This is a genomic window from Acidisoma sp. S159, from assembly GCF_009766125.1.
Classification (GTDB): domain Bacteria; phylum Pseudomonadota; class Alphaproteobacteria; order Acetobacterales; family Acetobacteraceae; genus Acidisoma.
Genome location: NZ_LMUG01000045.1, coordinates 252,515 through 306,573 on the forward strand (window position 1 = coordinate 252,515; position 54,059 = coordinate 306,573).

Below are 54,059 nucleotides of genomic sequence, written 5' to 3' on the forward strand. Positions count from 1 at the left end.
CGGTCTCATTGGTGAAGGCGCTGTCGAATTTCAGGACATAGGTATTGCCGCCGCCGCTTAGCGTCAGTTGATCCGTCGTTGTGTCGAAGGTGGAGGAGAGGCCGGTGACGCCGGTGAGGCGGATGGTGTCGCCTGTCGAGAAGCCGGTGATGGTCTGCACGGCATTGAAAGCGGCGGCGGTGCCGCTGATTTGCCATTGGGCGCCAGAATCGAAGGCGATCGTCGGGAAATTCGTGATCGTCGTGCCGAGACCCGCGAGTGTGTTCTGAGTCTCCGATGCCGCGAGTTCCAGCACGCTATTGGCGCCGCCGCCACTGACTGTGCCCCCGAAGACGGCACCTGTCTTCACCACCAGGCGATCGGCCTGATTGGTGCCGAAGCGGATGGCGGTTCCGGTCAGTCTGGCCGCGCTTATGATGCCCGCGTTGACCAGCGTGCCGCTGAGCAGGGAGACGCCGGTCAAGTCGCCGATAATGGTGCCCGTGTTGGTGAGCGTCCCGCCATCGGCGAGGTCGGCGCCGATCGCGCCGCCATAGATATAACCTGCGTTACTGAAGGCAAGCGGCCCTGTCGGTCCCGTCAGGACGCCGTAGGCGGCGCCGCTGATCGAACCGCCGGTGAGGTTCGTGATGACGCCGCCATGTGCCAGGTAGACGCCATAGCCGCCACGCACCAGCACTTGCATCGCGTTGATGGTGCCGCTGTTCGTCACAGTGCCGACGCCACCGTAGACCCCGACACCAATGAAGGTTCCGGTGATGCTGCCGTCAGTGAGGTTGGTGACGCTGCCGCTCCCCAGCAAATTGACGCCGTTCCCCTCAGCCGTCGAGACGTGGATATCGCCGTCATTGCTGACAATGCCGGTGCCGCTTTCGACGTCGATGCCGTCAAAGCCACCAAAGATGACGCCGCCGCTGAGATTGGTGACGATGCCGCCGACCGCGAGATACACACCGTTATAGGTATTCGGCAGAGGTGTGGCCTCGATCTTGATCGCGCTCGAGTCCAGCGTGCCGCTATTCGTGACGGTGCCAGCGGCACCCGTCACGTCGATGCCGTTACGATAGGCGGAGATCGTGCCGAGGTTAATCACGACACCACCGGCCGTCAGCGACACGCCGTCCGCGCCGGATGCGGAGGCCGTGACGATGCCGCTGTTGCCGAGCGTCCAAGGAGTCGCGAGGCCCGTTATGGCGACGCCGGTGCTGGCGGTGATCGTACCGCTCGCGGTGATCGTCGTCGGATTGGTGCTCAGGGTAATGCCCTGGGTGATGGCGGATGAAATCGAACCTGACAAAGGCCTCTCCCGTAGTCGCGTAATCCTCGCGATGTCGACAGGGTAAAGCGCCCTCGGCTAAAATTCCCTCAATATCCCGAGTGTTGAATCCGCATTGTCTTAGTTCCCCGGAGCATCCAACCGGCGGCAGCGGCCACTCGCCGCAGTCCACCATCGAACAAGAATTCTCTCTCGCGGTTTGGAATCCGGTCAATTCTTTGTGCGTAGCCCATATCGGACGCCGGCGTAATGCAAGGATCTCCGCTCATAGCGGTCTAGAGCTTGCGGCCACGACGCCGTGAGAGCGGATTACTTATCAATTTGAACGGTCTGGCGCGTGAATCAGCCGATGCGCAAGATGCATGAGTCAGGCAGCGGCCTTGTCGAGTGCGGCGCGAAAACGTTCGATCCAGCCGCCGATGGCCTGCGGCCGTGTCTTCAGCGCCGCGCGATTGACGATGAGCCGGCTCGTGACGTGCGCGATCACCTCGCTCTCGACGAGGCCATTGGCGCGCAGGGTCGAACCGGTCTGGACAAGATCGACAATTACCCGGGAGAGGCCGAGGCGCGGAGCGATTTCCATCGCGCCGCTAAGATGCACAACCTCGGCATGGATGCCGCGGGCTGCGTAATGGCGGCGCGCGATATTAGGATATTTGGTCGCCACTCGGACGCGCGACCAGCGCTCGGGATCACCCTGCCCCGCCGTTTCCTCGGGCTCCGCGACCGAGACGCGGCAGCGGCCGATGCCGAGGTCGAGCGGCGCATAGATTTCCGGATAGTCGAATTCCATCAGCACATCGGCGCCGCAAATGCCGATCTCGGCTGCCCCGAAGGCCACGAAGGTCGCGACATCGAAGGAGCGGACGCGGATGATGTCGAGCAAGGGATCGCTGGTCGGGAAGCGCAGGCGGCGGCTGCTATCCTCCGCCAGATCGGCGGCGGGTTCCAGCCCGACTCGTTCAAGCAGAGGCAGGCAGTCGCCGAGGATGCGGCCTTTCGGCAGCGCCATCACCACGGCGCCATGATCCGTCTCGGTCGCCGGGAGCCTGGCGTCATTGGCGGGACGAAGGGTTTGCGGGCCTGGGCTCATGCTGGCGCGTCTAGCATCGGTGGCGGCGAGGGACAAAAGCGGTGGGCGCGCGCCTGATCTACCGAGCGGCACCCAGCACGAAGGTCGCCAGGAAATGCAGCAGCGGGTTGAGGAGTGCCTCGCCCGGCGTGTTCGGAGGGGGCGGCCGGCCCGTCATATGGGCGGCGCGATAGGCGGCGGCATTGAACCAGGGCGAGGGGTCGAGGTCTCGCGCGGCGCCGACGGCGAGGTAATGGGCGAAGATATCGCGCGCCCGGCCAAGCTCGGCGCCGTGGCGAGACTTGTAGAATCCGATGTCGAAGAGCGGCAAAGGGCTGACGCCGCGCTCCGCCCGGTGGCTGAGATAGTGCCGCAGCGGGGATTGCGCGGCCGGGAGGCCGTAGGCATCCCGATACCAGGCCGGATCGAAATAGAGGCTTGGTCGGAAGCCTTGCGCCTCGCCGTCCAGAACGTAGTGGCAGAGCGGGCTCATCGTCCCCGGCGGAGCATAGCGCTGGCGGTACCAGACACCGTCGAAATAGGGGTTGGGCCGCCGTTGCTCCTGCCAGCCACGTTGCGTGTAATGCTCGACCGCATCGAGTCCCGCCTCATGCACGTCGGGTCCGTTGATGAAGTAATAGTTGGGATCGACCAGTCCGGAGCCGCGCAGAATATCGCTTTCGCGGCGCGGCAAGCGGCCCTCGGTCCGGCCGGCAAGCATGAAATGCTCGTAGGGGTCGATATCCGCGACCCCGATATCCGCGTAGCGCTCCCGATAGAAGCGAACGTCGAAATCGGGATTGGGGCTGACCGTGCCGTCTGTGCGATGCGCGAGGTAGTGGGCGAGGCTGGACGTACCATCAGGCAAACTCTGTGCGGCGCGATACCAGCGCGGATCGAACCAGGCGATGGGCCGCCGCCCCAGCGCCTCGCCGATCGAGAGGTAGTGGCCGAGGGGCTCCTCCTCCGCTGCTTCGGGAGCCTGTGCGCGATAGCACTCCGGGTCGAAGACAGGACTGGGCCAGCGCCCCTCACGCCAGCCGGCGTCAAGGTAGTGGGCGACCGGGTCGATGCCGGCATGCGCGACGTCTGGGTAGCGGCTGCAATACCAAACGCTGTCGATCACCGGGGCGATGTCATGGCGCGGCCCGGCGGCAGGCGTGTCGCATATGCCCTCCAAGCGCGCGCCTCCCTGTCCCGGCGAGCGCGTCACCGGTCGGGTGCCCGCAGCCGCGCCGCGAGGTTAGCCTAGCATGTCATTGCCAAACCGCAAAGACACCAGCCGTCAGCGGCGGTCGCCTGCGGTGCTGACGCGGCCGATCGCGAGGTAGATGGCGGCCGCGACCAAAGCAGAGCTGATAAAGCTGAGATCGACGCCGGAGGCGATATTCGCAAGGGGCCCGGTGAAGACGCTGGTATTGGTGAAGAGCAGGCCGACGCCGACGCCGAGCAGCCAGGCGAGCACTGCGCCGCGGTTGAAGCCATGCCCATACCAATAGGCGCCGCGCTCCTTGCCCGCGCCGAAAGCCTGCAAGGCACGCGGATCGAAGCGGCCGCCATGCTGGCGGTAGCCGATGATATTGATCATGATCCAGGGCGTCACCAGCACCGTCACCACCGAGCAGAGCGCCAGGATCGAATCGGTGAGGTTGAACAGGACCAGGCCGACATAGCCGACGACGAGGCCGATCGCCCCGAAGATGAGCCCGACCTGGGGCCGCCGCATCCGCCATAGGATGGCATGCAGGTCGAGCGTGCCGTTATAGGCGACCATCGCCCCGTTGGTGAGATTGCCGACCAGCCCGATCAGCGCCACCGGGATCAGCAGGGCGGCCGGGAGGTTGTCCATCATCGTGCTGGTCGAGATGCCGGCATCGGAGACCCCGAGCGCGATGATCTCGCCGCAGGTCAGCGCCACGATGCAGCCGGCCACCATGCCGAGCAGCGACCAGCCGAAGAGGCGGCGCGGCGGAGTCCGCCCCGGCATATAGCGCGCATAGTCGCCGGCGAAGGGCGCGTAGGAGATGGCGTTGGAGATCTGCGCCGTCGTCGCCAGCATCCAGGTCGCCCAGAAGCCGCCCAAGGCGAGCTTCGGTGGCGTCGCTGGCGGGTGCCAATGGGTCACCGTGAAATAGGTCAGCAGCAGGAGGCAGACGAGGCTCGCGATGGCCGTGAATTTCTCATAGGCGACGATGGTGGCATGGCCGAGGATGGCGCAGGCCAAAGTGGCGAGGGCGATCAGCACGAGCGTGACGTTGAGCGTCGTGCCGGTGGTCGGCCAGCCGAACAGCCTGTGTCCGGCCTGAAGCAAGGGCGGTGCGCTGATCCAGAGCACCAGGGCGAAATAGCCGAGGTCGATGACCTGGGTGATGAAGGAGCCGACATAGCGGCCGCGGATGCCGAAGAAGGCGCCGCTGCTGACCGTGCCATTGGTACCGGTGCGCGGCCCGAGCAGCGCCATGCCGGCGACCGCCAGCGAGCCGAGCAAGGTGCCGACCACGATGGCCGTGAAGCCCTGCCACCAGCCGAGGCCGAGAATGACCGGCACCGCCCCGAGCAGCAACGAACCGTAGGTGATCTGGGTGCCGAAAAAGACCCAGGCCATGTCGCGCGGTTGCGACTTGCGGTCCCGCTCGGGAATGAAGTCGATACCGCGACTTTCGATGCGGCCGACGCTGTCGATGGTCTCGTCGATCGCCTGTCCCGAAACCGGGGCCGTCATGCCGCCATCTCCTGTAAACCCTCCAAGCTTCTCCTGGTTACACCTGCTCTTTCGGCCAGCCGATACCCCAGAATTCGGCCTCCAGCCGTGTCGCCGCGCGGAAGGTGGTGAGGAGCGAGGGGTAGCGCGCCACCGCGCCGCGTTCCGCGCCGAGCCGGTCGATGGCCAGGATCGCCTGTGCGGCGGCTGCCTGGAAGGCCTCGCTCGAATAGCTCTCGATCCATGGCGCATAGGGGTTGCCCGCCATGACCGTCTCCGGATCAGCACGGAGCAGCGCGCCGATTTCGGCATAGCCGGCGATGCAGGGCGCGAGTGCCACTTCCAGGTCGAGCTTGTCGCCCGAGAGGCCGCGCTCCAGGAAGAAACGCGTATAGGCGAGCATGCGGAGATCCTCGGGCGTCGCCGCCATCTCGCTCTCCGTGAGGCCCCAGCCCTGGCAATAGGCGATGTGGAGCGGCAGCTCGACATCGAGGATCGCGGTCAGTGCGCGGGAAGCGGCGCGGATCTCGTCCAGCCGCTCGCTCTTGTAGCCGGACAGCGCGTAACCGCGGGCGTAGTGGATCAGGTAGAGGTAATCCTGGATCAGGTAGCGGCGGAACCCCTCCATGGGCAGGGTGCCGCGGCCGAGCGCCTTGAGGAAGGGATGGTGCAGGTAGCGTGCCCAGTCTTCTGCCACGTCTCGCCGCAATCGCCCGAACAGGCCGTGGTCGAGCGGCAGGGTGCCTGGCAGTCGCGAATCGTCATTCATCATCCGGCGGCCCTCATAGAGTCGCCAGAAAGGCGATATCGTCTTCAGAAATGGTGAAGCCCGCGCTCCAGGGCTCGGCCAGCCCTTCTCCCTCCGGGCGATCAATGCCACGGATCTCCAGATAGTGATGGCGGCGGTGGCGGCAGAGAAACCAGAAGAAAGTATCTGGGAAGCTTGCCGCGGTCAGCATGACGACGCGAGTTCCCTCATCGCAGAAAGCCAGGTTGGTCATTGCCGCGCCGAGCGCCCCCACCACCAGGCGGGCGCCCTTGAACAGCGTGACCTGCTCCCCGAGCGTCATCCGTGCCGGATCGATGGCGATGAAGCCGCGGGCCTTCAGCGCCGCCTCGACCGCTGCCTCATTGACCAAAGGACGCGTGGTGGCCCGCCGCCGCACGAAGATCCTTTTATACGGCCCGCGCGGCGCCTTGGCGGCCAGGCCGGACAGGATGCGGGCACAGAGCGGCGATTGGTAGATCCCGTGATTGGTCAGCCCGTCCAGCAACAGAAGCGTCTCGTATCGTATCGGCGCGCCGTCTGTTGCGCGTATGGCCTCGCGGGGAATGCCGATGGCGTCCAGCGCATCGCGGACCACCGGCAGAAGATCGCTTTCGTGGACGATGTAACTCGGCTCGAAGCCCTGGATCATCTGCCGCGCCATTGCGGCGCGCGGCAGCATTTCCACCAGGAAGTGGCCGTAGTTGGGGGCTCCCCGGCTCTTGCAAAGCACGGAAAGGCCGGTGACCCGGGGCATCGCGCCGTGTGCAAACGCGGCAGACGCGCTCGCCGCGGCGGCGGCGATGTCGGCGTCCGAAAATAGCCGTCCGGTGGCCGGCACCACCCGCAGATCTCGGTCAAACACGATGCCTTCCCGCGAGACGACGGCCTCCTCCAGGACGCGGAGCGTGACCGGGCTGGCCGGGAAGACCCCGCGATTCCACGATACCTCCATGGCGTGCCGGTATTTCTCGGGAATGCGTTCCCCGTGCCGCTGCTCAGGCGGCCGCACTTCGAAGGCGGGCGAGAGGAGCCTGCAGGCCACCGTCTCATCGGTCGGCGGAAATTCGAGCCATGGCGGCTGGTTTTCGATCGCGGCGCCACCAAGCATCACAAGAGGGGCGGCGTCTGGCCGGCGCAGAATCCAGAGCCGGATGGCCTCGACAAACGCGCCACCGGGCGCCAGCGCTGGGGCCATGCCTGGCTGGTCGAGGCGCTGGGAGCCGTCCGTGAACGCGACATCGTAGCGGCAGATGAAGAAGGGCGTGGAGGCCGGGTGAAGCCGGAAGCGCACGCCGACGCAGCCGAGGCCGATGCCGCGGGCGCCGCACAGCGTGCCGGGCGGCGTCCAGGTCGTCACCACCAAGGGTGCGAAGACGATCTGGCAATCCACGCCCGGTGAGGTTTCGGGCGGCGCATCGCTCACCGGCCTGGGCAGCATGATGGCTTCGAGCCGCAATCCGCTGCCGGGTATGCCTAGCCACTCGCCGGGTTCGGCCCGCACATCCCCACGCATGGCGAAATGCCCGAGGATTTCGCCTCTGCCGGGGCGGGCAGCCGCGTTACCAGGTGGCAGGGCCTGCGGCGCGGCACGCGGCGCGGGGAGAAGGGCCACGCCATTCGTCCGGCCCTGGTCATCGTTCGGGTGCTGATCCACGCGCGCTTGCTCCTTGCCGAACCGCAACCAAGCTTGCCATAACGTGGCGCCGAGGACAGCTTGTTTGGCCCAGGCGGAGGCCGAACGGCGCTTTTGTCGCCCCGATGGGCAGCCGCCATGACGATCATGCGTGGTACGGAGCTTGACTCGGGGGGACCCCCCCGGTAGGTGTCGCGCCCTCGGCCGAACCTGGGCGCTGTGCCCCAGGTCTAGGTCTATATTCGTATCTTCCGCTGCCGCGGTGCCGCCCAAGGGACATTGTCTCGTCCAGGGGCCCAGGCCATGGCAAGGACATAACCCGCTTGCAGGGCCGATGCTCTGTAGTGGGTCATTGTTGCGAGTATGGGCCGGCCAAGACGGGATGTGAGGATCGGAACGAGGTCTATGCCGACGATCAACCAGCTGATTGCGAATGGGCGTGAGCCCAACCGCGCGCGCAACAAGGTTCCGGCTCTGCAGGGTTGCCCTCAGAAGCGCGGCGTCTGCACGCGGGTCTATACAACGACGCCTAAGAAGCCGAACTCCGCGCTTCGTAAGGTGGCCAAGGTCCGGTTGACGAACGGCTATGAGGTCGTCTGCTACATTCCTGGCGAGGGGCATAACCTCCAGGAACATAGCGTCGTCCTGATCCGCGGCGGCCGCGTGAAGGATCTTCCCGGCGTGCGGTACCACATTTTGCGCGGCGTGCTCGATACCCAGGGCATCGCCAAGCGTCGTCAGCGCCGTTCGCTCTACGGCGCGAAGCGTCCGAAGTAAGGAGACAGGGGCATGAGTCGCCGTCACCGCGCCGAGAAGCGCGAAATCCTGCCGGACGCGAAGTTTGGCGATGTCGTAATCAGCCGTTTCATGAACGTGCTGATGTACGACGGCAAGAAGTCCGTCGCCGAGGGTATCGTTTACGGTGCGCTCGATTCGTTGAAGCGCCGTGGCGGCTCCAGCGCCGATCCGGTGCGGATGTTCCATGAGGCGCTGGACAATGTGAAGCCGACCGTGGAAGTCCGCTCCCGCCGGGTTGGCGGCGCGACCTATCAGGTGCCGGTGGAAGTTCGGACGGAGCGCCGTCAGGCGCTGGCGATTCGCTGGATCATCGACTCGGCGCGCAAGCGCGGCGAGCAGACGTTGGAAGACCGGCTATCCAATGAATTGTTGGACGCCGTGAACAATCGCGGCGCCGCCGTGAAGAAGCGCGAGGATACACATCGGATGGCCGAGGCCAACAAGGCCTTCAGCCATTATCGCTGGTAACCGAGACAGTATTTAACCCGTCGCTAGCAAGTCGGCTCACGGAGAGAAGACGATGGCCAAGGCCAAATTCGAACGCAATAAGCCTCACTGCAACATTGGCACCATTGGTCACGTTGACCATGGAAAGACCTCTCTGACCGCGGCCATCACCAAGGTGCTGGCGAAGTCGGGTGGCGCCACGTTCACGGCCTATGACCAGATCGACAAAGCTCCCGAGGAGCGGGCGCGTGGCATCACGATCTCGACCGCTCACGTTGAGTACGAGACGAAGAACCGCCACTACGCCCACGTCGATTGCCCCGGCCATGCCGACTACGTGAAGAACATGATCACGGGAGCGGCGCAGATGGACGGCGCGATCCTGGTCGTGTCCGCCGCCGATGGCCCGATGCCACAGACCCGCGAGCACATCCTGCTCGCCCGTCAGGTCGGCGTTCCGGCGCTGGTGGTGTTCATGAACAAGGTCGACATGGTCGACGATCCCGAGATTCTCGAGCTCGTGGAAATGGAAGTTCGCGAACTGCTGTCTTCCTATCAGTTCCCCGGAGACGATATCCCCATCACCCAGGGTTCCGCTCTAGCCGCGCTCGAGGACAAGACACCCGAGATTGGCGAGCAGGCCATCATCAAGCTGATGGAGACGGTCGATAACTATATCCCGCAGCCGGAGCGTGCCAAGGATCGCCCGTTCCTGATGCCGATCGAGGATGTGTTCTCGATCTCGGGTCGTGGCACGGTGGTGACGGGCCGTATCGAGCGCGGCATCCTGAAGGTTGGCGACGAAGTTGAAATCGTCGGCATCAAGAACACGGTGAAGACCATCGCGACGGGCGTCGAGATGTTCCGCAAGCTGCTCGATCAGGGCGAGGCCGGCGACAACATCGGCGCGCTGCTGCGCGGCACGAAGCGTGAAGACGTTGAGCGCGGCCAGGTTCTGGCAGCTCCCGGCTCGATCACGCCGCACACCAAATTCAAGGCCGAGAGCTACATTCTGACGAAGGAAGAAGGCGGCCGTCACACGCCGTTCTTCACCAACTACCGCCCGCAGTTCTACTTCCGCACCACGGACGTTACCGGCGTCGTCACCCTGCCCGAGGGCACGGAGATGGTCATGCCCGGCGACAACGTGTCGATGGATGTCGAGCTGATCGCGCCGATCGCGATGGATGACGGCCTGCGCTTCGCTATCCGCGAGGGTGGCCGAACGGTTGGTGCCGGCGTCGTCGCTCAGGTCGTCGCGTAATACCGGCGGAACGAGATCGAAGTCGCGAACTGGAAGCCTGTTATGGAAAACCAAAACCAAAACATACGCATTCGCCTGAAGGCGTATGATCACCGCGTGCTGGACGCCAGCACGCGGGAGATCGTCAACACGGCGAGGCGTACAGGCGCCAATGTTCGCGGCCCGATCCCGCTGCCGATGCGCATCGAGAAGTTCACCGTGTTGCGCGGACCGCATGTCGACAAGAAGAGCCGCGAGCAGTTCGAGATTCGCACTCACTACCGCCTTCTCGACATCGTCGAGCCCACGCCGCAGACGGTGGACGCGCTGATGAAGCTCGACCTCGCCTCTGGCGTGGACGTCGAGATTAAGATCTGAGACTGGAAAGACCGCGGCGATGCGCACCGGAATAATCACTAAGAAGCTGGGCATGTCCCGGATCTTCAAGGAGGATGGCAGTCACGTCACTGTCACCGTCCTTCATCTTGACCAGCTGCGGGTGATCTCCACCCGTACCGAGGAAACGGACGGCTACACCGCGGTGCAGCTCGGCTGGGGCCTGGCCAAGGTCAAGAATGTCTCGCAGCCCAACCGTGGCCACTTCGCGAAAACGAAGGTCGAGCCCGCGAAGAAGGTTGTCGAGTTCCGGGTCGCTGCGGATGCGCTGGTGCCGCCGGGTTCGGTCATTTCCGCGGCCCATTTCGTGGTCGGCCAGAAGATCGACGTGACCGGCACGTCCAAGGGCAAGGGTTTTGCCGGCGCCATGAAGCGCTGGAACTTTGCCGGTCTCGAAGCGTCTCACGGCGTGTCGGTCAGCCATCGAAGCCACGGCTCGACGGGTAATCGCCAGGATCCAGGCAAGACATTCAAGAATAAGAAGATGGCGGGCCATCTCGGCCATGAGCGCATCACGGTGCTCAACCTCGAGATCGCGGCGGTCGATGCCGAGCGCGGGGTCATCATGGTTGCAGGCGCGGTGCCGGGTGCCGCTGGCGGTTATGTGCTGGTGCGGGATGCCATCAAGCGGCCTCGCCACGCCGATGCGGCCTATCCCGCCGCGCTGGCGAGCTGAGGAGCGCGAGATGCAAGCTGATATCAAGACGCTCGACAACGGCGACGCCGGTTCGGTCGAGCTGTCAGACGAAATTTTCGGCATCACGCCGCGCCCCGATATCATGGCGCGTGTGGTGCACTGGCAGCGCAGCCGCAGCCGCGGTGGCAACCACAAGGTAAAGGGCCTCTCCGAGGTTTCCGGCACCACGCGGAAGCCGTATCGGCAGAAGGGCACGGGCAATGCACGCCAGGGCAGCCTGCGCGCGCCGCAGTTCCGCACCGGTGGCGTGGTCCATGGTCCGGTCGTTCGCGACCACGGCTATGATCTGCCGAAGAAGATCCGCCGCCTCGGCCTGATTTCCGCGCTGTCGCAGAAGCAGGCGGAGGGCAAGCTGGTGGTGATCGATACGGCGGCCGGCGTCGAGAAGACCAAGGATCTGGTCGCGAAGTTGCGCACCCTCGGCTGGCGCTCGGCGCTGATCGTCGATGGTGAAGTCGATGCGCGCTTCCTGTTGGCGAGCCGCAACGTGATCGGCATCGACGTGCTGCCGACGGCGGGCGCGAACGTGCTCGATATTCTGCGGCATGACATTCTCGTCGTGACCTCGGCGGGGCTACAGGGCCTCACCGCGCGTCTCGCGGCGAAAACAGAAAAGGCAGGAGTCGCGGCATGAGCACGCCCGGTCTCAACGCCCGCAAACGCGCCGCGAAAATGTCGCGCGAGGCGATGTACGAAGTCATTCGCAGCCCGGTGATCACCGAGAAGGCGACCATCCTGAACGAGCGCGGCCAGGTCACGCTGCGTGTTGCGCTCGATGCGACGAAGCCCGAGATCAAGCTCGCGGTTGAGACGCTGTTCGGGGTGAAGGTGATGGGCGTGAATACGCTGATCACCAAGGGCAAGACGAAGCGGTTCCGCGGCCGGCCCGGCGTGCGGTCGGATGTCAAGAAGGCGATCGTGCAGCTGGCAGACGGCCAGTCGATCGACTTCACCACGAGCCTAAGCTGAGGCGACGGGAATAGGATCATGGCGCTAAAGCAATTCAATCCCGTCACGCCCAGCCTGCGCAACACCGTCTTGGTGTCGCGCAAGGAGCTGTGGAAAGGCAAGCCGGTTAAGGGCCTGACCGAGGGCAAGTCCTCCTCGGGCGGTCGCAACAACCATGGCCGCACCACTGTTCGGTTCCGGGGCGGCGGACACAAGCAGACTTACCGCATCGTCGATTTCAAGCGGCGCAAGTGGGATGTCGCGGCTCGCGTGGAGCGGATCGAATATGATCCGAACCGCACCGCCTTCATCGCGCTGATCAAGTATGCCGATGGCGAGCTGGCCTATATCATCGCGCCGCAGCGCCTGTCGGTCGGCGACAATGTGGTTGCCGGCCAGCGCGCGGATATCAAGCCCGGCAATGCGATGCCGCTGGCGGCGATCCCGGTTGGCACGATCATCCACAATATCGAGATGAAGGAAGGCGCGGGCGCCAAGGTTGCCCGCTCGGCCGGAACCTTCGCCCAGCTCGTCGGCAAGGATGCGGGCTATGCCCAGGTCAAGCTGATGTCGGGCGAGCTTCGCGTGGTTCGCGCTGAGTGCATGGCGACGATTGGTGCCGTGTCCAACGCCGACAACTCGAATATCCATATCGGCAAGGCGGGACGTTCCCGCTGGCTCGGCCGCCGCCCGCATAACCGTGGCGTCGTGATGAACCCGGTCGATCATCCGCACGGCGGCGGCGAAGGTCGCACCTCGGGCGGTCGTCATCCGGTTACGCCTTGGGGCAAGCCGACCAAGGGTTACAAGACTCGCGTCAACAAGCGGACGGACAAGTTGATCATCCGCCGGCGCAACAAGAGCAAGGGCTGATTCATGGCACGCTCCGTTTGGAAAGGCCCGTTCGTGGACGGGTACCTCCTGAACAAGGCCGAGACGTCACGCGCCTCTGGCCGCAACGAGATCATCAAGATCTGGTCGCGCAGGTCGACGATTCTGCCGCAGTTCATCGGCCTCACCTTCGGGGTCTATAACGGGCACAAGTTCCTGCCCGTGGTGGTGAACGAGAATATGGTGGGTCACAAATTCGGCGAGTTCTCGCCGACGCGGACCTTCACCGGCCATTCGGCGGACAAGAAGGCGAAGCGGGGCTGATTCATGAGCAAGCCAAAAACCCCTCGTAAGCTGGCTGAGACTGAAGCTCAGGCTCTGGTCAGCAATATCCGCGTGAGCCCGCGCAAGCTGAACCTGGTGGCGGGCATGATCCGCAACCAGCCGGCGGCGAAAGCTGTCGCGACGCTGACCTTCAGCAAGAAGCGGATCGCCCAGGATGTTCGCAAGGCACTGCAGAGCGCCATCGCGAATGCCGAGAACAATCATCAGCTCGACGTCGATCGGCTGGTGGTGACGCGCGCCGAGGTTGGCCGCTCGATCGTCATGCGCCGCTTCCAGGCGCGCGGTCGCGGTCGCGCTTCCCGCGTCGAGAAGTGGTTCGCCCATCTCAGGATCGTCGTTGCCGAGCGGGCGCAGGAAGCGGCCGCGCCCGAGACTACGCAGGAGGCCGCGTAACATGGGTCACAAAGTTAACCCGATTGGCTTGCGGCTTGGCATCAACCGCACCTGGGAGAGCCGCTGGTTCGCGAACCGCGACTACGCGAAGCTTCTCCATGAGGATCTGAAGCTCCGCCTGTTCCTGCGCCGCCGTTTGTCCGGCGCCGGCGTTTCCCGCGTGGTAATCGAGCGCCCGGCGAAGAAGCCGCGCGTCACGATCTATGCGGCGCGTCCCGGCGTCGTCATCGGAAAGAAGGGCCAGGACATCGAGGTCCTCCGCAAGGAACTGACTGCGATTGCCGGCGCCGAGGTCTCGCTGAACATCGTCGAGATCCGCAAGCCCGAGATCGACGCGACCTTGGTGGCCGAGAACATCGCCCAGCAGCTTGAGCGGCGGGTTGCTTTCCGCCGCGCCATGAAGCGTGCGGTGCAGTCCGCCATGCGCCTCGGCGCGCAGGGCATTCGCATCAATTGCGGTGGCCGCCTCGGCGGTGCCGAAATCGCGCGGATGGAGTGGTATCGCGAGGGCCGGGTGCCGTTGCACACGCTACGCGCGGATATCGATTACGGCGTCGCGACCGCCAAGACGACCTATGGCACTTGCGGGGTCAAGGTTTGGGTCTTCAAGGGCGAAATCCTGGCGCACGATCCCATGGCGCAGGACCGCAAGGCCGCCGAACAAGCGCCGCAGCGGTAGGACACGGAACAGGTTCATGCTTTCTCCCAAGCGCACGAAATACCGCAAGGCGCATAAGGGCCGTATTCACGGTCTCGCCAAGGGTAACACGCAGCTCAACTTCGGCGCCTTCGGCCTCAAGGCCTTGGAGCCGGAGCGCATCACGGCTCGCCAGATCGAGGCGGCTCGCCGCGCGATCACCCGCGCCATGAAGCGCACGGGCCGCGTCTGGATCCGCATCTTTCCGGATGTGCCGGTGTCGCAGAAGCCGGCCGAAGTCCGCATGGGCTCCGGCAAGGGCAGCCCGGAATTCTGGGTCGCTCGCGTGAAGCCCGGCCGCATTATGTTCGAGATCGATGGCGTCTCCAACGAGATCGCGCAGATGGCGCTGACGCTCGGTGCGGCGAAGCTGCCGATCAAGACCAAGTTCGTCACCCGCATCGGAGAGGCGTGAGATGAGCAAGGAAGCTACCGACACCCGGGCCAAGACCCCGGATGAGCTGACCGCCCGGCTGGTGGATTTACGCCGCGAGCAGTTCAACCTGCGTTTCCAGCGCGCGACGGGGCAGAACGACAGCGTTGCCCGCGTGAAAGTGGTCCGTCGCGAAATCGCGCGGGTCAAGACGATCATTTCGGAGCGCGGTCGCGCTTCGGCAAAAGCCTGAGGAGATAAGGGCGATGTCTAGGCGCGTCCTATCGGGGCGAGTAGTGAGCGACAAGATGGACAAGACCTGTACGGTCCTGGTCGAGCGTCGCGTCATGCACCCGCTGTACAAGAAGTTCATTCGTCGTTCGAAGCGCTATGCCGCGCATGACGAGGAGAATGTCTGCAAGACCGGCGACCTGGTGCGGATCGAGGAATGCCCCCCGATCAGCAAGCGCAAGGCCTGGCAGGTGATCGAGCGCAACGGTGCGCTGCTTGGCGAGTTCGCCGAGCAGACCTCCGCGGCGGCGTGAGGAGAGTCCGATGATCAGCGCTGAAAGCAACCTCGAGGTTGCGGATAATTCGGGCGCGCGCCGTGTGCAGTGCATCAAGGTGCTCGGCGGCTCCAAGCGTAAGACGGCATCGGTCGGCGACGTGATCGTGGTCTCCGTGAAGGATGCCATTCCGCGCGGCAAGGTGAAGAAGGGCGACGTGCACCAGGCGGTGATCGTGCGCACGTCCTATCCGGTGCGTCGTTCGGACGGCAGCGCGATCCGCTTCGACCGCAATGCGGCGGTGCTGATCAACAAGCAGCTTGAGCCGATCGGCACGCGTATTTTCGGGCCGGTGGTGCGAGAGCTGCGGGCGCGGAAGTTCATGAAAATCATCAGCCTCGCGCCGGAGGTGCTGTAATCATGGCCGCGCGTATCCGTAAGGATGACGAGGTTCTCGTCATCGCAGGCTCGGATAAGGGTAGCCGCGGTAAGGTGCTGCGGGTGATCCCGAAGCTCAATCGCGCTGTGGTGCAGGGCGTGGCGCTTGCCACGAAGCATCAGAAGCCATCGGGCCCGAATCAGGGCGGAAAGGTATCCCAGGAGCGGGCGATCGATCTGTCGAACCTGGCGCTGATCGATCCGAAGACGGGTCAGAAGACCAAGGTGTCGTTCCGCGTTCTGGAAGGTGGGGACAAGGTCCGCATCGCCCGGAAGACCGGCGCGGTCATCGAGAGCTGAGGAGGCAGAGGTGAGCGAAACACAGGCTAAGCCGCGCCTCCAGGCGCTGTATGAATCCGAGATGCGCGATGCGCTCCGCAAGGAGTTCAGCTACGGCAATGTCATGGAAGTGCCGCGGCTGCAGAAGATCGTGATCAACATGGGCGTGGGCGAGGCGGCGGCGGACCAGAAGAAGCTGGATGCCGCGGTGTCCGAGCTGACGCTGATCAGCGGGCAGCGCCCGGTGAAGACGGTGGCCAAGAAGGCGATCGCCGGCTTCAAGATCCGCAAGGGTCTGCCGATCGGCTGCAAGGTCACACTGCGTCAGGCGCGGATGTACGAGTTCCTTGACCGTCTGGTGACGATCGCGCTGCCTCGCGTGCGGGATTTTCGCGGCATCACCGGCAAGGGTTTCGACGGGCGCGGCAACTTCGCCATGGGCCTGAAGGAACAGATCATCTTCCCGGAGATCGTCTACGACAAGGTCGAGTCGATCCGCGGCATGGACATCGTATTCGTGACGAATGCGAAGACCGATGCGGAAGCGAAGGCCCTTCTCAAGGGCTTCTCGATCCCCTTCGCCAACTGAGCTTAACGAGACGCGTTTAGGAAAACCGCGGCCACGCCTTGCGCGACGGCCGATAGGTTCCGGAGGATATAGACAGGATGGCCAAAACTTCCCAGGTCAACCGCAACGCGAAGCGCCAGGCTATGGTGATTCGCGACAAGTCCAAGCGGGCTGCCCTTAAGTCGATCTTGAAGGACCGCGAGGTCCCGGTCGAAGAGCGTTTCGAGGCCTCGGTGCGTCTTGCACAGTTGCCGCGCAACGGTTCGCGGACTCGCGTGCGCTTGCGTTGCGAGCTGACCGGACGTTCGCGCGGAAATTATCGCAAGTTCCGCCTTTGCCGCATCGCTTTGCGCGACCTCGCCAGCTCGGGTCAGATCCCGGGCATGGTGAAGGCCAGCTGGTAGGGGGATCAACGATGTCGATGTCCGATCCCTTAGGGGATATGCTTACCCGCATCCGCAATGCGCAGCGGGCGAACCACGCGGTTTGCGTGGCGCCGGCTTCGCAGCTGCGAGCCAATGTGCTGAACGTGTTGCAGCGTGAAGGCTTCATCCGCGGCTTTTCCAGTGAGGAATTGCGGCCCGGCCTGGCGCAGCTTCGCATCGAGCTGAAATACAATGAGGGGCAGCCGGTGATCAAAGAGATCACCCGCGTCTCCCGCCCCGGCCGCCGCGTCTACTCGAAGATCCGCGAGTTGCCGCGTGTCTATAGCGGCCTCGGCGTGTCGATTTTATCGACGCCGCGCGGGGTGTTGAGCGACCAGGAGGCCCGCGCCGCCAATGTTGGCGGCGAAGTCCTCTGCCGGGTCTTCTGAGGGGGCTGGATCAATGTCACGCGTAGGCAAATATCCGGTCGAGATCCCGAAGGGCGTCGAGGTCAACGTCGTCAATGGCATCCTCATCGCCAAGGGCAAGCTCGGCGAGCAGCGGCTGACTTTGACCGAACTGGTCGATGTCACAGTCGAGGACGGCAAGGTTTCGGTCGCCCCGCGGTCGAAGGAAGCGCCGTCGCGCATGATGTGGGGCACCACGCGCTCCCTCATCGCGAATGTGCTGAAGGGCGTCTCCACCGGCTTCGAAGTCGGAATGGAGATCACCGGCACCGGTTACCGGGCGTCGGTGCAGGGCAAGAACCTGGTCATGAACCTCGGCTTCTCGCATGACGTCGTGTTTCCGGTTCCTGAGGGGATCAGCATCAACTGCCCGCGCCCGATCGAAATCAGGGTCAAGGGCATGGACAAGCGGCAGGTCGGCCAGGTGGCTTCGGAAATCCGTGGATGGCGCCCCCCGGAGCCCTACAAGGGCAAGGGCGTGCGCTACCTGACCGAAACCATCCGCCGCAAGGAAGGCAAGAAGAAGTAATGAGCGCGAACCAGGATCTCCGGCAGCGCCGGCGGGAACGTCTGCGCTACCAGCTTCGCCAGAAGTCCGGTGGCCGGTTGCGGCTTTCGGTGTTTCGCTCCGGCAAGCACATCTATGCCCAGGTCATCGACGATGTGGCCGGCCGCACTTTGGCCGCCGCATCCAGCCTGGACAAGGATCTGAAGGCCGGGCTGAAGACGGGCGCGGACAAGGACGCGGCGGCGGCGGTCGGCAAACTCGTCGCCGAGCGCGCGGTGGCGGCTGGCGTGAAGGAAGTGGTCTTCGACCGCGGCGCCTATTTGTATCACGGGCGCGTCAAGGCGCTGGCGGAGGCTGCCCGCGAGGGCGGCCTGGCCTTCTGAGGGATTTGTAGATGGCACGGGAAGCAAGGGACAGCGGCCGCGGCGGACAGCGCGACCGTGACCATAGCGACGAGTTCATCGACAAGCTGGTCACCATCAACCGCGTGGCCAAGGTGGTGAAGGGCGGCCGTCGTTTCGCATTCGCAGCCTTGGTGGTGGTGGGTGACCAGAAGGGCCGCGTTGGCTTCGGCGCCGGTAAGGCGCGTGAAGTGCCCGAGGCGATCCGCAAGGCGACCGAGCGGGCCAAGCGCGGCCTGATCCGGGTGCCGATGAAGGAAGGCCGCACGCTGCATCATGACGCGCTCGGCCACTACGGCGCGGGCAAGGTCATCCTGCGCGCCGCACCGGCCGGCACCGGCATCATCGCCGGCGGCCCAATGCGCGCCGTGCTGGAGACTTTGGGGATCGGCGATGTCGTCGCGAAATCGATGGGCAGCCGCAACCCGCATAACATGATCAAGGCGACCTTCGACGCCCTGCAGAACTGCGCGAGCCCCCGCTCGGTCGCGTCGCGCCGCGGCAAGAAGGTCAATGACATCCTGGGCAAGCGCGATGCCCCGGCGGAGGCAGCGGATGCCGCTTGAGAAACCCCGCGTGAAGGTCACGCAGATCACCTCCGGCAATGGGCAGAAGCCCGGCCAGCAGGCGACCTTGATCGGTCTCGGCCTCAACAAGATCGGCCGCACGCGTGAGGTGGAAGACACCCCCTCGACGCGCGGCATGATCCGCAAGGTTGCTCATCTCATTCGTGTCGAGGAGCGGTCCTGACCTGATCGGGGCCAAGGATAGCAGACGATGAAGCTCAACGAACTGCGCGATAACAAGGGTGCGCGGCCCACTTCCAAGCGGCTTGGCCGTGGCATTGGCTCGGGCAAGGGCAAGACCTCCGGCAAGGGCGTCAAGGGCCAGAAGGCGCGTGAGGGCGTGAGCCTGAACGGCTTCGAGGGCGGCCAGCTGCCGATCTACCGGCGGCTACCCAAGCGCGGCTTCCGCAATGTGTCGCGCAAGCAGTTCTCGCCGATCAATCTGGACACGCTGGAGAAGGCCCTGGCGGACGGCAAGATCGACGCTGGCCAGACCATCACCGAGGCCAGTCTGCGCGCGGCCGGGCTGATCGGCCATAACAAGACGGACGGTGTTCGTCTGCTGGCTCGTGGCGAGATCACTCGCGCGGTGACAATCGCGGTCAACGGCGCTTCGGCGACCGCGGTGGCCGCCATCGAGAAGGCGGGCGGCAAGGTAGAGCTGCCGGCAGAGAAGACCGCCGCGGCTTAGGCTGCGCGCGCTTCACCGGAGGCGCCGATCCAGTCACGCCGGCTAGGCCAGGTAACGGCCTAGAAACGGTGTGGATGTCGTCAGGCATCTCGTCGAATTCATAAAGGGCGGCCTGTCGCATGACTGGCCGCCCTTCGTTTCTTGCGGGATGATTTAGATTGACCCGCGCGGCGGCGGCGTAGCAAAGCACCGCCATGCGCCAGGAAAGCTTTTCTTTGACCTCGATCCGCGGATTCGCGGCGCTCTGGGTCTTCGGTCATCACCTCGATCTGATGCTTGGCGTGATGGGCTATCCGCTTTACGGCCCGGCGTTGAAGCCGGGCTATGTCTCGGTCGATATCTTCTTCATTCTCAGCGGCTTCATTCTGACCACGGTCTATCGCGGTCTCGAATGGCGTGGCGTTGGCCGCTTCCTGACCCGGCGCGTCTTCCGGGTCTATCCGATGCATCTATTCGTGCTTGGCGCCATGCTGGTGCTTTGGCTCGACCTCTATCTCAGACATGGGGTGCATGACCCGACACAGGAGTTGCGGTGGCTGCCGCTCCAGGCGCTGATGCTCCAGCCCTTTTTCTACCATCAGCTCATGTGGAACGCGGTGAGTTGGTCGGTCGCGGTCGAGCTGGTGTGCTACATCGTCTTTCCGCTGGTGATCATGCGGATGCGCCATGCGCCGATGTGGCTGCTGAGCCTGGCGATCCTGGTTCTGGCCCGGCTCGAAATCCATTTGCAGAATTATGATGTGGTGATCTGGGGTTGGGGGGCGGTGTTTCGCGGCTTGGTCGGATTCGGCCTCGGGCTCGCGATCCGGCTGGTGAGCGAGAAGTTCACGACGCCCTCCCGCGCAGTCGCGAGCGTGATCGAGCTTGTGGCCCTCGCGGGCATCGTCGCCTCGGTCGCCACCCAGCATGTGCCTTACGTGCCGCTCTTTGCCGCGATGCTGATCGTCGCTCTGTCCTGGGAGGCCGGGGTGGTCGCCTGGGTGCTGGGCTTCGGGGTGTGTTTCTGGCTCGGGCGGATTTCCTTCTCGGTTTATCTGCTGCATGCCGAGGCGATCGGCCAGATATGGTCGCGCTTCCCGCCGAGCCGGCTGCCCTTCTCGCATAGGGTGGACGGTATCGTGTGGTCGCTCATGACGGTCTGCATCGTCTTGGCGGTAGCCACCGTGACGTGGCGCCTGGTGGAGGAGCCTTGCCGGCGCTGGGGCGGCCGAATCGGGCGCAGGGTCCAGGCGGCGACGGTTCACGCCGTGCCAGCCTCCGCGCCGGCCGGTGCGGATTGAGGATCAGCGAAGGGCGGCGCGCTGGGTGACCTGCCCTCTCGGCGGCAGATAGGTCACGGCATCGCCGGTCCGAACCTCGCCTTCGCACTCAACGATGCCCACCAGCCCCCGGCGGCCTATCGCTGCCTTGGGGAATAGTGCTGCCAGTCGCGGCCGCCCATGCGCCGCAGCGAGTTTCTCGGCGGGGAAGCGGCAAGGCGCGTTTTGCTCGGTCACGAAGATCGTCGCGCCGGACGGGAACCGCAGCCGTGTTGCCGAGGGCAGCAAGCTGAGGCCGGGGGCTTCCGACAAGACGAGATTGGCGCCCAGCAACTCAGGCTGAACAACGGGAATATCCATCGCCCGGGCGACCTCGGCGCATTCCTCGACCGAAAGGAGAGAGATCTGCCGGGTATTGGCGATCGCGGTGCCGCGCTTGTGCCACGGCGTCCGCGCATCCGCCGCGCGCATAGGCCCCGCATGGCGGTCTCCGGCGATGCCCGTCAGGGTCAGGCACAGCGTCTCGACCCGGCGACTGACGAAGTCAGCACCGTCGGCGATGAGGAGCATGGCGACCTGCATGACGTAGCCTCCGGCGACAGCGCTTAGGCGTCAAGCCGGTTGGGGAATGCGCGATGAGCGGCCTCGAGACCCTCGACGGTTGTGAGCGGGAGCCGATTCTTCCGAGCCTGGGCTTCACGGATGGCGCGCCGTGTTTACGATGGTGACTTTGGGGCAAGGGCGGCTTAAGCAAGCGGGTAATGTCTGACAATAAAGTTCACGTCAAAAGACCGCGGACCGCGCGGCGTGCCGCCGGTTTAGGGAGCGCCACCAACCGAAGCGACGACGTGGCGGAGACGATCGGCCGTCGCATCGTAGGCGGCCAGACGCCTTCGGGCTCGACCCTGCCGCCGGAGCTGGAGCTTTGCGCCAGCCTGGGGGTCTCGCGCGCCGCGTTGCGCGAGGGGTTCAGGCTGCTGGCGGCGAAGGGCATGATCGTCGGGCGTCGCAAGCTCGGCACCATCGTGCGCCCGCTGGCGGACTGGAACATGCTCGATGCCTCGGTGCTCGCCTGGCATCTCGAGCAGGAGCCGTCCGAGGTTTACATCAACGGGCTGTTCGAGGCGCGCATGGTCGTCGAGCCCTCGGCCGCTGCCCTGGCCGCGCGCCGCGCGACGTCGGAGGAGGTAGCGCGGATCGCGGCCGCCTATCACGACATGGCGGTGGCTCAGGCGGCGGCGATGGATCGGGTGCCGCGCGACAGCGAGGATCATGACGAGACGGCGCGCACGGTCGCCGCGGATTTGCGATTCCACCAGGCGGTTCTGGCGGCGACGGGCAATTACTTTCTGTCGTCCTTCGTGGCGCTCATCGGTTCCTCGCTGAGAGCATCGTTCAGGCTCAACTGGCTCACGCAGTCCTCGGCGCCGGAATTGTCGCTGGGGCGGCACGAGGCGGTCTTGGAGGCGATCCGTGCGCGGTCGGAGGATGGCGCGCGAGAAGCGATGCAGGTGCTGCTCGACACCGCGGCGGAGGATGCGCGGCAGGCACTGGTGAAGGCGCGGCCTGCGGTCGGTGTTTCGTGATTGAGTGGCGGCGGGCGCTGTGGATGGGTAGCCCATCTACAGTCTGGGATCCGGCTTAGTTTTGACGAAAGAGTGCCGGATTGGCTGGGCCTGGATGGTCCATACCCAGCCAATCGCGGTCGTTACGGCATCCGTTACCCTAGATGTGTGCTTACGCTTCGGTTCCAGACGCAGGCATCCAAGTGGACGAGAGGTTGAGACGGCGCGTTGACGGCGGCAAGCCAAGTATAGACGGCGTTATCGGCGGCTGGAAGCTGGCCGTCGCGGGCTGCATATTCAAACGCGCTGCGCTAGCGCGTAGTTCTTCCCAGCGCTCTATTGAAGGCCTCACGACCGAAAGCCGTACTGATCGTGGCGGAGGTCCGCCGAAAGACGCTGGAGGTGCAGGCATAAATGCTCCTTTTTTTATAGCGTCCGTTCGATAATTCCTGACCGATTTCCAAATGATGAACGCGAGTAATCTCACTATTGAATGTCAGGGCGCCGAATTTGTAAGGGGCATATATTTTGGAACGGCGGCCTATCTTTGTTGCCGCTCAGATTCCGAGAAAATCGATGAAGATGATTAAAGGTATCGGGCACCAACCTGCGGCACCTCCCCTCATCGCGCTCAGCCGACAACGGCACTATCGCGCGCGAGTGAGGGCACGCTCACCCGAGGGGCACCGAAGGGGAACGCTACCCGCACCCCTAACCACGCGCGACCTCCCCACCCCGGAACGCCGCCGCCTTGAACACACCAAGGATGCGGATTGGCTGGGCTCGGACTGTTCCATGCCCAACCAATCGCGACCGTCACAACGTTACTGACGCGCAGTCAGCGCTGCAGCTCACTTTGACGGGGATCAGTAAACGCGAGAAGGGGGAAACATGATCGAGTAATTAATAGGGGTCACTGGATACGATTGAGTTGCGAGGGAAAAGCCGCCCAGCGTGAGCCGTCGCGGAGGAGCTACGGGCATCTGAGTTTGGCCTGGATTCGAGACCGTTGGGTAAGGCACGTTACCTCGGAAGGTCCGCGAATACATCACTCCGGCTCCAAGCGGGGTCGTCGCGCCCGGCATTGGATATTCGCCCCCCGTCGGGTACGGTGGCGGTAGGTCAACCTCCGGGATCGGCTGCATTACATGGTAGCCGGTGGTTCGGGAAATACTCATAAGCGTCCTCTTTGTTGGAAACGCCCGCTGTATAGTTTCCCTTCAATTTCCAAAATGTGAAGGTCAATAAATCTTGTTATTGACTCTGAGTTCGCATCATTTGCTTAAGGGCGTCGTCTCGGAAAACGAAGATTTATTTCTAGCCGTAATCCTGAACTTTGAGAAAACGGCTAGGTGCTGACCAAGGCAAGTCCGCACCAGCGCGCCGCGCTGCCCTGGCCTCCCTCGCCTTGCATGCCACCGCTGTGCTCAAGTCATCGGGCGCCTCTTCGAGCAAGTGCTGCATCGGTCGACGGCTCACCACACCCCTAATCGCTCTCACCCTTCCCACCCCGGAACGCCGCCGCCTTGAACACCCCCAGGATGCGAATCTCTCGCGAGAAGAATGCCAGCTCCTCCAGTGCCAGTCGTAGACGTGGCTGTTCCGGGTGGCCGTCCACTTCGCAGAGGAATTGCGTCGCGGTGAATTCGCCGCCGACCATGTAGCTTTCGAGCTTCGTCATGTTGACGCCGTTGGTCGCGAAGCCGCCCAGCGCCTTGTAGAGCGCGGCCGGCACGTTGCGGACACGGAACACGAAGGTCGTCATCAGGCCGGGCGTATCGGCGCTCGGCACTTCCGGCGCGCGGGCCGTCACGTAGAAGCGTGTCGTGTTGTGGGCCGCGTCCTCCACATTGCTGAGCAGAATGTCGAGCCCGTAGAGTTCCGCGGCCAAGGATGAGGCGATCGCGGCATCCTCCGGCCGGCCCCAGCTCGCGACCAAAGCCGCGCTGCCGGCGGTGTCGGCCTCGACGACCGGGGTTATGTCGCGCTCTCGCAACAGCCGGCGCACCTGGCCGAGGGCGACCGCGTGGCTATGGGCGCGGCGGACCTGCTCGATCGCGGTGCCGGGAACCGCGAGAAGGCAATGCTCGACCCGCTGGAAATGCTCGCCGATGATCGAGAGTCCGCTTTCCGGCAGCAGCGTATGGATATCCGGCACGCGCCCGGCGAGGCTGTTCTCACAGGGCAGCATGGCGAGGCGGGCGCGACCCTCATGCACGGCTTCCATCGCCGCCTCGAAGGTTTCGCAGGGCAGCGTCAGCATGCCGGGAAAAGCGGTGCGGCAGGCGAGATCGGAATAGGCGCCCGGCTGGCCTTGAAAGGAGATGAGGTCGGTCATGTCGTCTCCTGGGGCCGCGCGAGCACGGCGCGGGCACGTTCGAGGTCGGCGGGCGTATCGACGCCGAAGGGCGCGACATCGACGCGCGCGGCGCCGATCCGCATGCCGGCCTCCAAAAGCCGCAACTGCTCGAGGCTTTCGCGAATTTCGAGCGGGCTTTCGGGCAGGGCCACGAAGCGTTCCAGCGCGGCGCGGCGATAGGCGTAGACGCCGATGTGATGCCACAGCGGCCCCTCGCCCCAGGGGATCGCGGCGCGCGAGAAATACAGCACCGGGGCCAGATCGGCACCGTCCCGGAAAGCGCAGGCCGCCTTGACGACGCTGGAGGCGGCGGCCTCCTCGGTGCTTTCGACGGGAGCGACCAGCGTGCCGACATCGATGCCGGTCTCGGCGAGGGGCGCCAGCACGCGGTGGAGGAGTTGCGGCGGCAGGGTCGGCAGATCGCCCTGGAGATTGATCACCACGTCGTGCCGCCGGTCCGGGTCAAGCTGCGCCAGTGCGGCGGCGACACGGTCCGAGCCGCGCGGCAGAGCGGGGTCCGTTATCACCGCGATGCCGCCGGCGGCGCGGGTCGCCTCGGCCACCACTTCCTCGGAACAGGCGATGGCGACCGGGCCGAGATCGGCTTCCAGCGCGCGGTTCAGCACATGGACGATCATCGGCAGGCCGGCGATCAGCGCCATGGGTTTGCCGGGGAGCCGGAATGAGCCCATGCGGGCGGGGATAATGATGATGGGGGCCATGGTTCTCGGTCAGGGTGAGGGCCGCGGGGCGGGTTGATGCGCTGGTAGCCATTCCCTATGGTGCCCGCAAGTTCGGGGCGTCTTCGCGATCAGCCGGCACAGAGGCCCTCGCCGGGCGCCCCTGTCCGCGTGTTGTGCTGCCGCTCCGATCGGTCTCGATTGTCCAGGGGTCGGCGCATGGCTGGTGGGTTGGAAGGCAACAAGGCTTTCGCGGCGGTGCTGGTTGCCGGGATGGCCTATATGGTCGCCGGCTTCTTCGCCGATGTGCTGGTGCATCCCGGGGAACTCGAGAAAACCGCGATCACCATCCAAGGGGCCGCCGAGGCGTTTTCGGGACCCGCTCGGGTCATCATCCCGACCATTCTGCCCTTCATGGCGAAGGCCGATCCTTCGGCGGGCCAATCCACGGCGGCGCAGCAATGCGGGTCCTGCCACAGCTTCAACCAGGGCGGCGCGGCCATGGTCGGGCCAAATCTCTACAATATCCTCAATGCGAAGGTCGCGGCGGCGCCGGGCTATTCGTTTTCCGACGCGCTCAAGAAGGTCGGCGGCACCTGGACCTATGAGCAGCTCAACAAATGGCTGCTGGATCCGCAGACCTTCGCGCCCGGCACCCGCATGTCCTATCCCGGCCTGCGCAACATCCAGGGCCGCGCCGATCTGATCGCCTATCTGCGCAGCCTCTCGGCCTCGCCCGCGCCCTTGCCGACAGAGGCCGAGGTCGCCGCTGCACAGGCGGAACAGAAGAAAGAGCAAGCCGCGGCCGCGGCGCCGGCTTCCGGAGGCGGTGGCACCGCCGCGGCACCGCCGGCGGGTCCGTCGCTGGACCAGCTTCTCGCCAGCGGCAGCGCCGACAAGGGCAGCGACTTCGCGAGCCAGGCCTGCGGCGCCTGCCACGCCTTCACCAAGGGCGGCGCGACCCAGGTCGGTCCGGACCTTTACGGCATTGTGGGAGAAAAGGTCGCGGGCGTTCCCGGCTATTCCTTCTCGCCCGCGCTGAAGAAGGTCGGTGGCACCTGGACCTATGCGGCGCTCGATAGCTGGCTCGCCAATCCGCAGCATTTCGCGCCCGGCACGACGATGAGCTATGCCGGCATTCCGCAGCCCAAGACGCGCGCGAATGTCATCCTGTATCTGCGCTCGCTCGCCGATAAGCCGATGGCCCTGCCGACAGTCGCGGCCGCCGCGACCTCCAAGGCGGCGCCGGCCAAGCCCGCGAGTTCCAGCGCCCCGAGCACGGGCAATGGCGGCACCGAAACAAAAACGACCCCGGCGATGACAGGCGCCGCTTCCGGCAGCGCGCAGAAGTCAGGCCAGTAACCGCGTCATGGTGCCGCCCGAGCTCGTCGAGGTAGCGCTTGCGCTCGCGGATGCGGCGGGTGCCGCCATCCGCCCGCATTTCCGCTCCGGCCTTCTGGCGGACGACAAATCCGACGACAGCCCGGTGACGGTCGCTGACCGCGCGGCCGAGCAGGCAATGCGGGTGATCCTGGCCGAGCGCTGCCCGGATCATGGGGTGATCGGCGAGGAGTTCGGCACCGCCGATCGCGGCGCCAGCCGCTATCGCTGGGTGCTCGACCCCATCGACGGCACGCGCGCCTTCATTACCGGCCGCACGACCTTTGGCGTGCTTGTCGCGCTGACCGAGAACGGCGTGCCGGTGATCGGGATCATCGACCAGCCCATTACGGGCGAGCGCTGGATCGGCGTGGCCGGGGAGCCAACCCGCTTCACCGGTCCGCTTGGCGGCTCGGCCGGTTGCCGTGCATGTCCGAGTCTCGGCCAGGCTGAGCTTTCCGCGACAGCGCCCGATTTCCAGCCGCGCTACCGGCAAGCCGGTTTCGACCGGATCCGTGCGGCGGTGCGGCGGGTGACCTGGGGCGGCGATTGCTACGCCTATGGCCTTCTCGCGCTGGGGCAGATCGATGTCATCGCCGAGAGCGATCTCAAGCCTTGGGACTGGTCGGCGCTGGTGCCGATCATCCAGGGAGCCGGTGGCAGCGTTACCGACTGGGCCGGCGCGCCGCTGCATCTCGACACCTCGCGCGGCGATGTTCTGGCGCTGGGCGATCCCGGGCTGCTTCGCGCGGCGCTCGGGGAACTTGGCTGACAAAACCTTCAGCTTTGAGACAGGTGCCAGGGCTTTCGGTTCTCCTCGAAAGTCCACATTATGTCTTGGAAATAACTGAAGAGCGGGTCTGCCTCGGCGGCTCGCCAGGACAGGGGGCGTGATGCGTCGACGGACCTTCCTGGGTGCGGCCGTGGGCGCGGCGGCCCTGCCGTGGGTGGCGCGGGCGCAGGATGCCACCGACGGACAATACGGCATCGCGGTAACCGGCAAGCCGGCCCTTCCGCCGGGCTTTACCGCTTTTCCCTATGCCAATCCGGATGCGCCCAAGGGCGGTGCGGTAACCTTCAGCGAGGTCGGCGGGTTCGACAGCTTCAACCCCTTCATCATTCGCGGCACGCCCGCCGCCGGGGTAAGTTACCTCTGGGATACCTTGTTGCGCCCATCCTCGGATGAGGCCGCCGTCGCCTACGGGCTGCTCGCCAAATCGGTCGAGGTCACTCCGAATCATGACCGGGTGACCTTCACGCTGCATCCGGAGGCGCGTTTCAGGGATGGCGCGCCGGTGACGGCCGCCGATGTCGCCTGGAGCTTCGCGACTTTCTGCGCCAAAGGTCAGCCGTATTTTCAGCAGTATTACGCGGCGGTCAGTTCGGTCGATGTGCTGGGCGCCGGTCGCGTCGCCTTCCACCTCAAGGACGGTGCGGCGCGGGAATTGCCGCTGATCCTCGGGCAGCTTTCGGTGCTGTCCGAGGCTTGGTGGAAGGGTCGAGACTTTTCCGCGCCCCTGATCGAGGCGCCCAACGGCTCCGGTCCCTATGCCGTCGAGACCGTGGCGCTGAACCGCAGCATCACCTATCGCCGCAGGCCGGATTACTGGGCGAAGGATCTGCCGGTGTGCCGGGGCTTCTTTAATTTCGACCGCATCACCTTCGAGTATTTCGGTGATCCCAGCGTGGCGATGGAGGCATTCAAAGCCGGCGAGATCGATTTCCGCGACGAGAATATCTCGAAAAACTGGGCGACCGGCTACAACTTCCCGGCGGTGCAGAAAGGCCTCGTTCGCAAAGAGGTTTTTCCGGACCAGTTGCCGACCGGGATGCAGGGCTATGGCATGAATACGCGCCGCCCGGTCTTCCAGGATAGCCGCGTACGTCAGGCGGTGGCGATGGCTTTCGATTTCGAATGGACCAACAAGACGCTGTTCTATGGCAGCTACGCGCGCACGCTGAGCTATTTCAGCAATAGCGGCCTCGCGAGTTCAGGCCTGCCCACTGGTGCCGAGCTTGCCCTGCTGGAACCGTACCGCGATCACCTGCCGCCCGATCTCTTCACCAAGCCCTTCACGCTGCCGGTCAGCGACGGTTCCGGCAATGACCGGCCGGCGCTGATGGCGGCGCTGCATGTCCTGCAAGAGGCAGGCTGGACGGTGAAGAATCGCAAGCTGGTGAACGCGGCGGGTCAGCCGCTGGCTTTCGAGATTCTGCTGAACGACCCGAATTTCGAGCGCGTTACCCTGCCCTACGCGCAGGACCTCAAGAAGCTCGGCATCGATGTGACGGTGCGGGTCATCGATCCCTCTCAGTACCAGCTTCGGATGGATAACTTCGACTTCGACATGACGGTGGTGCTGATTCCGGAGTCGGATTCGCCCGGCAACGAGCAGCGCGACAACTGGACCTCGGCCGCATCGAAGCTTACCGGCAGCAATAACCTCATGGGCGTGTCCAATCCGATCGTGGATGCGCTGGTTGAGAAGGTCATCGCGGCGCCGGATACGGCCTCGCTACAGGCAGCGTGCCATGCGCTGGACCGTGTGTTGCTCTGGGGCTGGTTCGTTGTTCCGCAATGGCATCTCGGCAGCTACCGTCTCGCCTTTTGGGATGTCTTCGGCCATCCGCCCAAACCGATGCGCGCGGGCTTCGATATCGATAGCTGGTGGATCGATGCCGATCTCGCCCGCCAGACGAATACCCAGCGGCACCACTCCAATGCGGTGTGACAAGGGCGGAAGTCGCCACCTTGGATCGTCCTTCGGCACGGCGCCGCCTTAAGCGATGGTCGCCTATCTGTTCCGCCGGATGTTGCTGATCATCCCCACTCTGTTCGGCATCATCGCGATCAATTTCTTCGTGGTGCAGCTCGCACCCGGAGGCCCGGTGGAACAGGCGATCGCCCAGCTCAAGGGACATGGCGGCAGTATGGGAGCAGGCGGTGGCGCGGCGGAAACCGCGATGCCTTCCGCCAGCCTCTATCGCGGCGCCCAGGGCATCGACCCGCATATGGTCGCGCAGATGCGCAAGATGTTCGGCTTCGACAAGCCGCCCCTCACCCGCTTCGCCATCATGCTTCGCGGCTATCTCACCTTCGATCTCGGCCAGAGCTTCTTTCTTGGCCAGCCGGTGTGGAAGCTGATCCTTCAGCGCCTGCCGGTCAGCATTTCGCTCGGCCTGTGGTCGACGCTGCTGATCTATATGATTTCGATCCCGCTCGGCATCGCGAAGGCGATGCGGGAGGGCAGCCAATTCGATCTCGTCACCAGCCTGGCGGTGCTGATCGGCTATGCCATTCCGGGATTCCTCTTCGCCATCCTGCTCATCGTCGTGCTGGCCGGCGGCACCTTCGTGCAATGGTTTCCGCTACGCGGCCTGACCAGCATGGGCAGCGAGAACTGGAGCTGGCCCAGCCGGGCGCTCGACTATGCCTGGCACATGGTGCTGCCGACGCTCGCCATGGTTGTCGGCGGTTTCGCGAGCCTCACGATGCTGACGAAAAACTGCTTCCTGGAAGAAATCGGCAAGCAATACGTCTTGACCGCTCGCGCCAAGGGCGGCACGCAAAATCGCGTGCTCTACGGTCATGTTTTCCGCAATGCGATGCTGCTCATCGTGGCCGGTTTTCCGGCGGCCTTCATCAGCATCCTGTTCACCTCCGCCTTGCTCATCGAGATCATCTTCTCGCTCAACGGCATGGGGCAGCTTGGCTATCAGGCGGCGCTGCAACGCGACTACCCGGTGATGTTCGGCACGCTTTACGTGTTCTCGCTGCTCGGCCTCGTCATGCAGATCGTCGGCGACCTGCTCTATACCGTGGTCGATCCGCGCATCGACTTCGGCAGCCGGCGATGACCACCGCGCCGCTGGCGGCGCGGCGCGGCAGGCTGTCGCCGCTCAACCGGCGGCGCCTCGTTGCGTTCCGCGCGCATCGCCGGGGCTTTTATTCGTTGTGGATCTTCCTCGGCCTCTTCGGCATCAGCCTGTTCGCCGGTTTCGTTGCGAATGACCGCCCGCTGGTCGTGCGGTTCGAGGGCAAGACGCTTTTCCCGATCTTCACCGATTACAGCGAGGACCGCTTCGGCCCGGACTTCATGCCGACCGAGGCCGACTATACGGATCCCGATGTCGCGAAGGCGATCCGCGCGCATGGCTGGATGATCTGGCCGCTTATCCCATTTTCCTATGACACAACGGTCGATAATCTCGGCCGCGCCGCGCCCTCGCCGCCGAGCTGGCGGAACTGGCTCGGCACGGACGACCAGGCGCGGGACGTGCTGGCCCGGGTGATCTACGGTTTCCGCATCTCGGTACTGTTCGGCTTTACGCTGACCGCGCTGGCATCGGCCATCGGCGTATTGGCGGGGGCGGTGCAGGGCTATTATGGCGGGCTTACGGATCTATTCTTTCAGCGGTTCATCGAGATCTGGTCGGGGCTGCCCGATCTGTTCATGCTGATCATTCTGTCCTCCATCATCGCGCCGTCCTTCTGGGTGCTTCTCTTGTTCCTGCTGCTGTTCAACTGGATGAACCTTACCGGCGTGGTGCGCGCCGAGTTTCTGCGTGGCCGGACTTTGGACTATGTGCGTGCCGCCCGCGCTTTGGGCGTGGGGGATTTCGCGGTGATGCGGCGGCATATCCTGCCCAATGCCCTGGTGGCGACGCTGACCTTCCTGCCCTTCACGCTGTCAGGCTCCGTCACCATCCTGGCGAGCCTCGACTTCCTCGGCTTCGGCCTGCCGCCGGGCTCGCCTTCGCTCGGCGAACTCATCTCCCAGGGGCGGAACAATCTACAGGCGCCCTGGCTGGGCCTCGCCGCCTTCGGGGTGCTGGGCGGCACGCTGATCCTACTGATCTTCATCGGCGAGGCGGTGCGGGACGCTTTCAACCCCCGCAAGACCGGGTTCCGATGAGCCTGATCGAAGTCGAGAACCTTACCGTCGCCTTCGGTGAGCGGCGCGTGGTGGAGGATGTGTCCTTCACGCTGGATCGCGGCGAGACCCTGGCGCTGGTCGGCGAAAGCGGTTCGGGCAAGTCGCTGACAGCGCTGTCGCTGCTGCGTCTTTTGCCGCCGGGCGCGGTCGCCACCGGCCAGATCCGCATCGACGGGCGGGATGTGCTGGGCATGCCGGAACGCGAGCTACGCAATCTGCGCGGCGGCAAGGCCGGGATGATCTTCCAGGAGCCGATGACCAGCCTCAACCCGCTGCATCGCATCGGGCGGCAGGTGGCCGAGGCGGTGAGCCTGCACACCAAAGCCACCTTGCCGCGCGACGCGCTGCGCCGCCGTGCGATGACGCTGCTGGAACAGGCGGGCTTTCCCGATGCGACCCACCGGCTGGATGCCTTTCCGCATCAACTTTCCGGCGGCCAGCGCCAGCGGGTGATGATCGCGATCGCTCTCGCCAACGATCCGGCGCTGCTGATCGCCGATGAGCCGACGACCGCATTGGATGTGACGATCGAGGCGCAGATCCTGGCGCTGCTGGATGCGCAGAAGGCGGCGCGGGGGCTGGGGTTGCTGCTGATTACGCATGACCTCGGCATCGTGCAGCAACATGCGGACCGCGTGGCGGTGATGAAGGCCGGGCGGATCGTGGAGACCGGGGAGGTGGGCCAGCTTTTCGCCAGGCCGCAACACCCCTACACGCGGATGCTGCTCGCGGCCGAGCCGAAGGGCGGCCCGCCGCCTCTGCCGCTCAATCCGGCCCCGGTCATCGCCGCGGAATCCGTGGGCGTGCATTTCGCCATCCGGCGGGGCGTGCTGCGGCGCGCGCAGGGCCATGTCCGCGCGGTGGATGACGTGTCGCTGGTGGTGCGGCAGGGCGAGACTGTCGGGCTGGTGGGCGAAAGCGGTTCGGGCAAGACCAGCATGGGCTTCGCGATGCTGGGGCTGGAACATGCCGAGGGCCGCATTCTGTTCGAGGGCCAGGACATCGCGCATCTGCCCGAGCGGCGGTTGCGCGCGATGCGCGCCGATATGCAGATCGTCTTCCAGGACCCCTTCGGCAGCCTGTCGCCGCGCATGACGGTGGAGGAGATCGTGGCCGAGGGGCTGCGCGTGCATGAGCGCGGCCTGACGGCGGCGCAGCGCCACGCCAAGGTCGCCGCCGCTTTGGCCGAGGTCGGGCTGCCGGAGAATGCGCTGGAACGGTACCCGCATGAGTTCAGCGGCGGCCAGCGCCAGCGTATCGCCATCGCGCGGGCCATGGTGCTGGAGCCGCGTTTCGTGGTGCTGGACGAGCCGACCAGCGCGCTGGATCGCTCCGTGCAGACGCAGATCGTCGATCTGCTGCGGCGGCTGCAGGCGGATCACGGGCTCGCTTACCTGTTCATCAGCCACGACCTGCGCATCGTCCGTGCGCTGGCTCACCGCATCATCGTGCTGCGGCGGGGGCGCGTGGTGGAGGAAGGTCCGGCCGAGGAGATCTTCGAGAACCCGCAACAGGATTACACACGGGCCCTCATCGCGGCGGCTTTCGAGGGCAAGGCGGTGCTGGACGTGGACGAGCCGGGGCCGAGTTTCGTGGAGTAGCGGGGCGAGCGCCGTGCTTGGGCCTTTTACCAGCAAGCGTTGGCTGTGCCGTTGCACCGTCATCCTCGGCGAAGGCCGAGGATCCACGCCTTGCTTGCGGCGAGAAGGTAGGCGTGGATCTTCGGCCCCAGGCGGGGCGCCCTTCGCCGTAGATGACGATTTACGGGCTCAATCGCTCAATACCCTTGTCGCTTGGTGTAATCGGGCCGCCGGCGCCTCGGCATGCCGGTGGCCAGGAGGGCGCCGCCGACCACAAGGAGTGCGGCGAACAGCAAAGACCAGCTCGCCGGGACCAGACCGGTGCCGACCAGCAGAAGGGTCGAGACCGCGGGCGCCAGGTAGGAGAGCGCGCCGAGGAGCGGCAGATGCCCGTGCTTCGTCGCATGATCCCAGGCGAGGAAAGCGAGACCCGTCGGGCCGATGCCGAGTGCGAGGATGGCAAGCCATTGACCCAGGACGGGCGTGACGGTGGGCTCGAAAGCGAGATGGCAGGCGCCGCCGGCCACCGCGACGGCGCCGCAGACACCGACGATCATGCCGCTGGGCGTCGATCCGAACCGGCGGTTGAGCACCGAATAGCCCGACCAGACGAAAGCGCAGCCGAAAGCCGCCGTATAGCCGGCGACTGACCCAATTGCTGTGCCGCTTGGCGGCCGTCCCGTCAGGATGAGGGTAGTGCCCGCCAAGCCGAGCAGCGCACCGCCGAGATGCCGCGCGCGCAGGCGCTCGCCGCCCGGTGCGGCTGCCGCGAGCAGCACGATCAGCAGCGGCCAGAGGTAGGCGATCAAGCTGGCCTGCGCCGCCGGTGCCTTGGACAAAGCGAAGAAATAGAGCGCGTGGTACAAGAAGATGCCACAGAAGGCGGTAAGCCACGGCGCTGCGGGCTGCCAGAGCTGGGCCAATGCGGCCCGGCCGCGCAGCGCGAGTGCCACCATCCCGGACAGGAAGGCGACACCGAAGCTGAGGCAGAGCAGCTCGAAGGGCGGGATGCCGCGTGCGCGTACCGTCAGCAGAGCAAGTGCGGCCCAAAGCAGGATGGCGACAACACCGATCGCGGTGGCGCGCGATCTGAAGCCGGCTGTGTCGGTGTCAGCCATTACGTTTCCCCAATGCCGGACCGATCCGGGGGAGGTTCGCATCGGGAGTATTGCGCAAGTATGAATAGCGGCGGCGTCGGAGCCTAGATCGCGATGCTTTAGCGCGAACCAATCCTCACCTCACCACGTCATCCTCGGCGAAGGCCGAGGACCCACGCTTTCGCTTGGGTGACGAAGGCGGGGCCGTCCGCGGCAAGGCGTGGATGGCATGCCTACGCATGTCACGACGAAAGTGGCGACGCCTAAATCGCGATCCGGACCCCAAGCTCGACGACCCGGTCGCTCGGAATACGAAAGAACTCGGTGGCGGACACGGCGTTGCGGGCCAGCACCAGGAACAGCCATAGCCGCCAGAAGGGCAGTTTCGGGACCAGAGCTGGGACAATAACCTCGCGGCCGAGGAAATAGCTCGTCTGCATCGGGTCGAAGGGGATGCCGCTTTCTCGCATCTCCTCAAGTGCGCGGGGAATGTTCGGGCTCTCCTTGAAGCCGTAGCGGACGATGACCCGGTTGACGTTGGGGATCAGCTCCTCGACCTCCGCCCGCTCGGCCGAGGGCACTTCGGGCACGTCTGCGGTCTGCACCGTCACCAGGAACACCCGCTCGTGCAGCACCTTGTTGTGCTTGAGGTTGTGCAGCAGGGCGTTCGGCACGTAGCCGCCATTGCCGGTGAGGAAGACGGCGGTGCCCGGCACGCGGATGATGCGGGAAGCGGGAAGCCGGGCGAGGAAGGAGTTCAGCGGCATGCTGTCCTGCTTCCAGCGCTGGAACATGAGATCTCGGCCGCGCTTCCAGGAGGTCATCACGGCCATCAGCACTGCGGCAACGGCGAGGGGCACCCAGCCGCCCTCGGGCAGTTTCAGCAGGTTGGAGGTGAAGAACAGCGCGTCGATCACGAAGAACGCGCCGAAGACACTGATGACCAGGCCGCGCGACCATTTGAACTGCCGCCTGAAGACCAGCGCCGAGAGAACCGAGGTGCAGGTGAAGGTGCCGGTCACGGCGATGCCATAGGCGGCCGCGAGGGAAGCGCTGCTACGGAACGACAGAACCAGCACCAGCACGCCGACCAGCATCATGGTGTTGATCTGCGGCAAGTAGATCTGGCCCTCCTCCACCTCGCTGGTGTGGCGGACGATCATGCGCGGGATGAAGCCGAGCTGCATGCATTGCCGCGCCATCGAATAGGCGCCGGAGATCATCGCCTGGCTGGCGATGACCGTTGCCGCCGTCGCCAGCAGCACCATCGGCAGCCGGAACCAGACCGGACAGAGCAGGAAGAACGGATTGTCCAGGGCGTGCGGATCATGAAGGATCAAGGCGCCCTGGCCGAAATAGTTCAGCACGAGGCAGGGCAGCACGAAATACGTCCAGGCTTTCTGGATCGGGATGCGGCCGAAGTGGCCCATATCCGCGTAAAGCGCCTCGGCGCCCGTCACGCACAGCACAACGGAGCCGAGGATCACGAAGGTCATGATCCCGTGGTGAAAGGCGAAATACAGGATGTAAGTGGGCGACAGCGCCCGGAGCACCGAGGGGTTGTCGAGGATCTGGAGCAGGCCGAACAAGCCGATCGTCAGAAACCACAGCGCCATCACCGGACCGAAAACCCGTCCGATCATCGCGGTGCCGCGATACTGCGAGGCGAAGAGCAGCCCGATGACGATGACGGCGATCGGTAGCACCGCCGGCTTGAGGAAGGGCGAGGTGACTTCCAGGCCCTCGACCGCCGACAGCACCGAGATCGCCGGGGTGATCATGCCGTCGCCGAAGAACAGACAGGCGCCGACGATCGCGACCAGGGTGACGGCGGCGGCGACGCGGGGCCGCCGGGTGACGCGCTGCGCCAGCACCATCATGGTCAGGATGCCGCCCTCGCCATTGTTGTCGGCGCGCATCACGAAGGTCACGTATTTCACGGTCACCACGAGGATCAGCGACCAGAAGATCATCGATAGGATACCGAGCACCGTGCCTGGCGTCAGAGCCGCCGCGCCGAAGACGGAGAGGCAGGTGCTCAAGGTATAGAGCGGGCTGGTGCCGATATCGCCATACACCACGCCCAGCACGCCCAGCAGCAAGGCGGGCGTGGCAGCGTTTTGGCGGATGGTGGCAACCGCGGCTGGCGATGTGTTCATGTCTTCGTTTGAGATGGGCCGGAGCCGATGAAGATCGAGATAGCTAGGCTTCGAAAGGCGCAGCTCCACTCGCGGCTACCGGCGTCCCGCCGTAAAGTCCTGCGAGCCTCAGCCGATCGTGTTTGGACCTTGTCTGGTTAAGCGGCCGTAACGTCGGATTTGGCGAGACTTACGCGGGCGACGCCCGGCAAGGCAAGCGTCGCGCTGTGACGGTGAGGCGCGCAGGCCAGCTTTGCCTTGCGAAACGACCGCGTATGTGTATTTAGGCGCGCTTCCCTGCCGGGGCGAGGCATCTCCCCGGCTGTGCTCGTATGCGACCGGAACCTCCGGATCCGCAGCCTCGGGCCGATACATCCGGAGGGACAGAATGCCATTATATGAATGCGTCCTAATAGGGCGCAGCGAAATCACGCAGCAGCAGGTCGACACGATCGCCGACACCATCACGGCGCAGGTGGAAGCCGCCGGCGCCACCGTGCGCAAGCGGGAATACTGGGGCCTCCGCAGCCTCGCGTACCGGGTCAAGAAGAACCGGAAGGGCCACTACATGCTGCTCGGCCTGGATATCAAACCCGCCGACCTCAATGAGATGGAGCGCCAGCTCTTCCTCAACGAGGACGTGCTGCGCTTCCTGACGATCCGCGTCGATGAGATCGATGAGGCGCCGTCGGCCGTGCTCTCCCGCAAGTCGGATGATCGCGGCTTCCGTGGGCCGAAGCCCGCTGGGCGCTTCGACAGCGGCCGTCGCCGCTATGACGACCGTGAGGAATTCCGCGCCCGCGAGGAGTTCCGTGGCCCGCGCGATGACGAAGACGAGCGTGGCGGTGGCCGCCATCATGAGGAGGTCTGAGCCATGAGCGATTCGACAGACGTCAATCCCGCCGCCCGCCGCGCCGCCGTTGGCGCGCGCCGGCCGTTCTATCGCCGCAAGAAGTCCTGCCCCTTCTCGGGTCCGAACGCGCCCAAGATCGACTACAAGGACGTGCGGCTGTTGTCCCGCTTCCTCAGCGAGCGCGGCAAGATCGTGCCTTCCCGCATCACGGCGGTCTCCGCCTTGAAGCAGCGCGAGCTGGCACGGGCCATCAAGCGCGCCCGCTTCTTGGCGCTGCTGCCCTACGTCCTGCACTGAGGGGAGAGCATCATGGCCGCGATCGAATTGATCCTGCTCCAGCGCGTCGAGAAGCTGGGACAGATGGGAGAGGTGGTGAAGGTGAAGCCGGGCTATGCCCGCAACTTCCTGCTGCCGCAGAAGAAGGCGCTGCGCGCCACCAAGGACAACCTCGCGAAGTTCGAGGGCAACCGCGTGCATCTCGAGGCGCAGAACATCAAGCGCCGCGAGGAAGCCGAGCGTATCGCCGAGCGGGTCCACGGCCTGACCGTGACGCTTATCCGCCAGGCGGGTGAAGCCGGCAGCCTTTACGGCTCCGTCTCTAACCGCGACATCGCGGAAGGTGCGACGGCCGGCGGGCTGCAGATCAGCCGCGGCCAGGTCGAGCTTGATCACCCGATCAAGACGCTGGGCGTGCGCCAGGTCCGTGTCGTTCTCCACCCCGAGGTCACCATGAACGTCGCGGTGAATGTCGCGCGTAGCCCCGAGGAAGCCGAGAAGCAGCTCCGTGGCGAGGCCGTTGGCCGCGCCGCCGAGGAAGAAGGCCCTTCGGCCGCCGATATCTTCGGGACCGAAGAAGAAGCCCCCGAAGCCGCCTGACTTTGCCGCGGCCTCTCCCGTGCCGGGAGGGGCCGCCCAAGTCTCGCCGCGCTCGGCAAAGACCGAGCCCCAAGCCCCATCCAAATAACCGCGACTCGACGCCCCGGATCGCCCTGCGCGTCAAGTCTCGCGAGCGGCATTCGCTGTGCGCAACGGTGTCTTTCGCCCGGATTATTACCTCCGTGTTACCTTTGCTTGCGAAATCGCTAAGAGCGGGTTATCGCCTGTCTGTTGGAGAGCCTGTGCGACGATAGACGAGAGAGTGCCATGCGACAGATGCTGGACCGCTTACTCACCCGCCTGATACGGCAGGGGGGTCTTTCAGTGATCTGGCCGAATGGCGAGCGCAGCAGCTACGGCCCCGACAAGAACAGCCCCGTTACAATCAAGATCGCCCACGACCGGATGGTGCGCCAATTCGTGCTGCATCCCGGTCTCGCCATCGGCGAAGCCTACATGGACGGCAGCCTCGCCCCGGTGGATTGCAATATCTACCAGGTGTTGGAGGTTCTGCTGTCGAACCTGCAGGCCGCCGGCATCGCGGCGGTGCCGACCCTCAAGGGCCGCATCCTCGCCGGAACCATGGTGCGGCGCCTCCGCCAGATCAATTCCACTGTGCGCGCGCGGCGCAACGTGGCGCATCACTATGACCTCAACGGCCGGCTCTACAGCCTGTTCCTCGACCGCGACCGGCAATATTCCTGCGCCTATTTCCGCACCGGCACCGAGACGCTGGAGGAGGCGCAGACCGCCAAGAAGCACCACATCGCCGCCAAGCTGAAGCTCGACCGGCCGGGACTAACGGTGCTCGATATCGGCTGCGGCTGGGGCGGCATGGCGCTGACCCTGGCGCGCGACTACGGCGCCCGTGTGACCGGCATCACCCTCTCGACCGAACAGCTCAATGAGGCGCGTGCCCGTGCCGAGGCCGAGGGTCTGTCGGATCGGGTGAAGTTCGAGCTGCTGGATTACCGGGCGGTGCGGGAGACGTACGATCGTGTCGTCTCGGTCGGCATGTTCGAGCATGTCGGCGTCAACCATTACCGGACCTTCTTCAATGTGCTCAAGCGCGTGCTGAAGCCGGACGGGGTGGCGCTGCTGCATACCATCGGGCGCAGCGACGGGCCGGGCACCACCAATAGCTGGATCGCGAAATACATCTTCCCCGGCGGCTATTCCCCCGCCTTGTCCGAGACCATGCTGCCGATCGAGAAATCGGGCCTCCTCGTCACCGATGTCGAAATCCTGCGGCTGCATTACGCCGAGACGCTGCGGCACTGGCGCCGCCGCTTCGCGGCCAACCGGGACGCCATCAGTACACTGTATGACGAGCGCTTTTGCCGGATGTTCGAGTTCTATCTGGCCGGCTCGGAGCTGGCCTTCCGCTATCAGGAACACGTCAATTTCCAGATCCAGATCACCCGCGAACAGACCGCGGCGCCGCTGACCCGCGATTACATCACCGAGGTTGAGCGCGAGCGCCTGCGCGCCCACGAACCGGCGATGTCCGACTGAGGCAGCGAGGGGCCGGAAGCGTGACGTTTCGGGTTTGAACCGCGTTCACTCCCCGCGTCATGCTCGGCGCAGGCCGGGGATCCACGCCTTGGCTTCGGCGACTAAGCAAAGGCGTGGATGGCACGCCTTCGCGTGCCCTGGCGGATCTGTGGATTGCGGTTCAAGCCACAGACATCCGGCGCTCTAAAACCTGCCCCTGAAGCGTGGCGGCAAGACCAGCCGGGTGTGGCCGTGGATGTTCAGCGCGAAGCGATAGGTCTCCGCCTCCAGCCCGGCCTGGCTCGCCACCACCTGATCGAGCAACCGTGCCAAAGGTTGCTGCCTAGGCTCGAAGTCTCCGGCTTCCTCCGGCAAGTTCCCGACGGCGTGCAGCCGGTCGAGCCATTCCTGGTCGGGGCCGCGCTGATGCAGCGAGGAATGCGCGTCGGCCCAGGCCATGCCTCGGGTCTGGGCGAGACGGCGGAGGCCGCGGTCGCGGTCGAAATAGCGCAGGTGGAACATATAGAGGTGCTCGAAGACCACGGGCGCGGCCACGCTGTGAAAACCCGCTGGCCAGGTGACGGGCTCGCGAATGAGCGCCGGCTTACACAGCGCCGAGTTGAACCATAGCCAGCGCCGCTGCTCGCTAATCGGCTGGGCTATATCGATCGCCGCTTCGTCGTCCGGCCGGTGCCACACTTCCAGGCCGATCGCGTTCAGCACGCCACCCTTCATCGCCATGGCGCAATCGGCGAGGTCCCGGTGGTGGCGCGGATCGGCGACGAGCAACTCGTCCACATCGACATGGATAACGGCGTCGTAGCGCCGCAGCAGTTCGGCGCAGAATGACGAGACGAGCCGTGCCCGCCCGGATTCGTCCTTTGGGCTGCGCGGCAGGCGGATCACTTTGATCTCGCCGAGATGATCGGTGGTGCCGTCATCGGAGCCGTGGTCGATCACGTAGCAGTTCCTGGCACCCACCTGCCTGGCGTAGTGGCGGCACCACGGGTCCATGTAGTCGGGATCGTTGTAGACCATGGTAACGGCGGCAAGCTGCATGCGAGACTTTTAACTCGATTTAGCAACGAGCGTCTGCGGCAAAAACGGGAGTTTTGTTCGGGTCGGCGGTAGCGGTCGGCCCACCTCGTCATGCTCGGCGAAGGCCGCATCCACGCCTTTTGGAGCCGCGGCGAGGAAAGGCGGGGATTCTCGGCCTTCGCCGAGGATGACGTTGGGGAGTCATCGCGGGCGTGGGCTGAGCCGACAGGATCAGAACTCCGGAAACGTCTCCGCCAGGCGGCCGCCTTGGCGCAAAGGCGCGATGTGGCGCGCCAGGCCCGTTGTGTCGTCGGTTTCGAGGAAGACTCCCGACAGCGTGGCGGGGCCTTCCGCGGGTTGCAGGCGCTCGCCGGGCATCTTCTTCCAGAAACGCTCGATCGCCGGCTGCTTGCCCATGCCGATGACGCCGTCATAGGAGCCGCACATCCCGGCATCGGTCATGAAGCCAGTGCCGCCGGGCAGGATCTGATGGTCGGCGGTGGGGACATGCGTGTGGGTGCCGACGACGAGGGAGAGACGGCCGTCGAAGCTATGGGCATAGGCGGCCTTCTCGCTGGTCGCCTCGGCATGAAAGTCGCAGATGATGGCCTGCACCGTGGCGCCGAGCTTGTGACGGGTCAGCAGATCCTCGGTGGCGCGGAAGGGGCAGTCCAGCGCCTCCATGAACAGGCGGCCCATGGCGTTGAGCACCAAAGCGCGGCGGCCGTCGCCCAAGGTCAGCAACACGCTGCCCGCGCCGGGCGTGGCCGGGGGAAAGTTGATGGGGCGGATCAGCCGCTTCTCGGTCGCGATGAAGGGGATGATCTCCCGCCGGTCCCAGGCGTGGTTGCCGAGGGTGAGCACATCCGCCCCGGCCTCGAACAGCGCACGCGCCATCTCGGGGGCGAGGCCGAAGCCGTGGGACGCGTTCTCGGCATTGACGATGGCGAGGTCGAGCCGCAGCCGGCGGCGCAGCTCGGGCAGGGCGGCGGCCACGGCATCGCGCCCGACGCGGCCGACGATATCGCCCAGAAACAAAATCCGCATCGCGCTCCCTCTCAGGCGGCGCGCGAGCGGCCGTGGGCCTCAGCCAAAATGGCGCAGCCCCAGCTCAGTCGCGACCGCGTGCAGGGGCGCGTCATAGGGGCCGGAGGGCAGGCTGTCGAATTCCTGCGCGGCGAAGGCGCAGCCATAGCGCCAGGCTCCCGGCAGTGCCGCGATGGTGCGGTCGTAATAGCCGCCGCCATAGCCGAGCCGGGTGCCCTGGCGGTCAAAGCCGAGCAGCGGCATGAGCAGCAGGTCGGGGATCAGCCTGGCGCCGTCTGGATGGCTCGTGCCGAAGCGGCCTGTGCTGAGTTCCGTCTCGGGGTGCCATTCGTGGAAGGTCAGGGGATGGCCCCGCCGGCCGGTGACGGGGAGGCAAATGCGCTGGCGGCGGTCATGCAGCGCATGGAGAAGCGGCCGGATGTCGATCTCCTCCGGCAGCGGCCAGAAGCCGCCGACGATATGGGCGGAACGGAGTTTGGGGTCGTCGAAGAGGTTGGCCGCAAGGAGTGTGCCGAGCGCGGGATCGATGCCCAATCGCCGGGCTCGCGCGACATGTCGGGCGGCGGTTTTGGCTTCGGCGATAGCTTCCGGCTCGATGGGCGGAGGGAACGGCTGCTTCAATCAGCCGGGCCTATCGAACGAAGATCGAGGAAAGTGCGGAGCCGCCTCGGCCGGTGGCATATGCATCCTCCCAAGGCCTGCTTGTGCAGGTGGGGGCCAGTTAGCCTGACCAGGATCAGACCAGCGCCAGCTCCCGAGGGAGTTGCTTATCGGCCCTGGGGATGTCTTGCCTGTCGAACCAGGAAGCCCCGCCCGCCATAGTTAGGCGCGTTCGAGGGCTGCCGCAATGTCTTCCGCACGCTCCGCCAGGCGGCGGACGGCATCGCCGATCTGCGGATCCGCCGTGGCCGTGTGACCGTTCTGGTGTGGCTGATTGGCGAGGAAGGCGTCCTTGTCGTGCAGCTCATCGGCCATCAGCAGCGACACCAGAACCAGGAGCCGGGCTTCGCCGGTCTGGCCCAAAGCCTTGATACCGTCGATGCGCTTCTGCACCTCGCGGCCCATGGCCTCGAGGTGCCGTTCCTGACCGTCCTCGCAGCCGACGACATAGGAATAGCCGTTGATGAGAAGGGTAACTTGTCCCATGGCGGCCTATCCGTTCCGCTCGATGCCGAGCGCGTTGCGCAAGCCGCCGATGATCTCGTCGATCTTGAGCACGGCTTCGTCGTGGTTGGATGCGGGCGCCCAGGGCTGGGTCTTGTCGGCGCTGTCGCGGGGCGCCGGCCTGCTTTCGGGCTCGGCGGCCGGTTGCGGCGCGGGCGGTCGTCGTCGCGCGGCCTGAGCGATGCGCTCGAGCGCCGCCTCCAGACGCCGCAGGTTGGCGCTTGTATCCCCGGTTTCCGACATCCGTCTAACGTGCCGCCCTTCGTAACACTCTCGTAAGTCAGCACAGGTCGGGCCGGAGGCGTCAAGGATGAAGGCCGGTGTTTGAGCACGTCATAAAGGATCGGCCCCAGACGTGATCTCGCGGCGAGGCGGGGCTAGGATGCGGCGGGTCGGCGGCTGGTGTCGTGGAAGGACCTGAGAACGTGGCGCCCAAGCTTCCGCCTGCCGTCATTATCCATGGGCTAGCCGATGCGCGGGACGCTTTGGCCCTGGGTCTTCCCCTTACTCTGCTCTCCGCGCCGGGCGCGGCGGTGTATGCGGGGGTCGGGTGGTGGATTGCGCTGATTGCGGCGGCGCATGCCGAGCATCCTCACCCTGCCTTTACCGACATTCTCGATTGCGCCGACTCCCCTGGCCGGGCGGCGGAGGCGATACGGGAAGGCCAGCGGCAGGTTGTTCTGGTCGGCACACCTCGGCTGCTTCTTGAACGTGTTGAGGCGCTCGCCGCCGAATGCGGCGCGGTGGTGCTGGCGGAGGCACCGCCGGCGCTTGATCTCGCGCAGCCGGGGGCGCGGCGGCGGCTCGCCGGGTGGCTAGGGCCAACGTGACATGGAGAGCGATTTCGCCTAGGTCTTCGCCCCCGGATGCGCCCGATTTTGGGCCAAGAAGCGCTGAGAATTGCCATGCAGGTCACCGTCCCCATTAAGCGCCTGCGCGACGAAGCCCTTGGCTTTACCCCCCTGCGGGTTGTCGCCTCGGCATGAGCGACGGGGCGGGCTGCCGGCTGTATCTGGTCACGCCGCCGAAGCTCGACCCGGCGGCCTTCGCCGATATCCTGGCGGCGGCGCTGGATGCCGGGGATGTCGGCGCGCTGCAACTGCGGCTGAAGGATCTCTCGGACGACGCGCTGCGGCGGGCGGTCGATGTGCTTCGGCCAGTCGCGCAATCCCGCAATGTTGCCTTCCTTCTCAACGACCGGCCCGATCTGGCGCGAGAGATGGGCTGCGACGGTGCCCATGTCGGGCAGACGGATACGCCCGTGGCCGAGGCGCGGCGGCTGCTGGGAAAGGATCTGACGCTTGGGGTTTCCTGCCACGGCAGCCGGGATCTCGCCATGACGGCGGGCGAGGCGGGCGCGGATTACGTGGCCTTTGGCGCTTTCTTTCGTAGCGGCACGAAGACCGAAGCCGAGATCGAGGCCGAGCCAGAGGTGCTGACCTGGTGGAGCGATGTCATGGAACTGCCGACGGTGGCGATCGGCGGCATCACTCCGGCGAATTGCGTTCCGCTGGTGCAGGCTGGCGCCGATTTCCTGGCGGTCGTCAGCGCGGTTTGGGACCACCCGGACGGCCCGGCCGCAGGCGTGCGCGCGATGAACGCGGCGATCGCGGCGGCTGACGCATAAATATATGTTTATGCGCGGTTGGCTGAACCGGGTCGCTGGTGTCCTTTTCCCCTCCCTGCAAGGGAGGGGTTAGGGGTGGGTTGGTCCGGGCGCCGAAGCCTTGCGTATCGCCGCACCCCAGTACCCACCCCCAGCCCCTCCCTTGCAGGGAGGGGAGTAACGATTAGCCGCCCGTCTGGTTCCCCGGCGTGCTGACCAAGCTCGCCATGCCCCTGTTGCGGTGTCTCGATCCGGAGCGCGCGCATCGTCTTGGCTTGAGGGCACTCACCGCTGGTCTCGTTCCTCATTCCGATGTCGTAGACAGCGGTTCGCTGGCGACCGAGGTGGCGGGTCTGCGCTTTGCCAATCCGATCGGTCTGGCAGCCGGCTTCGACAAGGATGCGGTGGCCGCCGTCCCGTTGGCGGGTCTCGGTTTCGGCTTTGTCGAGGTCGGCACCGTGACGCCCCGCCCGCAGGCGGGCAATCCGCGCCCCCGGCAATTCCGGCTGGCCGAGGATGTCGCCGTCATCAATCGCATGGGCTTCAACAACGGCGGCATCGACGCCTATGCGCGGAGGCTCGGCGCCCTGCCCCGCCCGCATCCGGTGCCGATCGGCGCCAATCTCGGCGTGAACAAAGACGGCGCGGAGCCCGAGCGCGACTACTCTGCGCTCCTCGCGCGGGTCGCGCCTTTCGCGGACTACGTTGTCGTCAACGTGTCTTCGCCCAATACGCCGGGCCTGCGCGACCTTCAAAGCGAGGCGCGGCTGGCCGCCATCCTCGGTGCCATGCGCGCGGCCGTGCCGGATTCGCCGCCGCTGTTCGTGAAGCTGGCGCCCGATCTTTCGCATGAGGGCCTGGCGGCGGTGGTCGAGGTGGCGGTCGCGGCGGGTGTCGCCGGGCTCATCCTGACCAACACCACGACCAGCCGGCCAACGGGCCTGCGCTCCGCGATGGCGCGCGAGATCGGCGGGCTTTCGGGACGGCCGCTTATGGGTCTCTCGACGCGCGTGCTGGCGCGGGCCTTCCTGCTCGCGCGGGGGAGGCTGGCGCTGATCGGTGTCGGCGGTGTCGAGAGCGGCGCCGATGCGATGACCAAGATCCGCGCCGGGGCCAGCCTGGTGCAGCTTTATACGGCCTTCGCCTATCACGGCCCCGCCCTCATCCCGCTTATCAAGCGGGACCTGGTGCGCGCCTTGGCGACGGCCGGCTACCAGACTATCAGCGCGGCCGTGGGCACCGATGCCGAGCGGCTGGCCGAGGAGGCGTGACCACCATGGACCACCTTGCCGGAATGGCGCCGCTCGCGCCGCGCTACGAGGGTTTCATCCTCGACCTCTGGGGCGTCATTCATGACGGGGTGCGGCCCTATCCCGGCGCGGTGAAGGTGATGGAACGGCTGCGCGCCCGTGACCGCCGCGTCGTGCTGCTGTCCAACGCGCCACGCCGCGCCATCGTGGTGGCGCGGGGGATGACGGCCATGGGTATCCCGCCGGAACTCTATGATGGCGTGATGACCAGCGGCGAGGCGATCTACGAGGGGCTGTTCACCCGCGCCGATCCCTGGTTCGCGCGCCTCGGACGTCGCGCCTTCTGGCTCGGGCCGCCGCGCGACCTGCCATTGCTCGAAGGGCTCGACATCGACATCGCCCTGCGCCCCGAGGATGCCGATTTCGTCCTCAATATCGGCGCCGACGAGGCCGTCAGCGCCACGGAGATCGCGCCTCATGTGCCGGCGCTGGAAGCCTGCCGCCGCGCCGAACTGCCCATGCTCTGCGCCAATCCCGATCTGGTCATCGTACGGGAGGGTCAGCGCATTCTCTGCGCCGGCGCGCTGGCGGAGGTCTATGCGGGGATGGGCGGCGAGGTGGTGCAGCGCGGCAAGCCGGATGCCGCCATCTATCCGCCAACATTGGCCCTGCTCGGCGTGCCGCCCGAGCGCGTGCTGGTGGTGGGAGACGCGCTGCGGACCGATATCGCCGGTGCCGCGGCGGTCGGGCTGGAGTCCTGCTGGGTGCTCGGCGGCATCCATGATCTGGTGGGCCGTACGGCCGAAGCTGAGGCCGAGGCGGCGGCCGCCGGGCTGGCGCCGATAGCGACGATCCCCAGCTTCGTCTGGTAGGACGGCGCCAAAGCAAGAAGCCACCGCCGCGGGGAGAACGAGTTTGCGCCACGTCCTGATCGCCACCGGCTTGGTCTGCGGCCTGCTCGCGGGTTCCGCCGCCCATGCGCGGGAGCCCGATCCGCTGCCGCCATCCGTGATCTTCGGTTCGCTCTATAGCGCCGTCGAGCTGGGACATGTCTTCGCCGACCAGAAGACCTTCGCCGACGCGATTCCGAAGGAGGCGCCGGATGCGATTCTGGCCGACTACGCTGCGCAGAAGGACGCGGCCGGTTTCGATCTGCACGCCTTTGTCGCCGCGCATTTCACGCCGCCGGTGCTGAAGACGGTCTCCTACAACCGGCGGAAGGACGAGACGGTCAGCGAATACATCACCGATCTCTGGACCCTGCTGCGGCGCCCGGCCGATGAAGGCGAGCGCTATTCCTCGCTGCTGCCTCTGCCGGCGCCCTATATCGTGCCGGGCGGCCGCTTCAGCGAAATCTATTACTGGGACACGTATTTCACCATGCTCGGCCTGGAACAGGACGGGCAGACCGAGCTGGCCGAAGACATGGTGCGCAACATCGCCGCCCTGATCCAGCGCTATGGCCACATGCCGAACGGCAATCGCAGCTACTACCTCAGCCGCTCCCAGCCGCCGTTCTTCTCCTGCATGGTCGATCTGCTTTCCGCTCCCAAGGATCTCAAAGGCCGCGCGGCGCTCTATGCGACCTACCTCCCTGCGATGCAGGCGGAGGAGGATTACTGGATGGAGGGCGCGGATGCGCTGGAGCCCGGCAAGGCCACCCGCAATGCTGTGCGGCTGGCCGACGGCACACTCCTCAACCGCTATTGGGACGAGCGGGATACGCCGCGTGACGAATCCTATGCCGAGGACGTGGCGACTGCCGCGACCACGCATCGCCCCCCCGCCGAGGTCTACCGTGACCTGCGCGCGGGGGCGGAATCCGGCTGGGATTATAGCTCGCGCTGGTTCGCCGACGGCCATAGCCTCGCCACGCTGCATACCACCGAGATTCTTCCGGTCGATCTCAACAGCGAATTGTTCCACCTCGAAAGCGCCCTCGCCTATGGCTACCGCCTGACCAATCAGATGGCGGAGAGCGCCAAATACCGCGACCTCGCCGCCAAGCGCGCCGAGGCGATCCGGCAGTTGATGTGGGATCAGAACGGAGGCGACTTCACCGATTACGATTGGGTGGCCGGGAAGCAGACGGGCGTGCTCTCGGCCGCGACTCTCGTGCCGCTGTTCTTCCACGTCGCGACCACCGAACAAGCGCGTGCCGTGGCGACGACGGTGGCGGCGAAGCTGCTCGGTCCTGGCGGGCTGCGCACCACGACGGCTGCCACCGGCCAGCAATGGGACGCGCCGAATGGCTGGGCGCCCTTGCAGTGGATGGGCATCGATGGGCTGTCCTCCTACGGCTCGGAGGCATTGGCCCGGCAGATCGCGGGGCGCTGGGAGACCCGGGTCGTCGCCGGCTTCGCCAATGACGGCGTGCTGGTCGAGAAATACAACGTCGATACCAACGAGGTCGCGAAGCGCGCGGGCGGCGGCGAATACAAGCTGCAAGTCGGCTTCGGCTGGACCAATGGAGTCTTGGCGGCGCTGCTCGCGCGCTATCCCGTGGCCTCGGCGGATACGACTCCCAAGCAGTGAGGGCTGTCGCGGGAGCCCTCGGGCGCATCCCGGTTCCGCTTTGGCCGCTCACGGCGATGATTTCGGTCCAGCTCGGCGGCGCGCTGACAGTACCGCTGATGGCTCAGGTTGGCGCGGCGACAACGACCAGCCTGCGGCTGGTCTGGGCGGCGCTGTTCCTGCTGGCGGTGGCACGACCTCGGCTGGGTTCCGGTAGTGGGCCACGGTTACTTGGCGGCGCCTGCCTCGGTCTGGTCACCGGCGCCATGACGCTGTGCTACTTCGAGGCGGCGGCGCGAATCCCGCTGGGGATGGTGACCTCGATCGAGTTCCTCGGTCCTCTCGCGGTTGCCATTGGCGGGTCGCGCAATGCCCGGGACTTGCTTTGGGCGGCGCTGGCCGCCGCCGGTGTCGCGCTGCTGACGCGGGGTGGCGGGGGCTCCAGCCTTTCCGGCTATGCCTTCGCGGTCGGGGCGGCGGTCTGCTGGGGCTCCTATATCGTGCTCACCCGCCGGGTCGGCGAGACTTTCAGCGGGTTGCAGGGCCTCACCGTCTCGCTCTGCGTCGCGGCGCTCGTGATGGCGCCGCCGGTGCTTGCCGTCCATTGGCGGTCGATTGGCCCGGGTCTTGTCATCGCGATGGCGGGTGTCGCGATCCTCAGCCCGTTTCTGCCCTACGCGCTCGAAATGGCGACGCTGCGGCGTATGCAGCCGCGGCCCTTCGGCATCCTGATGAGCCTGGAGCCCGCGACCTCCGCCGCCATGGGCCTTCTTGTACTCGGCCAGCGCCTCGGGCCGTTGCCGCTGGCCGGTATCGCTTGCGTGATGTTGGCGAGCATCGGAGCAGTCGCCGGAACGAACAAAGCAGGTTAGTCTCTCGTCAACGAGCCGAGGAAACCCAATGCGAATAGCCGTTCCCGTCGAAATCGATGCTGATGAACCGCGCGTCGCGGCCACCGCGGAAACGGTCGGAAAGCTCATCAAGCTTGGTGCCACGGTCGTGGTGGCGCGTGGCGCGGGGATGCGATCGGGCATCCCGGATGCGGATTACGCGCAGGCCGGTGCCGAGCTCGGCGACCCGGCCGAGGTAACGCGGACAGCCGATATCGTCCTGAAGGTGCGACGGCCAAAGCCGGAGGAGCTGCAGGCCTATCGCCCCGGCACGCTGGTTCTGGCGATCATGGACCCTTACGGCCAGGAAGCCGCGCTGGCGCAGATGGCGAGCGCCGGGCTGGTGGCTTTCGCGATGGAACTCATGCCGCGCATCACCCGGGCGCAGAGCATGGACGTGCTGTCCTCGCAGGCAAATCTCGCCGGCTACCGCGCGGTGATTGACGCCGCCAGCAGCTATGGCCGCGCCCTGCCGATGATGATGACGGCGGCGGGCACAGTGCCGGCGGCGCGGATTTTCGTGATGGGCGTCGGCGTCGCCGGACTTCAGGCGATCGCCACCGCGCGCCGGCTCGGCGCCATCGTGACCGCGACGGATGTGCGGCCGGCGGCGAAGGAGCAGGTGGCCTCCCTCGGCGCCAAGTTCCTGGCGGTGGAGGATGACGAGTTCCGCCAGGCGGAGAGCGCGACGGGTTATGCGAAGCCGATGTCGGCGGAATATCAGGCCAAGCAGGCCGAGCTTGTGGTGGGCCATATCGCCAAGCAGGATATCGTGGTGACCACGGCGCTCATTCCAGGCCGCCCGGCGCCGCGACTGGTGAATGCGGCGATGGTCGCCTCGATGCGGCCGGGTTCGGTGATCGTCGATCTGGCGGTCGAGCGCGGCGGCAATGTCGAGGGCTCGGAAGCGGGGCGCGAGGTGGTGACGACGAACGGAGTGCGGATCCTGGGCCATGCCAATGTGGCTGGCCGGCTGCCGGCCTCGGCCTCAGCGCTCTATTCGCGCAACCTGCTCGCCTTCGTGGAGACGATGATCGACAAGACCAGCCAGGCCGTCAGTCCCAATTGGGACGACGAGCTGATCAAGGCCACGCTGCTGACGCACGACGGCCAGGTGGTGCATCCCAATTTCAAGGCGGCCTAGGTGGCCCGGCGGGAGAGTAACGACGCGGATCCTCGGCCAATGCCCAGGATGTCGAGGGAAGCGGCCGCCGAACGGCGCCAGGGGAAATCACGATGAACGAGAACGCCGATCATATCGCCACCGGCGCGGGGGCAGCCGCCCATGTGCTTACCTTGGGAGTGGTGGATCCTTTCATCTTCCGCTTCGCGATCTTCGTGCTGGCGATCTTCGTCGGCTACTACGTGGTGTGGTCGGTGACCCCCGCCTTGCATACGCCGCTGATGGCGGTGACGAATGCGATCTCCTCGGTGATCGTGGTCGGCGCGCTGCTCGCCGTTGGGGTTTCGCTGCATAACGTGATGAGCGGCGGCCCCTGGGTCGCGCGATGCTTCGGCTTCGTGGCGCTTGTGCTGGCGTCGATCAATATCTTCGGCGGCTTCCTGGTGACGCAGCGAATGCTCGGGATGTACAGACCCAAATCCGCGACCGCCGTGAAAAAGCACTGAGCGCGCGCCATGTTCATCGACATCGCTCAGCTTCTTTATCTCGCCGCCGGCATCCTGTTCATTCTGGCATTGCGCGGTTTGTCTTCGCCGAGTTCGTCGCGCCGCGGCAACCTCATGGGCATGGCGGGCATGGCGATCGCCATTCTCACCACGCTCGCGGCGGCGCCCTCCGACAGTCTCGGCGGCTGGCTGCTCGTGATTTTCGGTCTCGCCATTGGCGGCGGCATCGGCGCCGTGGTCGCGCGGCGCGTGGCAATGACGGCGATGCCGCAGCTCATCGCGGCATTTCATTCGGGCGTCGGCCTCGCCGCGGTCTGCGTCGCGGCGGCGGCGTCCTACGCGCCGCAAGCCTTCAACATCGGCATTCCGGGCCATATCGATGGCGGTTCGCTGGTCGAGATGTCGATCGGCACGGCGATCGGCGCCATCACCTGCACGGGCTCCGTGATCGCCTTCGCCAAGCTCAACGGCAATATGTCCGGCCGGCCGATCATGTTGCCGCAGCGGCACTTCATCAACCTGGCGCTTGTCGCGGCGATGGTGCTGTTGGTGATCCTGTTCCCGCTGACGCAGGCGCATATCGTGTTCTGGCTGATCGTGATCGCGGCTCTGGCTTTGGGCGTGCTCATGATCATTCCGATCGGCGGCGCGGATATGCCGGTCGTGGTGTCGATGCTCAATTCCTATTCGGGTTGGGCCGCTGCAGGCATCGGCTTCACGCTCGGCAACCTGGCGCTGATCATTACCGGCGCGCTGGTCGGCTCATCCGGCGCTATCCTGAGCTACATCATGTGCAGTGCGATGAACCGCAGCTTCGTCTCGGTCATTCTCGGCGGCTTCGGCGGCGAGGATGCGGTGGCGGGCGGCGGTGTGGTTGAGACGCGGCCGGTCAAGCAGGGTGCCGCCGAGGATGCCGCATTCATCATGAAGAATGCCGGCAAGGTCATCATCGTTCCCGGCTACGGCATGGCGGTGGCGCAGGCGCAGCACGCGCTGCGCGAGATGGCGGACCGCCTGAAGGAGGAGGGTGTCGATGTGCGCTACGCCATCCATCCGGTGGCCGGGCGCATGCCGGGCCACATGAACGTGCTGCTGGCCGAGGCGAATGTGCCGTATGACGAGGTGTTCGAGCTTGAGGACATCAACGCCGAATTCGGACAGGCGGATGTGGCCTTCGTGATCGGCGCGAATGACGTGACGAACCCGGCGGCGAAAACCGACCGCAGCTCGCCGATTTTCGGCATGCCGATTCTGGAAGTGGACAAGGCGAAGACGGTGTTGTTCGTCAAGCGCGGTATGGGCTCGGGTTATTCGGGCGTCGAGAATCAGCTGTTCTTCAAGGACAACACGATGATGCTGTTCGGCGACGCGAAGAAGATGGTCGAGCAGATTCTTAAGGCGCTGTAGGTGGGGGTTGGAGAGTGCGTGGCGGGCGCATTCTCCAATAGATTCGTCTCCTCGTCATGCTCGGCGAAGGCCGAGGATGACGTGGAGGCGATAGCCAAGTTCCGAAATTTTACTTATCGATGAACTGCGGATCGATGACGGTCGGATAAGTCACCGGCATTTTGATCTTGCCGAGCTTGCCCCAGATGTCGAGGCCGAGGGTGATGACCTTATCGGCCGGGCCGGGGTTCTGCACCGTGCCGAAATAGCTCTTGTTCATCGCCGCATCATAGAAATTCACGCCGCCCGCGGCAGCCGTGAAATCCGCTGGCTTGGAGAGATAGCCGCCGACGCTTTTCGCCATATCGGCGTAAGCCTCCGCCTGATGCGTCTTGGTGTATTCGACGGCTTTGAGCACGCCCGACACCATTGCATCGACATCCGCCGGCTGCTTCTGGATGACATCGCAACGGAAGATCAGCACGTCGAGAATGACGCCTGGCGTCGAGGCGCTGCTGACGAGAACCTTGCCCTTGTTGTGCTCTCGCACGAAGGAGAGATTGGGTTCCCAGGTGACGGCGGCGGGGATGCGGCCGGCGATGAAGGCGGCGGCGGCGGCGTCTGCCGTCATGTTCACCACCTTGAAGTCGCTTTGTGTCATGCCCTGCTGCGCGAGCAGATAGTTGAACCAGAACTGGCTCGTCGAGCCCTCGTTCATGGCGATCGACTTGCCTTTGAGGTCGGCGATGCTGGTGACGTCCTTGCCCGTCACCATGCCGTCGCCGCCATGGCTGTCGTCCAGCGCCATCACCGCCTTGAAGCAGAAATCCTTCGAGCGATACTTGAGAATTTCGTCGAGCGTGACCGCGGTGCCCTGGATCTGCCCGGCCGCCATGGCGCCCATCGAGAGCGTCGAATCACCGACGATCCGCAAATCGACGTCGAGACCCTTCTCCTTGTAGTAGCCAAGGTCGCGCGCGAGGAACATCGGGCCGTAACCGACCCAGGTTGTCATGGTTACCGTGAGGTGTCCTGCTTGTGCCGGCAACGCGAAGCCAAGGCCGGCGAGCGCTGTCGCCGCTAAGCCAGCAGCCGTGCGCCGAGCGCGTCGGCCGAGGCGAGATCCTAGTCCGGTCATCGACGTTAACTCCCTTGTTGTTAAGAATGGGTTTTGGAAACCGCAAGACGGCGAAACAGGGCGGCCGATCTGTGCGATGACATCAGTGGTCCTCGTCGATCTCATCCTGCAGCAGATGCAGGATGCGGCGCTTGATGGCGATGAACTCGGGGTCCATCACCATTTCCAGCGAACGCGGGCGGGGGATCGGAACATCGATCGTTTCCTTCATGCGCCCCGGCCGCGCGGTCATCACATGCACGCGGTCACCGAGCAGCACCGCTTCGTCGATATCATGCGTCACGAACAGCACCGTTTTGTGTGTGTGTTCCCAAACACGCAGCAACAGCTTCTGCATCACCGAGCGTGTCTGGCTGTCGAGCGCTCCAAAAGGTTCGTCCATCAGCAGGATCTGCGGATCATTGGCGAGCGCACGGGCGATCGCGACGCGTTGTTTCATGCCGCCGGAGAGTTGCTTTGGATAATGCTGCGCAAAAGCGACTAGCCCGACCTCGGACAGATAATGCGCGACGATCTCGCGGCGTTCCTTCGCGGGAACGCCACGCCGGCGCGGGCCGAATTCGATATTCTCGGCGACCGTCAGCCAGGGGAAGAGCGTGTAGGCCTGGAAGACCATGCCGCGATCGAGGCCCGGCCCATCCACCGGCTTGCCGCCGACCACAATCTCGCCGCCGGTTACATCGATGAGGCCGGCCGCGAGGTACAGCAGGCTCGACTTGCCGCAGCCGGATGGGCCGACGATGACGGCGAATTCCTTGTCGGCGACCTCGA

63 protein-coding genes and 1 other RNA gene (2 of these 64 running past the window's edge) are annotated in these 54,059 nt (G+C 65.4%); 45 read left to right on the forward strand and 19 right to left on the reverse strand.

The genetic code is table 11. The features are described from left to right. The 6 genes from GSQ92_RS14335 to GSQ92_RS14360 form a co-directional block, all read right to left on the reverse strand. Positions 1–1,297, reverse strand: the 5' portion of a protein-coding gene (locus GSQ92_RS14335) for a Hint domain-containing protein (protein ID WP_159013629.1). The gene continues 653 nt to the left of window position 1, outside the view; the window shows 1,297 of its 1,950 coding nt (coding positions 1–1,297); its start codon is at positions 1,295–1,297; its stop codon lies off the left edge, out of view. 346 nt (positions 1,298–1,643) lie between these two features. Continuing rightward, entirely contained in the window at positions 1,644–2,288 is a 645-nt protein-coding gene (gene hisG / locus GSQ92_RS14340) for an ATP phosphoribosyltransferase (protein ID WP_254065983.1), read from the reverse strand. Between the two features lie 139 nt (positions 2,289–2,427). After that, on the reverse strand, positions 2,428–3,528 hold the full coding sequence (locus GSQ92_RS14345) for a hypothetical protein (protein ID WP_159013631.1): 1,101 nt from the start codon (positions 3,526–3,528) through the stop codon (positions 2,428–2,430). Between the two features lie 105 nt (positions 3,529–3,633). Further along, complete coding sequence (locus GSQ92_RS14350) at positions 3,634–5,070, reverse strand: cytosine permease (protein WP_159013632.1); 1,437 nt, start codon at positions 5,068–5,070, stop codon at positions 3,634–3,636. A 37-nt stretch (positions 5,071–5,107) separates the two neighbouring features. After that, positions 5,108–5,821 (reverse strand): TenA family protein, encoded by a 714-nt coding sequence (locus GSQ92_RS14355; RefSeq protein WP_254065958.1) that lies wholly within the window; start codon positions 5,819–5,821, stop codon positions 5,108–5,110. Positions 5,822–5,831: 10 nt separating this feature from the next. After that, on the reverse strand, positions 5,832–7,472 hold the full coding sequence (locus tag GSQ92_RS14360; RefSeq protein WP_158806153.1) for a DUF563 domain-containing protein: 1,641 nt from the start codon (positions 7,470–7,472) through the stop codon (positions 5,832–5,834). Between the two features lie 384 nt (positions 7,473–7,856). Between GSQ92_RS14360 and rpsL the strand changes: the two genes are divergently transcribed. The 25 genes from rpsL (at position 7,857) to GSQ92_RS14485 (ending at position 20,688) form a co-directional block, all read left to right on the forward strand. Continuing rightward, positions 7,857–8,228, forward strand: coding sequence for a 30S ribosomal protein S12 (gene rpsL / locus GSQ92_RS14365; protein WP_158806155.1), 372 nt, complete (start codon positions 7,857–7,859; stop codon positions 8,226–8,228). Positions 8,229–8,240: 12 nt separating this feature from the next. Next, positions 8,241–8,717 carry a 30S ribosomal protein S7 gene (rpsG, locus tag GSQ92_RS14370; protein ID WP_158806157.1) on the forward strand — a complete coding sequence of 159 codons (477 nt, stop codon included), beginning with the start codon at positions 8,241–8,243 and terminating at the stop codon, positions 8,715–8,717. A 52-nt stretch (positions 8,718–8,769) separates the two neighbouring features. Then, complete coding sequence (gene tuf / locus GSQ92_RS14375; protein ID WP_158806159.1) at positions 8,770–9,960, forward strand: elongation factor Tu; 1,191 nt, start codon at positions 8,770–8,772, stop codon at positions 9,958–9,960. A 42-nt stretch (positions 9,961–10,002) separates the two neighbouring features. Beyond that, complete coding sequence (rpsJ, locus tag GSQ92_RS14380) at positions 10,003–10,317, forward strand: 30S ribosomal protein S10 (RefSeq protein ID WP_158806160.1); 315 nt, start codon at positions 10,003–10,005, stop codon at positions 10,315–10,317. Between the two features lie 19 nt (positions 10,318–10,336). Further along, the gene (rplC, locus tag GSQ92_RS14385) at positions 10,337–11,011 is read left to right on the forward strand and encodes a 50S ribosomal protein L3 (protein WP_158806162.1); all 675 of its coding nucleotides are present in this window, start codon (positions 10,337–10,339) and stop codon (positions 11,009–11,011) included. Positions 11,012–11,021: 10 nt separating this feature from the next. Further along, complete coding sequence (gene rplD / locus GSQ92_RS14390; RefSeq protein WP_158806164.1) at positions 11,022–11,666, forward strand: 50S ribosomal protein L4; 645 nt, start codon at positions 11,022–11,024, stop codon at positions 11,664–11,666. Between the two features lie 38 nt (positions 11,667–11,704). Next, complete coding sequence (locus GSQ92_RS14395) at positions 11,705–12,001, forward strand: 50S ribosomal protein L23 (protein WP_158806635.1); 297 nt, start codon at positions 11,705–11,707, stop codon at positions 11,999–12,001. 18 nt (positions 12,002–12,019) lie between these two features. Beyond that, complete coding sequence (rplB, locus tag GSQ92_RS14400) at positions 12,020–12,853, forward strand: 50S ribosomal protein L2 (RefSeq protein ID WP_158806166.1); 834 nt, start codon at positions 12,020–12,022, stop codon at positions 12,851–12,853. A gap of 3 nt (positions 12,854–12,856) precedes the next feature. Beyond that, positions 12,857–13,135: a 30S ribosomal protein S19 gene (rpsS, locus tag GSQ92_RS14405; RefSeq protein WP_158806168.1), complete on the forward strand. Its 279-nt coding sequence runs from the start codon at positions 12,857–12,859 to the stop codon at positions 13,133–13,135. 3 nt (positions 13,136–13,138) lie between these two features. Next, positions 13,139–13,549, forward strand: a complete 411-nt coding sequence (gene rplV, locus GSQ92_RS14410) for a 50S ribosomal protein L22 (protein ID WP_158806170.1) — start codon at positions 13,139–13,141, stop codon at positions 13,547–13,549. A gap of 1 nt (position 13,550) precedes the next feature. Next, entirely contained in the window at positions 13,551–14,228 is a 678-nt protein-coding gene (rpsC, locus tag GSQ92_RS14415; RefSeq protein WP_158806172.1) for a 30S ribosomal protein S3, read from the forward strand. 16 nt (positions 14,229–14,244) lie between these two features. Continuing rightward, a complete protein-coding gene (gene rplP / locus GSQ92_RS14420; protein ID WP_158806174.1) occupies positions 14,245–14,661 on the forward strand; it encodes a 50S ribosomal protein L16 in 417 nt (138 codons plus the stop codon). Between the two features lies 1 nt (position 14,662). Then, positions 14,663–14,872 (forward strand): 50S ribosomal protein L29, encoded by a 210-nt coding sequence (gene rpmC, locus GSQ92_RS14425; protein WP_158806176.1) that lies wholly within the window; start codon positions 14,663–14,665, stop codon positions 14,870–14,872. A 13-nt stretch (positions 14,873–14,885) separates the two neighbouring features. Continuing rightward, positions 14,886–15,164 (forward strand): 30S ribosomal protein S17, encoded by a 279-nt coding sequence (gene rpsQ, locus GSQ92_RS14430; protein WP_158806178.1) that lies wholly within the window; start codon positions 14,886–14,888, stop codon positions 15,162–15,164. 10 nt (positions 15,165–15,174) lie between these two features. Further along, positions 15,175–15,543 (forward strand): 50S ribosomal protein L14, encoded by a 369-nt coding sequence (gene rplN, locus GSQ92_RS14435; protein WP_158806180.1) that lies wholly within the window; start codon positions 15,175–15,177, stop codon positions 15,541–15,543. Positions 15,544–15,545: 2 nt separating this feature from the next. After that, on the forward strand, positions 15,546–15,863 hold the full coding sequence (gene rplX, locus GSQ92_RS14440) for a 50S ribosomal protein L24 (RefSeq protein ID WP_158806182.1): 318 nt from the start codon (positions 15,546–15,548) through the stop codon (positions 15,861–15,863). A 10-nt stretch (positions 15,864–15,873) separates the two neighbouring features. Further along, the gene (rplE, locus tag GSQ92_RS14445) at positions 15,874–16,431 is read left to right on the forward strand and encodes a 50S ribosomal protein L5 (RefSeq protein WP_158806184.1); all 558 of its coding nucleotides are present in this window, start codon (positions 15,874–15,876) and stop codon (positions 16,429–16,431) included. 77 nt (positions 16,432–16,508) lie between these two features. After that, positions 16,509–16,814 (forward strand): 30S ribosomal protein S14, encoded by a 306-nt coding sequence (gene rpsN, locus GSQ92_RS14450; protein ID WP_158806186.1) that lies wholly within the window; start codon positions 16,509–16,511, stop codon positions 16,812–16,814. Between the two features lie 11 nt (positions 16,815–16,825). Next, positions 16,826–17,224: a 30S ribosomal protein S8 gene (rpsH, locus tag GSQ92_RS14455; RefSeq protein WP_158806188.1), complete on the forward strand. Its 399-nt coding sequence runs from the start codon at positions 16,826–16,828 to the stop codon at positions 17,222–17,224. 13 nt (positions 17,225–17,237) lie between these two features. Then, the gene (gene rplF, locus GSQ92_RS14460) at positions 17,238–17,771 is read left to right on the forward strand and encodes a 50S ribosomal protein L6 (protein WP_158806190.1); all 534 of its coding nucleotides are present in this window, start codon (positions 17,238–17,240) and stop codon (positions 17,769–17,771) included. Then, a complete protein-coding gene (rplR, locus tag GSQ92_RS14465) occupies positions 17,771–18,133 on the forward strand; it encodes a 50S ribosomal protein L18 (protein ID WP_158806191.1) in 363 nt (120 codons plus the stop codon). The genes rplF and rplR overlap by 1 nt, the downstream gene beginning before the upstream one ends. An 11-nt stretch (positions 18,134–18,144) precedes the next feature. After that, entirely contained in the window at positions 18,145–18,717 is a 573-nt protein-coding gene (gene rpsE / locus GSQ92_RS14470; RefSeq protein ID WP_158806193.1) for a 30S ribosomal protein S5, read from the forward strand. Continuing rightward, positions 18,707–18,901 (forward strand): 50S ribosomal protein L30, encoded by a 195-nt coding sequence (gene rpmD / locus GSQ92_RS14475; RefSeq protein WP_216850614.1) that lies wholly within the window; start codon positions 18,707–18,709, stop codon positions 18,899–18,901. Before rpsE ends, rpmD begins: the two co-directional genes overlap by 11 nt. 27 nt (positions 18,902–18,928) lie before the next feature. After that, a complete protein-coding gene (gene rplO, locus GSQ92_RS14480) occupies positions 18,929–19,408 on the forward strand; it encodes a 50S ribosomal protein L15 (protein WP_158806197.1) in 480 nt (159 codons plus the stop codon). A gap of 215 nt (positions 19,409–19,623) precedes the next feature. Then, entirely contained in the window at positions 19,624–20,688 is a 1,065-nt protein-coding gene (locus tag GSQ92_RS14485; RefSeq protein ID WP_158806199.1) for an acyltransferase, read from the forward strand. A 3-nt stretch (positions 20,689–20,691) separates the two neighbouring features. Here the strand turns inward: GSQ92_RS14485 and GSQ92_RS14490 are convergent, their stop codons facing one another. Then, the gene (locus tag GSQ92_RS14490) at positions 20,692–21,249 is read right to left on the reverse strand and encodes an MOSC domain-containing protein (protein WP_159013633.1); all 558 of its coding nucleotides are present in this window, start codon (positions 21,247–21,249) and stop codon (positions 20,692–20,694) included. 179 nt (positions 21,250–21,428) lie between these two features. Here GSQ92_RS14490 and GSQ92_RS14495 point away from each other — a divergent pair, with 179 nt between their 5' ends. After that, positions 21,429–22,253 carry a FadR/GntR family transcriptional regulator gene (locus tag GSQ92_RS14495; RefSeq protein WP_158806202.1) on the forward strand — a complete coding sequence of 275 codons (825 nt, stop codon included), beginning with the start codon at positions 21,429–21,431 and terminating at the stop codon, positions 22,251–22,253. A gap of 1,465 nt (positions 22,254–23,718) precedes the next feature. Here GSQ92_RS14495 and GSQ92_RS14500 read toward each other — a convergent pair. Together GSQ92_RS14500 and GSQ92_RS14505 are read right to left on the reverse strand one after the other, a co-directional pair. Continuing rightward, positions 23,719–24,570: a prephenate dehydratase gene (locus tag GSQ92_RS14500; protein ID WP_158806204.1), complete on the reverse strand. Its 852-nt coding sequence runs from the start codon at positions 24,568–24,570 to the stop codon at positions 23,719–23,721. Further along, positions 24,567–25,313, reverse strand: coding sequence for a 3-deoxy-manno-octulosonate cytidylyltransferase (locus tag GSQ92_RS14505; RefSeq protein ID WP_158806206.1), 747 nt, complete (start codon positions 25,311–25,313; stop codon positions 24,567–24,569). Before GSQ92_RS14505 ends, GSQ92_RS14500 begins: the two co-directional genes overlap by 4 nt. Positions 25,314–25,490: 177 nt before the next feature. On the opposite strand from GSQ92_RS14505, the gene GSQ92_RS14510 reads away from it, so the two are divergent. From GSQ92_RS14510 to GSQ92_RS14535, 6 genes are all read left to right on the forward strand, one after another. Continuing rightward, positions 25,491–26,633, forward strand: coding sequence for a cytochrome c family protein (locus GSQ92_RS14510; protein ID WP_158806208.1), 1,143 nt, complete (start codon positions 25,491–25,493; stop codon positions 26,631–26,633). Between the two features lie 7 nt (positions 26,634–26,640). After that, positions 26,641–27,423: an inositol monophosphatase family protein gene (locus GSQ92_RS14515; protein WP_158806210.1), complete on the forward strand. Its 783-nt coding sequence runs from the start codon at positions 26,641–26,643 to the stop codon at positions 27,421–27,423. A gap of 121 nt (positions 27,424–27,544) precedes the next feature. After that, positions 27,545–29,383, forward strand: coding sequence for an extracellular solute-binding protein (locus GSQ92_RS14520; protein ID WP_158806636.1), 1,839 nt, complete (start codon positions 27,545–27,547; stop codon positions 29,381–29,383). Positions 29,384–29,438: 55 nt separating this feature from the next. Further along, positions 29,439–30,509: a microcin C ABC transporter permease YejB gene (locus GSQ92_RS14525; protein ID WP_158806212.1), complete on the forward strand. Its 1,071-nt coding sequence runs from the start codon at positions 29,439–29,441 to the stop codon at positions 30,507–30,509. Further along, a complete protein-coding gene (locus GSQ92_RS14530) occupies positions 30,506–31,567 on the forward strand; it encodes an ABC transporter permease (protein ID WP_174246750.1) in 1,062 nt (353 codons plus the stop codon). Before GSQ92_RS14525 ends, GSQ92_RS14530 begins: the two co-directional genes overlap by 4 nt. Then, on the forward strand, positions 31,564–33,189 hold the full coding sequence (locus GSQ92_RS14535; RefSeq protein WP_158806214.1) for an ABC transporter ATP-binding protein: 1,626 nt from the start codon (positions 31,564–31,566) through the stop codon (positions 33,187–33,189). The genes GSQ92_RS14530 and GSQ92_RS14535 overlap by 4 nt, the downstream gene beginning before the upstream one ends. A 176-nt stretch (positions 33,190–33,365) precedes the next feature. Here the strand turns inward: GSQ92_RS14535 and GSQ92_RS14540 are convergent, their stop codons facing one another. Both GSQ92_RS14540 and GSQ92_RS14545 read right to left on the reverse strand, forming a co-directional pair. After that, positions 33,366–34,286 (reverse strand): DMT family transporter, encoded by a 921-nt coding sequence (locus GSQ92_RS14540; protein WP_158806216.1) that lies wholly within the window; start codon positions 34,284–34,286, stop codon positions 33,366–33,368. 242 nt (positions 34,287–34,528) lie between these two features. Next, positions 34,529–36,424 (reverse strand): potassium transporter Kup, encoded by a 1,896-nt coding sequence (locus GSQ92_RS14545; protein ID WP_158806218.1) that lies wholly within the window; start codon positions 36,422–36,424, stop codon positions 34,529–34,531. A 367-nt stretch (positions 36,425–36,791) separates the two neighbouring features. Here GSQ92_RS14545 and rpsF point away from each other — a divergent pair, with 367 nt between their 5' ends. From rpsF to GSQ92_RS14565, 4 genes are all read left to right on the forward strand, one after another. Next, on the forward strand, positions 36,792–37,274 hold the full coding sequence (gene rpsF, locus GSQ92_RS14550; protein ID WP_158806220.1) for a 30S ribosomal protein S6: 483 nt from the start codon (positions 36,792–36,794) through the stop codon (positions 37,272–37,274). Positions 37,275–37,277: 3 nt separating this feature from the next. After that, a complete protein-coding gene (gene rpsR / locus GSQ92_RS14555) occupies positions 37,278–37,553 on the forward strand; it encodes a 30S ribosomal protein S18 (protein ID WP_158806221.1) in 276 nt (91 codons plus the stop codon). A gap of 12 nt (positions 37,554–37,565) precedes the next feature. After that, the gene (gene rplI / locus GSQ92_RS14560) at positions 37,566–38,132 is read left to right on the forward strand and encodes a 50S ribosomal protein L9 (RefSeq protein ID WP_158806223.1); all 567 of its coding nucleotides are present in this window, start codon (positions 37,566–37,568) and stop codon (positions 38,130–38,132) included. 267 nt (positions 38,133–38,399) lie between these two features. Then, a complete protein-coding gene (locus GSQ92_RS14565) occupies positions 38,400–39,647 on the forward strand; it encodes a cyclopropane-fatty-acyl-phospholipid synthase family protein (protein ID WP_158806225.1) in 1,248 nt (415 codons plus the stop codon). A 183-nt stretch (positions 39,648–39,830) separates the two neighbouring features. Here GSQ92_RS14565 and GSQ92_RS14570 read toward each other — a convergent pair whose 3' ends face one another. From GSQ92_RS14570 to GSQ92_RS14595, 6 genes are all read right to left on the reverse strand, one after another. Further along, positions 39,831–40,685 carry a glycosyltransferase family 2 protein gene (locus GSQ92_RS14570; RefSeq protein WP_158806227.1) on the reverse strand — a complete coding sequence of 285 codons (855 nt, stop codon included), beginning with the start codon at positions 40,683–40,685 and terminating at the stop codon, positions 39,831–39,833. Between the two features lie 210 nt (positions 40,686–40,895). Continuing rightward, positions 40,896–41,711, reverse strand: a complete 816-nt coding sequence (locus GSQ92_RS14575) for a TIGR00282 family metallophosphoesterase (RefSeq protein ID WP_158806228.1) — start codon at positions 41,709–41,711, stop codon at positions 40,896–40,898. 39 nt (positions 41,712–41,750) lie between these two features. Then, positions 41,751–42,332, reverse strand: a complete 582-nt coding sequence (locus tag GSQ92_RS14580) for a 5-formyltetrahydrofolate cyclo-ligase (protein ID WP_254065960.1) — start codon at positions 42,330–42,332, stop codon at positions 41,751–41,753. Between the two features lie 34 nt (positions 42,333–42,366). Next, a non-coding RNA gene (ssrS, locus tag GSQ92_RS14585) (6S RNA) lies at positions 42,367–42,524 on the reverse strand. Positions 42,525–42,533: 9 nt separating this feature from the next. After that, positions 42,534–42,857 carry a cell division protein ZapA gene (locus GSQ92_RS14590; RefSeq protein WP_158806230.1) on the reverse strand — a complete coding sequence of 108 codons (324 nt, stop codon included), beginning with the start codon at positions 42,855–42,857 and terminating at the stop codon, positions 42,534–42,536. Positions 42,858–42,863: 6 nt separating this feature from the next. Next, a complete protein-coding gene (locus GSQ92_RS14595) occupies positions 42,864–43,118 on the reverse strand; it encodes a hypothetical protein (RefSeq protein WP_158806232.1) in 255 nt (84 codons plus the stop codon). A 182-nt stretch (positions 43,119–43,300) separates the two neighbouring features. Here GSQ92_RS14595 and GSQ92_RS14600 point away from each other — a divergent pair, with 182 nt between their 5' ends. From GSQ92_RS14600 to GSQ92_RS14640, 9 genes are all read left to right on the forward strand, one after another. Then, positions 43,301–43,705, forward strand: coding sequence for a hypothetical protein (locus GSQ92_RS14600; protein WP_158806234.1), 405 nt, complete (start codon positions 43,301–43,303; stop codon positions 43,703–43,705). A gap of 152 nt (positions 43,706–43,857) precedes the next feature. Beyond that, on the forward strand, positions 43,858–44,502 hold the full coding sequence (thiE, locus tag GSQ92_RS14605) for a thiamine phosphate synthase (RefSeq protein ID WP_158806235.1): 645 nt from the start codon (positions 43,858–43,860) through the stop codon (positions 44,500–44,502). Positions 44,503–44,690: 188 nt separating this feature from the next. Beyond that, positions 44,691–45,752 carry a quinone-dependent dihydroorotate dehydrogenase gene (locus GSQ92_RS14610; RefSeq protein ID WP_256367104.1) on the forward strand — a complete coding sequence of 354 codons (1,062 nt, stop codon included), beginning with the start codon at positions 44,691–44,693 and terminating at the stop codon, positions 45,750–45,752. A gap of 5 nt (positions 45,753–45,757) precedes the next feature. Further along, the gene (locus tag GSQ92_RS14615) at positions 45,758–46,603 is read left to right on the forward strand and encodes a TIGR01459 family HAD-type hydrolase (protein WP_159013634.1); all 846 of its coding nucleotides are present in this window, start codon (positions 45,758–45,760) and stop codon (positions 46,601–46,603) included. 43 nt (positions 46,604–46,646) lie between these two features. Further along, positions 46,647–48,266, forward strand: a complete 1,620-nt coding sequence (gene treF, locus GSQ92_RS14620) for an alpha,alpha-trehalase TreF (protein WP_158806239.1) — start codon at positions 46,647–46,649, stop codon at positions 48,264–48,266. Then, positions 48,263–49,117, forward strand: coding sequence for a DMT family transporter (locus tag GSQ92_RS14625; RefSeq protein ID WP_158806240.1), 855 nt, complete (start codon positions 48,263–48,265; stop codon positions 49,115–49,117). The genes treF and GSQ92_RS14625 overlap by 4 nt, the downstream gene beginning before the upstream one ends. Before the next feature lie 28 nt (positions 49,118–49,145). After that, positions 49,146–50,279: a Re/Si-specific NAD(P)(+) transhydrogenase subunit alpha gene (locus GSQ92_RS14630; protein ID WP_159013635.1), complete on the forward strand. Its 1,134-nt coding sequence runs from the start codon at positions 49,146–49,148 to the stop codon at positions 50,277–50,279. A gap of 92 nt (positions 50,280–50,371) precedes the next feature. Next, a complete protein-coding gene (locus GSQ92_RS14635) occupies positions 50,372–50,764 on the forward strand; it encodes a proton-translocating transhydrogenase family protein (protein ID WP_158806244.1) in 393 nt (130 codons plus the stop codon). A 9-nt stretch (positions 50,765–50,773) separates the two neighbouring features. Continuing rightward, positions 50,774–52,171 carry an NAD(P)(+) transhydrogenase (Re/Si-specific) subunit beta gene (locus tag GSQ92_RS14640; protein ID WP_158806245.1) on the forward strand — a complete coding sequence of 466 codons (1,398 nt, stop codon included), beginning with the start codon at positions 50,774–50,776 and terminating at the stop codon, positions 52,169–52,171. Positions 52,172–52,280: 109 nt separating this feature from the next. Here the strand turns inward: GSQ92_RS14640 and GSQ92_RS14645 are convergent, their stop codons facing one another. Together GSQ92_RS14645 and GSQ92_RS14650 are read right to left on the reverse strand one after the other, a co-directional pair. Continuing rightward, positions 52,281–53,288 carry an ABC transporter substrate-binding protein gene (locus GSQ92_RS14645; RefSeq protein ID WP_159013636.1) on the reverse strand — a complete coding sequence of 336 codons (1,008 nt, stop codon included), beginning with the start codon at positions 53,286–53,288 and terminating at the stop codon, positions 52,281–52,283. Positions 53,289–53,370: 82 nt separating this feature from the next. After that, positions 53,371–54,059, reverse strand: partial view of an ABC transporter ATP-binding protein gene (locus GSQ92_RS14650; protein ID WP_158806249.1) — the 3' portion only. The gene runs 124 nt beyond the window's last position; the window shows 689 of its 813 coding nt (coding positions 125–813); its start codon lies beyond the right edge, outside the window; the stop codon is at positions 53,371–53,373.

Bases quoted from the DNA above. Each gene is read 5' to 3' on its own strand.
- hisG (WP_254065983.1), bottom strand. From the start codon at position 2,288: ATGGCGCTGCCGAAAGGCCGCATCCTCGGCGACTGCCTGCCTCTGCTT.
- GSQ92_RS14350 (WP_159013632.1), bottom strand. From the start codon at position 5,070: ATGACGGCCCCGGTTTCGGGACAGGCGATCGACGAGACCATCGACAGC.
- GSQ92_RS14355 (WP_254065958.1), bottom strand. From the start codon at position 5,821: ATGATGAATGACGATTCGCGACTGCCAGGCACCCTGCCGCTCGACCAC.
- rpsL (WP_158806155.1), top strand. From the start codon at position 7,857: ATGCCGACGATCAACCAGCTGATTGCGAATGGGCGTGAGCCCAACCGC.
- rpsG (WP_158806157.1), top strand. From the start codon at position 8,241: ATGAGTCGCCGTCACCGCGCCGAGAAGCGCGAAATCCTGCCGGACGCG.
- tuf (WP_158806159.1), top strand. From the start codon at position 8,770: ATGGCCAAGGCCAAATTCGAACGCAATAAGCCTCACTGCAACATTGGC.
- rpsJ (WP_158806160.1), top strand. From the start codon at position 10,003: ATGGAAAACCAAAACCAAAACATACGCATTCGCCTGAAGGCGTATGAT.
- rplC (WP_158806162.1), top strand. From the start codon at position 10,337: ATGCGCACCGGAATAATCACTAAGAAGCTGGGCATGTCCCGGATCTTC.
- rplD (WP_158806164.1), top strand. From the start codon at position 11,022: ATGCAAGCTGATATCAAGACGCTCGACAACGGCGACGCCGGTTCGGTC.
- GSQ92_RS14395 (WP_158806635.1), top strand. From the start codon at position 11,705: ATGTCGCGCGAGGCGATGTACGAAGTCATTCGCAGCCCGGTGATCACC.
- rplB (WP_158806166.1), top strand. From the start codon at position 12,020: ATGGCGCTAAAGCAATTCAATCCCGTCACGCCCAGCCTGCGCAACACC.
- rpsS (WP_158806168.1), top strand. From the start codon at position 12,857: ATGGCACGCTCCGTTTGGAAAGGCCCGTTCGTGGACGGGTACCTCCTG.
- rplV (WP_158806170.1), top strand. From the start codon at position 13,139: ATGAGCAAGCCAAAAACCCCTCGTAAGCTGGCTGAGACTGAAGCTCAG.
- rpsC (WP_158806172.1), top strand. From the start codon at position 13,551: ATGGGTCACAAAGTTAACCCGATTGGCTTGCGGCTTGGCATCAACCGC.
- rplP (WP_158806174.1), top strand. From the start codon at position 14,245: ATGCTTTCTCCCAAGCGCACGAAATACCGCAAGGCGCATAAGGGCCGT.
- rpmC (WP_158806176.1), top strand. From the start codon at position 14,663: ATGAGCAAGGAAGCTACCGACACCCGGGCCAAGACCCCGGATGAGCTG.
- rpsQ (WP_158806178.1), top strand. From the start codon at position 14,886: ATGTCTAGGCGCGTCCTATCGGGGCGAGTAGTGAGCGACAAGATGGAC.
- rplN (WP_158806180.1), top strand. From the start codon at position 15,175: ATGATCAGCGCTGAAAGCAACCTCGAGGTTGCGGATAATTCGGGCGCG.
- rplX (WP_158806182.1), top strand. From the start codon at position 15,546: ATGGCCGCGCGTATCCGTAAGGATGACGAGGTTCTCGTCATCGCAGGC.
- rpsN (WP_158806186.1), top strand. From the start codon at position 16,509: ATGGCCAAAACTTCCCAGGTCAACCGCAACGCGAAGCGCCAGGCTATG.
- rpsH (WP_158806188.1), top strand. From the start codon at position 16,826: ATGTCGATGTCCGATCCCTTAGGGGATATGCTTACCCGCATCCGCAAT.
- rplF (WP_158806190.1), top strand. From the start codon at position 17,238: ATGTCACGCGTAGGCAAATATCCGGTCGAGATCCCGAAGGGCGTCGAG.
- rplR (WP_158806191.1), top strand. From the start codon at position 17,771: ATGAGCGCGAACCAGGATCTCCGGCAGCGCCGGCGGGAACGTCTGCGC.
- rpsE (WP_158806193.1), top strand. From the start codon at position 18,145: ATGGCACGGGAAGCAAGGGACAGCGGCCGCGGCGGACAGCGCGACCGT.
- rpmD (WP_216850614.1), top strand. From the start codon at position 18,707: ATGCCGCTTGAGAAACCCCGCGTGAAGGTCACGCAGATCACCTCCGGC.
- rplO (WP_158806197.1), top strand. From the start codon at position 18,929: ATGAAGCTCAACGAACTGCGCGATAACAAGGGTGCGCGGCCCACTTCC.
- GSQ92_RS14490 (WP_159013633.1), bottom strand. From the start codon at position 21,249: ATGCAGGTCGCCATGCTCCTCATCGCCGACGGTGCTGACTTCGTCAGT.
- GSQ92_RS14495 (WP_158806202.1), top strand. From the start codon at position 21,429: ATGTCTGACAATAAAGTTCACGTCAAAAGACCGCGGACCGCGCGGCGT.
- GSQ92_RS14500 (WP_158806204.1), bottom strand. From the start codon at position 24,570: ATGACCGACCTCATCTCCTTTCAAGGCCAGCCGGGCGCCTATTCCGAT.
- GSQ92_RS14505 (WP_158806206.1), bottom strand. From the start codon at position 25,313: ATGGCCCCCATCATCATTATCCCCGCCCGCATGGGCTCATTCCGGCTC.
- GSQ92_RS14510 (WP_158806208.1), top strand. From the start codon at position 25,491: ATGGCTGGTGGGTTGGAAGGCAACAAGGCTTTCGCGGCGGTGCTGGTT.
- GSQ92_RS14515 (WP_158806210.1), top strand. From the start codon at position 26,641: ATGGTGCCGCCCGAGCTCGTCGAGGTAGCGCTTGCGCTCGCGGATGCG.
- GSQ92_RS14520 (WP_158806636.1), top strand. From the start codon at position 27,545: ATGCGTCGACGGACCTTCCTGGGTGCGGCCGTGGGCGCGGCGGCCCTG.
- GSQ92_RS14525 (WP_158806212.1), top strand. From the start codon at position 29,439: ATGGTCGCCTATCTGTTCCGCCGGATGTTGCTGATCATCCCCACTCTG.
- GSQ92_RS14530 (WP_174246750.1), top strand. From the start codon at position 30,506: ATGACCACCGCGCCGCTGGCGGCGCGGCGCGGCAGGCTGTCGCCGCTC.
- GSQ92_RS14535 (WP_158806214.1), top strand. From the start codon at position 31,564: ATGAGCCTGATCGAAGTCGAGAACCTTACCGTCGCCTTCGGTGAGCGG.
- GSQ92_RS14540 (WP_158806216.1), bottom strand. From the start codon at position 34,286: ATGGCTGACACCGACACAGCCGGCTTCAGATCGCGCGCCACCGCGATC.
- GSQ92_RS14545 (WP_158806218.1), bottom strand. From the start codon at position 36,424: ATGAACACATCGCCAGCCGCGGTTGCCACCATCCGCCAAAACGCTGCC.
- rpsF (WP_158806220.1), top strand. From the start codon at position 36,792: ATGCCATTATATGAATGCGTCCTAATAGGGCGCAGCGAAATCACGCAG.
- rpsR (WP_158806221.1), top strand. From the start codon at position 37,278: ATGAGCGATTCGACAGACGTCAATCCCGCCGCCCGCCGCGCCGCCGTT.
- rplI (WP_158806223.1), top strand. From the start codon at position 37,566: ATGGCCGCGATCGAATTGATCCTGCTCCAGCGCGTCGAGAAGCTGGGA.
- GSQ92_RS14565 (WP_158806225.1), top strand. From the start codon at position 38,400: ATGCGACAGATGCTGGACCGCTTACTCACCCGCCTGATACGGCAGGGG.
- GSQ92_RS14570 (WP_158806227.1), bottom strand. From the start codon at position 40,685: ATGCAGCTTGCCGCCGTTACCATGGTCTACAACGATCCCGACTACATG.
- GSQ92_RS14575 (WP_158806228.1), bottom strand. From the start codon at position 41,711: ATGCGGATTTTGTTTCTGGGCGATATCGTCGGCCGCGTCGGGCGCGAT.
- GSQ92_RS14590 (WP_158806230.1), bottom strand. From the start codon at position 42,857: ATGGGACAAGTTACCCTTCTCATCAACGGCTATTCCTATGTCGTCGGC.
- GSQ92_RS14595 (WP_158806232.1), bottom strand. From the start codon at position 43,118: ATGTCGGAAACCGGGGATACAAGCGCCAACCTGCGGCGTCTGGAGGCG.
- thiE (WP_158806235.1), top strand. From the start codon at position 43,858: ATGAGCGACGGGGCGGGCTGCCGGCTGTATCTGGTCACGCCGCCGAAG.
- GSQ92_RS14615 (WP_159013634.1), top strand. From the start codon at position 45,758: ATGGACCACCTTGCCGGAATGGCGCCGCTCGCGCCGCGCTACGAGGGT.
- GSQ92_RS14630 (WP_159013635.1), top strand. From the start codon at position 49,146: ATGCGAATAGCCGTTCCCGTCGAAATCGATGCTGATGAACCGCGCGTC.
- GSQ92_RS14635 (WP_158806244.1), top strand. From the start codon at position 50,372: ATGAACGAGAACGCCGATCATATCGCCACCGGCGCGGGGGCAGCCGCC.
- GSQ92_RS14640 (WP_158806245.1), top strand. From the start codon at position 50,774: ATGTTCATCGACATCGCTCAGCTTCTTTATCTCGCCGCCGGCATCCTG.
- GSQ92_RS14645 (WP_159013636.1), bottom strand. From the start codon at position 53,288: ATGACCGGACTAGGATCTCGCCTCGGCCGACGCGCTCGGCGCACGGCT.